Below are 46437 nucleotides of genomic sequence, written 5' to 3' on the forward strand. Positions count from 1 at the left end.
AACGTGTGGAAGACCGCCAAGTACGGCAAGAAGGTCGAGGTCGACGACCCGTGGGGCTACGGCCGCTCGCTGGAGTGGGCCACGTCCTGCCCGCCGCCGCGACACAACTTCCTCACTCTGCCGCGGATCCGTTCCGAATCCCCGGCGTTCGACCTGCATCACCCTGAGATCGCCGCTCTCGACCAGCTCGAGAACGCGCCTCACGGTGAGAAGGCTCTGGCTGGTGGCAAGGAGGCCGGCAAGTGAAGATCCAGGGCAGGATGTTCATGTGGCTGAGCGTCTTCGTCCTCGCCATGGCGGTTGTCTATGGCGTTTGGTCGAAGGAGCCGGCCGGTACCACGGCCCTCTTCCTGGCCTTCGGTCTGTGCATCATGATCGGCTTCTACCTGGGCTTCACCGCCCGGCGGGTCGACGCGGGCGCACAGGACAACAAGGAAGCGGACGTCGCGGACGACGCCGGCGAGGTCGGGTTCTTCAGCCCGCATAGCTGGCAGCCGCTCTCCCTCGGAATCGGCGGCGCGCTCGCCTTCCTGGGGATCGCGGTCGGCTGGTGGCTGCTGTACTTCTCGGCCCCGCTGATCCTCGTCGGTCTCTGGGGCTGGGTCTTCGAGTACTACCGCGGTGAGAACCGCACCCAGTAGCACGAGCTGAGCTCAAAGGAACCCGGACACTCCGTCAGGAGGGTCCGGGTTCCTTCTTTTGCCGCAATCGGTGTCACCCGTACGAGTCGCCCGGCGCGCCGCCGTTGACACTGCTTCCTAGCGTGAAGCCATGAGCAAAACACCGAGCAAGAGCACCGTCATAGGCTGCACGCTCCTGCTGATAGCGCTCGGCGCGAGCGCCGCCGCGTGCAGCAGCGACGGCAATCCGCTGTCCGCGGAGCCGTACGACGCGGCCGACCAGATCGCCTTCAACGGTCCCTCGGGCGACGGCGAGAAGGCCGATCCCGACAAGCCCCTGGAGATCACCGCGGAGGACTCCGACGGGCGGATCACCGACGTCACCGCCAGGGACGCCGCAGGGCGCTATGTGACGGGCGAACTCTCCGCCGACGGCACCAGGTGGCACAGCACCTCCCCGCTGGCCGCCAACGCCCGCTACACGGTCCGCGTGAGCACCGAGGACGAGGACGGCGCCCCCGGCCGCAAGGTCCTCACCTTCGACACCAGCAAGCCGACCAGCAAGAAGCACCTGACGGTGAAGTTCGGGCCCAAGGCGGGCAAGTACGGCGTCGGCCAGCCCATAACCGCCGAACTCAGCCGGCCCGTCAAGGACAAGAACCAGCGGGCGATAGTCGAGCGGGCCCTGCGGGTCGACTCCGTCCCCGCGGTGGACGGCAACTGGCACTGGGTGGACGACAAGGAGCTCCACTACCGGCCCAAGGAGTACTGGCCCGCCGGCGCCACCGTCCAGGCCCGCAGCGACCTGGAGGGGATCAAGATCAGCGACCGCCTCTGGGGCGGCAAGGTCAAGCCCCTGAAGGTCACCATCGGCGACCAGGTCATCGCCGTCACGGACGCCTCCACCCACCAGTTGACCCTCTACCGCAACGGCGAGGAGGTGAGGTCCATGCCCGTCACGACGGGCAAGCCCGGCTTCGAGACCCGCAACGGTGTCAAGGTGATCCTGGGCAAGGAGTACTTCGTACGGATGCGCGGCACGAGCATCGGCATAGCGGAGGGTTCCTCGGAGTCGTACGACCTACCCGTCTACTACGCCACCCGCGTGACCTGGAGCGGCGAATACGTCCACGCCGCGCCCTGGTCGGTCGGCTCCCAGGGCTACGCCAACGTCAGCCACGGCTGCACCGGCATGAGCACCGCCAACGCCGAGTGGTTCTTCGACAACGTCCGCGAGGGCGACATCGTCAAGGTCGTCAACTCGTACGGCAACACGATGGAACCGTTCGGCAACGGCTTCGGCGACTGGAACCTGGACTGGAAGAAATGGCGGGGCGGCAGCGCCCTGGTGGCCGGAACTCCTGACGGCCCGAGCCCCGCGGAACGCGCACGGCTGCGGCCACAGAGCGTCTGAGCAGACCGGGCGGCGGAGCCGACCCGGCCGGGGCACGGGGCTGTGTCGATATGTGGCTCCGCCACGTGGGCGCGAACAGCCCCCACGGCCCGCAGCCGCCCGATCACCTGCTGAACCGAGCTCCTAGGCGCTCTGCAGCCTCTTCGTGCGCAGCAGGGCCGCCAACGCCTCCGCGAACTCCACGGGCTCCACAGGCAGCGTCACAGCCGCCTCGGCCCTGCTCCACGTGGCCAGCCAGGCATCCTGGGGCCGCCCGATGAGCAGCAGCACCGGCGGGCAGTTGAAGACCTCGTCCTTGATCTGCCGGCAGACCCCCATGCCGCCCATCGGCACGGCCTCGCCGTCCAGGACGCAGACGTCGATCCCGCCCTTGTCCAGCTCCGTGACGACTGCTGCGGGGGTCGCGCACTCCACGAACTCCACCACAGGGACGTCCGGTGCGGGCCGTCGCCCGGTCGCCAGCCGCACCTGCTCGCGGGTGTTGGAGTCGTCGCTGTAGACCAGCACCGTGGCGGTCGGCTGCATGCTTCCTCCGAGACGTCAGTGTCGTACGGAAAGACCCGATGCGGCGGATGCTACTCCCTTGAACACCACGTCAACACCGGTACGAACGGCCAAGACACTCCGAACGGCACCCCCCGGAGTGAGGGCGGGATAAGCGACCGACATAATGTCGGTCGTGGCGACAGCAACGACAGTAGAAACCGGGCACGCGCACCCGTCGGTCAACCGGCCGAACCTCACCAGCGTCGGAACCATCATCTGGCTGAGTTCCGAGCTGATGTTCTTCGCGGCCCTCTTCGCGATGTACTTCACCCTGCGATCGGTGACGGGACCCGAGTACTGGGAATCACAGGCCGAGGCCTTGAACTTCCCGTTCTCGGCGACGAACACCACGATCCTGGTGCTCTCCTCCCTCACCTGCCAGCTCGGCGTCTTCGCCGCCGAGCGCGGTGACGTCAAGAAGCTCCGGGGCTGGTTCATCGTCACCTTCATCATGGGTGCGATCTTCATCGGCGGTCAGGTGTACGAGTACACCGAGCTGGTCAAGCACGAGGGCATCTCGCTCTCGTCCGGCCCGTACGGCTCGGTCTTCTACCTGACCACCGGCTTCCACGGACTGCATGTGACGGGCGGTCTCATCGCCTTCCTGCTGGTCCTCGGCCGCACCTATGCGGCCCGGAGGTTCACGCACGAACAGGCGACCGCCGCGATCGTCGTGTCCTACTACTGGCACTTCGTCGATGTCGTCTGGATCGGCCTCTTCGCCACGATCTACATGATCAAGTAGTCGGGCCCGATCCCGCGCGCGTTCCACAACGCACCTAACAGAAGCATCGACGCAGAAGATCCTGACACCGGGGTAATCCGTGAAAAAGCTCTCCGCACGACGACGCCATCCGCTGGCGGCAGTCGTCGTCCTACTCCTCGCGCTGGCGTGCACGGGGGGGCTGTACGCCGTGTTCGCTCCCGCGGACAAGGCGCAGGCCGAGGAAACCGCCCAGTCCCTCACCATCGAGGAGGGCAAGAAGCTCTACACCGTCGGCTGCGCTAGCTGCCACGGAGCCGATGGTCAGGGCACCTCCGACGGGCCGAGCCTGGTGGGCGTCGGCGCTGCCGCCGTCGACTTCCAGGTGTCGACGGGCCGTATGCCTGCCGCCACCTCCCAGGGCGCCCAGGTCCCGGCGAAGAAGAACATCTACTCGCAGGCCGAGATCGACCAGCTCGCCGCGTACATCGCCTCTCTGGGCGCGGGTCCGTCCGTCCCCACCGAGGAGCAGTACGGCCCGGAAGGCGCCGACATCGCCAAGGGCGGTGAGCTCTTCCGCAACAACTGCGCCCAGTGCCACAACTTCACCGGCAAGGGCGGCGCGCTGACGAAGGGCAAGTTCGCCCCGAGTCTCGAGGGTGTCGACCCGAAGCACATCTACGAGGCCATGCAGACCGGCCCGCAGAACATGCCGTCCTTCCCCGACACCACCCTGTCGGAGCAGAACAAGAAGGACATCATCGCGTACCTCCACGCGGTCAACAGCGACGAGACGGTCAACCCGGGCGGTCTGGAGCTGGGCGGCCTCGGGCCGGTCAGTGAGGGCCTCTTCTCCTGGATCTTCGGTCTCGGTGCCCTGATCGCGGTCGCCATCTGGGTCGCCGCTCGGACCGCAAAGGCCAAGAAGTCATGAGTAGCCAAGACATTCCAGAAGAGAACCTGCCTGCTGAGCAGGACGCCACCGTCGCGGTAGCGGACGAGAAGAACCCCTTCGCCGACCCCGGACTGCCGCCCCACGAGCACCGGATCCAGGACATCGACGAGCGGGCCGCCAAGCGGTCCGAGCGCACGGTCGCCCTGCTGTTCACGGTCTCGATGCTCGCCACCGTGGGCTTCATCGCCTCGTACGTGACGATCCCGCACGACAAGTCGATCTTCGTCTTCCCGATCGGTCACCTCAACGCGCTGAACTTCGCGCTGGGTCTGACCCTCGGTGCGGCGCTGTTCTGCATCGGCGCGGGCGCGGTCCACTGGGCCCGCACCCTGATGTCCGACGAAGAGGTCGCCGACGACCGGCACGCGATCGCGGCGGAGCCCGAGGTCAAGGCCAAGGTCATGGCCGACTTCAAGCAGGGCGCCAAGGAGTCGGCGCTGGGCCGGCGCAAGCTGATCCGCAACACGATGTTCGGTGCGCTGGCGCTGTTCCCGCTCTCCGGCGTCGTCCTGCTGCGTGACCTCGGCCCGCTGCCCGGGACCAAGCTGCGCCACACCCTGTGGTCCAAGGGCAAGCTGCTCGTCAACATGAACACCAACGAGCCGCTGCGTCCCGCGGACGTCGCGGTCGGCTCCCTCACCTTCGCCAAGCCGGAGGGCCTCGAGGAGCACGACCACGACTTCCAGAACGAGATCGCCAAGGCGGCCCTGATGATCATCCGGCTCCAGCCGGACGACATCAAGGACAAGCAGGAACTCGACTGGTCCTACCAGGGCATCGTCGCGTACTCGAAGATCTGCACCCACGTCGGTTGCCCGATCTCCCTGTACGAGCAGCAGACGCACCACGCGCTCTGCCCCTGCCACCAGTCCACCTTCGACCTCTCCGACGGTGCCAAGGTCATCTTCGGCCCGGCCGGTCACCCCTTGCCGCAGTTGCGCATCGGTGTGAACGACGAGGGCTACCTCGAGGCGCTCGGCGACTTCGAAGAGCCCGTCGGTCCTGCATTCTGGGAGCGCGGATGAGCACCAACGAGAACAACGAGTCCCGCTCTCGCGGGAAGGCACCGGCCGGCGAGCGCGTCGCCGACTGGGCCGACGGCCGGCTCGGGATCTACTCCCTGGCCAAGGCCAACATGCGCAAGATCTTCCCCGACCACTGGTCGTTCATGTTGGGTGAGGTCTGCCTCTACAGCTTCATCATCATCATCCTCACGGGTGTGTATCTGACGCTGTTCTTCCACCCGTCGATGAACGAGGTGGAGTACCACGGCTCCTACGTCCCGCTCCAGGGGCAGCTCATGTCGGAGGCGTTCAGCTCCACGCTGCACATCTCCTTCGACGTGCGCGGTGGTCTGCTCATCCGGCAGATCCACCACTGGGCCGCGCTGATCTTCCTCGCGGGCATGTTCGTGCACATGATGCGCGTGTTCTTCACGGGCGCGTTCCGCAAGCCGCGTGAGATCAACTGGCTGTTCGGCTTCCTGCTGTTCGTCCTGGGCATGTTCACCGGTTTCACCGGCTACTCGCTCCCGGACGACCTGCTCTCCGGCACCGGTGTCCGCTTCACCGAGGGCGCGATCCTGTCCATGCCGATCGTCGGCACGTACATCTCGTTCTTCCTCTTCGGCGGCGAGTTCCCGGGCGTCGACTTCGTGGCCCGCTTCTACTCGATCCACATCCTGCTGCTGCCGGGCATCATGCTCGGCCTGGTGGTCGGCCACCTGATCCTGGTCTTCTACCACAAGCACACGCAGTTCGCGGGCCCCGGAAAGACGAACAAGAACGTCGTCGGCATGCCGCTGCTGCCGGTCTACATGGCCAAGGCCGGAGGCTTCTTCTTCCTGGTCTTCGGTGTCATCGCGGTGATCGCGGCGATCGCGCAGATCAACCCGGTGTGGGCCATCGGCCCCTACCGGCCGGACATGGTGTCCACGGGCGCCCAGCCCGACTGGTACATGGGCTTCGCCGAGGGTCTGGTCCGGTACATGCCGGGCTGGGAGGTCAACTTCTGGGGTCACACGCTGGTCCTCGGCGTGTTCATCCCGCTGGTGCTCTTCGGTCTGGTCCTGGGTGCGATCGCGCTCTACCCGTTCATCGAGTCCTGGGTCACCGGCGACAAGCGCGAGCACCACATCCTGGACCGCCCGCGCAACGCCCCGACGCGTACCGCGTTCGGCGTCGCCTGGGTCACGGTGTACATGATCGGCCTGGTCGGTGGTGGCAACGACCTGTGGGCCACCCACTTCCACCTGTCGATCAACGCGGTCACCTGGTTCGTCCGGATCAGCTTCTTCGTCGGACCGGTCCTCGCGTTCATCGTCACCAAGCGCATCTGCCTCGGCCTCCAGCGCCGGGACAAGGACAAGGTGCTGCACGGCCGCGAGTCGGGCATCATCAAGCGCCTGCCGCACGGTGAGTTCATCGAGGTCCACGAGCCGCTCAGCCAGGACGCGCTGTACACGCTCACCGCGCACGAGCAGTACAAGCCGGCCGAGATCGGCCCGACGGTCGACGAGAACGGCGTCGAGCGCAAGGTGAAGGGCTCCCAGAAGCTCCGCGCCAAGCTCAGCCGGTCCTACTTCGGCGAGGACGGCCAGATCGCCAAGCCGACGGTCGAGGAGTACAAGGAGATCACGAGCGGCCACGGCCACCACTGATCGCTGCGCACGCCACGCCACGGCAGAAGGGCCCCGTCCGATCTTCGGACGGGGCCCTTCTCCGTGTCCCGGGGCTGGATAGGGTGGACTCGTTGAGACTCGTGTCCCGTAGTGCGGGACGCCTGAACCTGGAGCGGCTTATGAGCGCTGTGACCCCCGCTGGAGGCGACACCGCGGCGGGCCGCTCCTGGCCCCTGCTGCTGAACGGCCTGCTGGACGGCCGGGACCTGTCCGCCGACGACACCGCGTGGGCGATGGACCTGATCATGCGCGGCGAGGCGACGGACGCGCAGATCGCCGGGTTCGTGGTGGCGCTGCGGGCCAAGGGCGAGACGGTGCAGGAGATCACCGGGCTCGTCAGGACGATGTACGCGCACGCGAACGTGATCGAGGTGCCGGGGCCGACCGTCGACATCGTCGGCACGGGCGGCGACGGTGCGAAGACCGTCAACATCTCCACGATGTCGGCGATCGTCATCGCCGGCACCGGCGCGAAGGTCGTCAAGCACGGCAACCGTGCCGCGTCGTCGGCGTCGGGCGCCTCGGACGTGCTGGAGAAGCTCGGCGTCAATCTGGAGCTGCCCGTCGGGCGGGTGGCGCGGGTCGCCGAGGACGCCGGGATCACCTTCTGCTTCGCGGTGAAGTTCCATCCGTCGCTGCGCCATGTGGCCGCGGCGCGCGGGCAGTTGGGCATCCGCACGACCTTCAACGTGCTCGGTCCGCTGACCAACCCGGCGAAGGTGAAGGCCCAGGCGGTCGGTGTGGCCGACCCGCGCATGGCGCCGATCGTCGCCGGCGTCTTCGCCGAGCGCGGCAACTCCTCGCTGGTGTTCCGCGGCGACGACGGCCTCGACGAGCTGACGACCACCGCCACCTCGCGGGTGTGGGTCGTGCGCGACGGCAAGGTGACCGAAGAGGCCTTCGACCCGCGTGACGTCGGCATCGAGCTGGTGCCCGTGGAGGCGCTGCGCGGCGCCGACGCGTCCTACAACGCCGAGGTCGCCCGCCGCCTGCTGGACGGCGAGACGGGGCCGGTGCGCGACGCCGTACTGCTGAACTCCGCGGCGGCGCTGGTGGCGCTGGAGCCCGGCGACGGGCCGCTGACGGAACAGATCCGCGCCGGCATGGCGAAGGCGGCGGAGTCGATCGACTCCGGGTCCGCGAAGCGGACGCTGGAGCGGTGGGTCGCGGCGAGCAACGCCTAGCAAGTGCCCGATGTCGTCCCGCGATCCGGACACGGGTTGCGGGACGACGATCATTTCACGTACGTTCCTGTACCAGGTCATGAGTGACAGTCATGAGGCCCCGGCCGACTGTCCGGCAACCCTCCGTCCGTGGCGGGGTGCCCCGGGTGAAGACCAGGCCGTAGGCAGCGAGGTCTACGGCAAGCGCGGGCCCCTCTCGAAACCAGGGGTCCTGGTCGTTCGAGGGAGTCTTCCGTGAGCAAGCGAATGCGATAGGGCCGCCGAGCCCCGCCTCCGCGCACCCACTTTCACTTTCTTCTTTCCTCTCACGGGAGTTCCGTCATGTCTGTCTCCACCGCTGCCTCCGTCCAGAGCATTTGTGCCCCGCTGCCCGTTCTGGGCCGAGATGTCACCGTCCCGCTCGTCACCGGCGACGAGGTCGTCTACGCCGCGCTCGACTACGCCGCCAGCGCCCCCGCCCTCCAGCGTGTCTGGGACGACGTGGCCGCCTACGCGCCGTACTACGGCAGCGTCCACCGCGGTGCCGGCTACCTCTCCCAGCTCTCCACCGACCTGTTCGAGAACGCCCGCCGGACGGTCGCCGAGTTCCTGGACTGCCGGGACGGCGACCAGGTCGTGTTCACCCGCTCCACCACCGACTCGCTGAACCTGCTCGCCGCCGCCCTGCCGGCCGACTGCCAGGTCTTCGTCTTCGAGACCGAGCACCACGCCTCCCTGCTGCCCTGGCGCGACGCCCGCGTCACCTACCTCAACGCCCCGCGCACCCACCGCGAGGCCGTCGAGACCCTGGAGCGCGCCCTCGCCGAGCGCGACCCGTACGGCCCGGCCCTGGTCTGCGTCACCGGCGCCTCGAACGTGACCGGCGAGCTGTGGCCGGTGCGCGAGCTGGCCGCCGCCGCGCACGCCCATGGCGCCCGGATCGTCCTGGACGCCGCCCAGCTCGCCCCGCACCACGCGGTGAGCGTCCGTGACCTGGACGTCGACTGGGTCGCCTTCTCCGGCCACAAGCTGTACGCCCCCTTCGGCTCCGGAGTCCTGGCCGGCCGCTCCGACTGGCTGCGCGCGGCGGAGCCGTACCTCGCGGGCGGCGGCGCCAGCCGCAAGGTGTCGCGGCGTGAGGACGGCGGTGTCGATGTCGAGTGGCACGACAGCGCCGCCCGGCACGAGGCCGGCTCCCCGAACGTCATCGGCGCCTACTCCATCGCCTCCGCCTGCAAGGCGCTCACCGAGGCCGGTTTCGACGACCTGGTCGCCCGTGAGCAGTACCTGATCGAGAAGGTGCGGGCCGGTCTCGCCGAGGTGCCCGAGGTCCGGGTCCTCTCCCTCTTCGGCGACGACGCGCCGCGCGTCGGTGTGATCTCCTTCGTCGTCGCGGGCTGGAACAGCTCCCACTTCGCCGCCGCCCTCTCCGCCGAATACGGCATCGGCGTCCGCGACGGGCTGTTCTGCGCCCACCCGCTGGTCCGCACGCTGCTCGGCAGCGACCCGCAGGCCCAGGGCGAGTGCGGCGCCCCGGAGGCGGCGCCCGGCGAGAAGTCCCTCAACGCCATCCGGGTCAGCTTCGGGGCCGGTACGCCGGACGAACACGTCGAGCGGTTCGTGAACGCGGTGAAGGAGCTCGTGACGGACGGCGCGAAGTGGAACTACCGCACCGAGGACGGCCGTTGCGTGCCGGACACCTCCGCGTGAGCCGGTAGCCGGGCGCCCGGCAGGATCATCCGCAGGGCGCGTTCGGTCGCGTCGGTGAGGAGTTCTAAGGCCCGCACCAGGGCCCCCGCCAGGGCCATCGGCGCGGGCGGGATGCCGGCACCGCTCCTCGCGGCCGCGCCCGACAGGCGGCGCAGCCGCCCTCCAGGTGCGCGGAACCGCACATGTCACGGCCCGCGGAGTGCTCGGCCGTCGTCCCCGGGCTCGCCGCGGTCGTCGTCCGAGGTGTCGGGGGCGTCGTCATCGTCGTCACTCGCGGGGCTGTCGGTCACCGGCGGGCGGGAGACGACCTCGTCGCTCGGCGTCGGTGCACGCCGGGTGGGCGTCGGCGTGGCGGAGCGCTGTCCAGCTCCACCCGGGGCGGGACCTCGGCCGACTTCGGCCGGTCGGTGAGGGCGAAGATGGTCGCGGCGATGCCCAGCGGGATCGCCACGACGGCAGCGAGGGCCGCGATCCGGTGCGGGAAGGCCATACGGCGATCCTGCCCACGGCTCCCGGCGGCCAGGATGAGCCCAGGACGAAGAACTCTTCATCCTGAGCGGCGCCCGGGGTGTCAGCTATCCAGGCCGATGGCGAAGGCGGCCTCGATGTCGTGCTGGGAGTAGGTGCGGAACGCCACGTGCGTGTCCGTGCCCTCGACTCCGGGGATCTTGCTGATCCGGCCGGGGATGACCTCGGCCAGCTCCTCGTGCTCCTTCACCCGCACCATGGCGATCAGGTCGTAGGTGCCGGTGACGGAGAAGACCTCGGTCACGTTCTCCAGCGAGGCGATCCGTTCTGCGATCTCGGGGATCCGGTCCACGCTGGTCTTGATCAGGACGATCGCGGTGATCACGGCTGGTTCTCTCCCTCGGGGGCCGGAGCTGGGGCGGCTTTCACTCTAGTGGGCCGCCCGAACCGGGCCCACGCGTAGCCGAAGCCCAGCCCGAAGCCCACCAGGTGCGCCAGATACGCCACCCCGGGCCCCTGCGTCGCCCGCCCGGCCGCCACCCACTGAAGGGCCGCCCAGAAGGGCAGCACCACCCAGGCCGGGAAGCGCAGCGGCAGGAAGAGCAGGAACGGCAGCAGGCTTGTCACCCGCGCTCCGGGGAAGAGGAAGAGGAACGCGCCGAGGACGGCCGAGATCGCCCCGGACGCGCCGACCAGGGACTGGGTGGAGTCGTCGTTGGCGGCGGCGTAGCCCAGCAGGGCCAGATAGCCGCAGCCGAGATAGAACAGCGTGAACTGGACGCGGCCCATCCGTTCCTCGGTCATCGCGCCGAAGACGTAGAGGAAGAGCATGTTGCCGAGCAGGTGCACCCAGCTCCCGTGCACGAACAGGGCCGTCGCCGGGGTGAGGGCGGCACGGGGCGCGCCCTCGAACAGTTCCGCCGGCACCACGCCCCAGCGATGGAAATAGGCCCGCTGCGCGGCGATCAGCTCCTCGCCCGAGCCGTGCGCCGGATTGAGCCCCGCCGCCGGGCTCAGCAGGAAGAGCAGGCAGCACAGGGTGATCAGCCCGTACGTCACCGGCGCCGGCGACCCGAGGGCCGGTCCTCCCGCGGCCCTGCCGAACCGAGCCCGGAAATGCGCCACGCTCCAGTTGCCGATCATGAATACAGAGCATGACGTAACGGGACGCACTCGCACAGACCGCCTCGCCGCCGTGGACGGACGGGCGACGGGTACCCGCCAGGCCGTAGGGTTACGAGCCACACGCACCGGAGTCCGGCGCGTGGCCGACAATAGAAGGCCTACAGGAAAAGAGCGCAGTCACGATGACGGTTCCCCTGCCGACCGGCACGACGCGGTGGCGCTGCACCCTCTGTGGCAACCTCACGCGCTTCGACGTGACGCGTTCGTCCAGGGTCGTGGAGTACATGCACCTCGATCTGGCCGGCGAGCCGAAGGTCGAGGAGCGCGAGGTGCTCAGTGAGACGATCGAGTCGGTGCGCTGCCGCTGGTGCAACGCGGTGGACAAGGTGGAACTCGTGGACAGGCCGGGCGCCGGCTCCTGACGGGAGCAGGCCCCCCGCACAGACATTGGGGTGTGACGGATGGTGGAGACACAAGGCGGGGGGCCGGGCGACGGCGCCGCCGAGGTGCTCGACCGTCCGCTGCCCGACGGCGTACGGCGCAAGGTCGTACAGATCGTGTCCGACGGCTTCGGCGGGCTGACCGTCGGCGAACTGCCCGCGCAGTTGCGCCAGTACGCCAGATTCGCGCCGAACCGGCGGGCCAAGTTCGCGGGCAACGCGATGGCCGCCGCGCTGGAGACCGATCCGCTCTTCCGCCAGCGCATCGGCGAGAAGCTCAGAGAGGCCCAGCCGGAGCTCACCGGTGCCCTCGACTCAGGCTCGACGCCTGCGGCCGCGGATCCGCTCGACGTGGCGGCCGCGGCCTATGTTCTGCGGCCCACCGGCTGGGTCAAGCTGGTCACCGCGGCCGGCGAGGAGGCCCAGCGCGCCGACGCCGAGCGCGCCGACGAGGAGACCCGCGCCGAGCTGGAGCGGCTGCGCGAGGAGCTGGCGCACGCCCGGGAGCACACCCGGGACGAGGCCGAGCGGCTGCGCACCGAGCTGGACGCGGCCAAGAAGGAAGCCGAATCGCTTCACCGTAAGCTGCGCTCCGCCCTCAGCGACGTCAAGCGCGGCGAGGCCGCCCTGCGCAAGGTCCAGGGCGAGATCGAGACCGTGCGCGCCGAGGGGCACGCGCAGGTCTCCGCGGCCGAGAGCGAGACCCGCCGGCTCAAGGCGCGGCTCGGAGAGGCCGAGGCCGCCCTGGAGGCCACGCGCAGAGCGGCACGCGAGGGGCGCAGCGTCGAGGACATGCGCGTCCGGCTGCTCCTCGACACCCTGCTGGACGCCGCCCAAGGGCTGCGCCGGGAGCTGGCGTTGCCGCCGGTCTCCGTGCGCCCCGCCGAGACCGTGGACGCGGTCGAACCGGGACGAATGACCCCGAAGGACATCGCCGCGCGGGCCCTGTCCGAAAACGACCCCGCGATCCTCGACCAGTTGCTCGCGCTGCCGCAGGCCCACTTGGTGGTCGACGGCTACAACGTCACCAAGACCGGCTATCCCCAGATGCCGCTGGAGAAGCAGCGCCTGAGGCTGCTGGGCCAGCTCTCGCAGCTCGCCGCGCAGACCGGCGCAGAGGTGACCTGTGTCTTCGACGGGGCCGAGCTGGCCGCGCCGGTGCTCCTCGCGCCGCCGCGCGGGGTGCGGGTGCTGTTCTCCAAGCCGGGCGTCACCGCCGACGAGCTGATCCGCCAACTGGTGCGCGCCGAGCCGCCCGGCCGTCCGGTCATCGTCGCCTCCACCGACCGCGAGGTCGCCGACGGCGTGGCCAAGGCCGGCGCGCGTCCGGTGGCTTCTGCGGTGCTTCTGAAGCGACTGTCCTGAATCGGCCAACGTACGGGTGCAATGCCCGAATTGGCGGGACCGTCACGCAACGTAGCGTCAACCGCGCATCACACCATGTGAGTTGTGTGTAAAGAATGATGTGTGTGACGAGATTTTTCCTGTGAGGATTTGATCTGATCACAAGAGGGTCACTAGGGTCTGGCCTCGAACCTCCGAGCGGGTGATCACTCACAAGAAGGGTTTCACCTCAGTGGCGTCCCACCGTCGACCGAAGCAGCCGAGCCGAGCACGTGTGACCGTGCTGACCACCGCGGCGGCTGCTGCCGTGGCCATCAGTTCGCAGGCGGCCAACGCGGCCCCCAGCGAGAAGCCGAGCAAGGACGAGGTCAAGGCCAAGGTCGACAAGCTGTACGAGGAGGCCGAGCAGGCCACCGAGAAGTACAACGGGGCCAGGGAGAAGCAGGAGAAGCTCCAGAAGGAGATCTCCACCATCCAGGACAACGTGGCCCGCGGTCAGGAAGACCTGAACGAGCTGCGCGACTCCATGGGTCTGGCCGCCGCCGCCCAGTACCGCACGGGCAGCATCGACTCCTCCCTCCAGCTCTTCCTGTCGTCGAACCCGGACGACTACCTGGACAAGGCGTCCACCGCCGATCAGCTCAGCGCCCAGCAGGTCGAGTCGCTGAAGAAGGTCCAGGAGAAGCAGCGCGAGCTCGCCCAGCAGCGCGCCGAGGCCGCCGAGAAGCTCAAGGACCTCTCCTCCACCCGCACCGAACTGGGCAAGAAGAAGAAGCAGGTTCAGGGCAAGCTCGCCGAGGCCCAGAAGCTTCTCAACAGCCTGACGGCCGCCGAGAAGGCCGCCCTCGCCGCCCAGGAGGACCGCGCCAGCCGCTCCGCCGCCGACCGCGTCGACCTCGGCAACACCGGGTCCGCCTCCGGCCGCGCCATGGCCGCCTTCCAGGCCGCCCAGAGCCAGCTCGGCAAGCCGTACGTCTACGGCGCCACCGGAACCGCCTCCTACGACTGCTCGGGCCTGACCTCCTGGGCGTACGCCCAGGCCGGTGTCTCCATCCCCCGCACCTCGCAGGCCCAGGCCAGCGCCGGCGCGCACCTGTCGATGAGTGAACTCAAGGTCGGCGACCTGGTCATCTTCTACGGCGACCTGCACCACGTCGGCCTCTACGCCGGCAACGGCCAGATCATCCACGCCCCGCGCAGCGGCACGGTCGTCCGCTACGAGTCGATCAACAACATGCCGTTCCAGTTCGGCGTCCGCATCTGACCCCGGCGACCCGCCAAGATCAACACCGCTTGCCGCCCGAACGAGCGAATTCCGGCACCCCCGCCTGACCCCGCGCCCCGCCCATGACCTGCGTCAGAGGCGGGGCGTCACTTTGCGTGTCCGCCGCGGTCGTTGGTCGCCGCCCCCGCACGGAGCTACTGTCTGCCGCGTTTCCCCGACGCCGGGGAAACGGTCCTGTCCGCCAGCGGAAGGAGAGCGGCTTCCCGTGGGGTCCCATCGTCGCCTTGCATCGCCCGGATTCGACCGGGGCGCCAACGCAGCGCTCTGCGTCATGTCGGCCGCCGCCGCGGCCCTCGGGGTCACACCGGCCACGGCCGCGCCACAGGACGACACCCGCGCCAAGGTGGACCGCCTCTACGAGGAGGCAGAGAAGGCCACCGAGGCCTACAACAAGGCCGACGAGCGCGCCGACCAACTCCGCGAGCAGGTGGGCCGGGCCCAGGACCGGATCGCCCGGCAGCAGGAGGACATCAACTCCAAGCGGGACGTGCTCGGTTCGCTGGCCGGCGCCCAGTACCGCTCCGGCGGACTCGACCCGTCCCTCGCCCTGCTGCTCTCCGACGACCCCGAGGACTACCTCGACAAGGCCGCCGCGCTCGCCCGCATCAGCGCCCACCAGGCCGGTGAGCTGAAAGAGCTCCAGGACGCCATGCGCGTCCTCGCCCAGGAGCGCGCCGAGGCGGCCGGCAAGCTCGTCGAGCTGGAGAAGAGCCGCACGGCCGTCGCCGGCCACAAGCGGACCGTCGAGCGCAAGCTCGCCGAGGCCCGCAGGCTCCTCAACTCCCTGACGGAGAGCGACCGCGCCGCCTACGACCGGGCCTCGCGCTCCGGCCGGATGGACATGCCCGACTTCGGCAGCCTCGTCCCGGCCTCGGGCCGTGCCGCGGCCGCGGTCGCCGCCGCCCAGTCCGCGGTGGGCAAGCCGTACATCTGGGGCGCCAACGGGCCCTCCGGCTTCGACTGTTCGGGCCTGATCCAGTGGTCGTACGCCCAGGCCGGCGTCTCCCTGCCGCGCACCTCGCAGGGCCAGCGGTACGCCGGCCGGCAGGTCCCGCTCTCCGAGGCGCAGCCGGGCGACGTCGTCACCTACCGCTCCGACGCCAGCCATGTCGGGATGTACATGGGCAACGGCCAGGTGGTCCACGCGCCCTACCCCGGCGCACCCGTGCGCTACGACCCGGTGGGCATGATCCCCGGGGCGACGGTCACCAGGGTCTGACCTCCGCGCCCCCGCCGCCGTACGATCGGGAAGTGGCTGGTCGAAGGCGGGCGTCGGGAACGCGAGTCGTCGTCGCCGTCTGCCTGTTGCTCGCCGCACTGGTGGGCTGCGGCGGGCGGCCCGCGACCGACAGCGCCCGGGCCGAGGTGCAGAGCCTCCTGGACCGGCGGGCCGGCGCGATCCTCGACCATGACGAGGCCGCCTATCTGCGCACCGGCGCGCGGGGCTGGTTCGGCGATCTGCGCGCGGTGCCCCTCGCCGACTGGTCGTACCGGCTGACCGGCCTGCGCCGCACCGGCGACACCGCCGTCGCCGACGCCGAGCTCCGCTATCGCGTCAAGGGCTACGACCGGGCTCCCGTCCGGGCCGGCCGCACCCTGCGCCTTGTTCTTCACGCCGAGGGCCGCTGGTACGTAGAGTCCGACCGGCCCGCGAAGGGCTCCGCCGAGCAGCTCTGGGACCAGGGCGAGGTCGGGGTCGTACGCGGCGAGGACAGCCTCGTCCTGGGTGTCGGGCAGTCCGCCGCGCAGCTTCGGTCGTACGCGCGGCTGGCCGACCACGCGGTGCCGGCCGTGTCGCAGGCATGGGGCACGAGCTGGGCCCGGCACGTCGTCGTACTGGTGCCGGGGTCGCTGACCGACATGGCGGGTCTGCTGGGCGCGCCCGCGTCCTCCTACCGCGGGATCGCCGCGGTCACCACCGGTGAGACCGGCGCCCCGGCCGGCGCTCCCGCCGACCGGATCATCCTCAACCCCGACGCGTACGGCGTCCTCGGCGACACCGGCAAGCAGGTCGTCCTCACCCACGAGACCACGCACGTGGCCACCCGCGCCCACACCACCCCCGCCACCCCGCTGTGGCTCTCCGAGGGCTACGCCGACTGGATCGGCTACCTCGGCAGCGGCAGCTCCCCGTCCCGGGCGGCCCCCGAACTGCGACGCGCGGTGGCCGAGGGCCGGGTGCCCGAGAGCCTCCCCCTGGACGCGGACTTCGGCTTCGCCGGCGACGCGACCGAACTGGCCCGGGCCTACGAGGGCGGCTGGATGGCCTGCCGCATGATCGCGGACCGCTGGGGCGAGGTCAGGCTCGCCGAGTTCTACCGCGCGGTGGGCGGCCACGAGCGGCGGGCCGGGGCGGTCGAGGGTGCGCTGAAGGACGTGCTCGGGACCTCGCTGGAGGACTTCACGGTCCAGTGGGGGGACTATCTGCGGGCACAGCTCGGCTGAGGGCCGTCATCCGCGGCGGGCGGGGCCTGAGGGCCGCCGTGCGGCGGGCCGGGGCTCAGGAGGGCAGGGACGTTTCCCTGGGGCGGGCGGGCTGTGCCGGGACGGCGACGGAGGCGGTGCGGGTGACCGTCGAGCGCCAGAGCACGCGGGCGGCGAGGACGGTGGCGAGGACCAGCAGTCCGTTGCGCAGGAACAGAAGGGCGACGCCGAGGCCGTCGCTGGCGACGACGTGCGAGAACCAGACCGGGAACTCCAGGACCGTGGCGAGGCACGCCGCGAGGACCAGGGTGACCGGGAGCCGCATCCGGCTCTCGCGGAAACACAGGCACACGGCCGCGAGGCCGACCAGCCACACCATGTACTGCGGGCTGATCACCCGGCTCGTCGTCGTGAACATCAGCACCGCCACGAAGGCCGCCTCGGCGAGCGTGTGCGCCTCGAACCGCCGCGCCTTCAGCCGCCACAGCAGCAGCCAGCCGAAGGCCAGCCCGCTCAGCACCAGGGCGGCCGTGCTGACGACGTCGACGTACGGGCCGAGGAACTCCACCGAGCCGTAGTTCAGCAGCACCTGGCCGTCCCAGCCGTACTGCCGGGCCACGTGGAAGACCAGCGCGCCCAGCGACTCCACCTCGGTGCCGCGGTCGCGCTGGAAGGTCAGGAAGGCGAAGGCGCCCGGCATGGCGAGCGCGAACACCGCCGCCAGGGCGCCGGCGGTCAGCGCGGCCCAGGCCCAGGCGTCGCGTCTGCGGGCCGCGACCAGCAGCAGCACCGGCCACACCTTCAGCATCGCCCCGAAGGCCGTCAGGGCGCCCATCAGCCGCGGCCGGCGGGCGCCCGCGAGCAGCGCGGCCACGGCGACGGCGGTGACCATCACGTCGTAGCGCGCGTACACGGTCGGTCCGAGCAGCGGTACGCCCGCCACCCACACCCAGGTCCCGCGCACGGTGCGGCCCGGGCGCAGGCCGCCGTACAGCAGGAGCAGCAGGACGGCCAGGTCGGCGGTGAACGCAAGGACGAAGAACGCCGACGGATAGTCCAGCCAGAAGGCCAGCGCGGGGGAGAGTACGGCGAGGGCCCCGGCGGGCGGGTACTGCCAGGTGACGTCGTTCAGCGGGAAGGTGCCGGTGCGCAGCACCTCGTACCAGCCGTGGTAGATGACCGAGACGTCGCTGGTGACGTCCGGGCCCGGGAAGACGAACACCTTGAACACGAAGAGCAGCAGGACGACCCTGGTCAGGCCCCAGACGCCGAGAAGCCACGCCAGGGACCGCCGCGTGCCCATCGTGTCCACCGATTCCCCTGCCGTTCGATTTCCGCCTCGAGTGGAACATGATGTCGTGTCCGGCTGTGTGCGGGCCACCAACGTGGCCGGGCCCGGCTGTGAACGGCTGCTTCGATAAGGTCGGCGGCGATGCACAAGACCCTGATCGTGACGAACGACTTCCCGCCCCGCCCCGGCGGCATCCAGGCCTTCCTGCACAACATGGCGCTGCGGCTCGACCCGGAGCGCCTCGTCGTCTACGCCTCGACCTGGAAGCGGGGCCGCGAGGGAGCCGAGGCCACGGCCGCCTTCGACGCCGAGCAGCCCTTCACGGTCGTACGGGACCGTACGACGATGCTGCTGCCGACGCCCGGGGCGACCCGGCGGGCGGTCGGGCTGCTGCGCGAGCACGGCTGTACGTCGGTGTGGTTCGGGGCCGCGGCACCGCTCGGCCTGATGGCGCCGGCGCTGCGGAAGGCGGGCGCCGAGCGGCTGGTGGCCACGACCCACGGCCATGAGGCGGGGTGGGCCCAGCTTCCCGCGGCCCGGCAGTTGCTGGGGCGGATCGGGGAGGCGACGGACACGATCACCTACCTCGGCGAGTACACGCGCTCGCGGATCGCGACCGCCCTGACGCCCGAGGCCGTCTCGCGGATGGCGCAGCTCCCGCCGGGGGTCGACGAGAAGACCTTCCATCCCGGGTCGGGCGGCGACGAGGTGCGGGCGCGACTGGGGCTGACGGACCGGCCGGTCGTGGTGTGCGTGTCCCGGCTGGTGCGGCGCAAGGGACAGGACACCCTGATCCAGGCGATGCCGCGGATCCTGGCCGCCGAGCCGGAGGCCGTCCTGCTGATCGTCGGGGGCGGGCCGTACGAGAAGGACCTGCGCAGGCTCGCCCATGACACGGGCGTGGCCGGCTCGGTCCACTTCACCGGCCCGGTGCCCTGGTCCGAGCTGCCCGCGCACTACGGCGCCGGCGACGTCTTCGCGATGCCGTGCCGCACCCGCCGGGGCGGCCTGGACGTCGAGGGGCTCGGGATCGTCTACCTGGAGGCTTCGGCGACGGGACTGCCGGTCGTCGCCGGTGACTCGGGCGGGGCGCCGGACGCCGTGCTCGACGGGGAGACCGGCTGGGTGGTGCGGGGCGGCTCCCCGCAGGAAGCCGCCGAGCGCATCATCACGCTCCTGGGCGACGCCGAACTCCGCGCCCGGATGGGGGAGCGTGGCCGGGAGTGGGTCGAGGAGAAGTGGCGGTGGGACCTCTTGGCGCAGAGGCTGCAGACGCTGCTGTAGTGCAACGCCCTCAGGGGCACGGGGAACTGCGCGCTCGACCACGGAAGACCCGCGGTCGACACCGCAGTTCCGCGGCCCCCCTCGGCTACTTCTGGTAGATCGCTTCGATCTCGTCCGAGTAGTCCTTGGCCACGACGTTGCGCTTCAGCTTCAGCGACGGCGTCAGATGGCCCGAGTCCTCGGTGAACTGGGCCGGCAGGATGCGGAACTTGCGCACCGACTCCGCCTTCGACACCGCGGCGTTGCCGTCGTCGATCGCCGACTGGATCGCGGCCAGCAGGTCGGCGTCCTCGCGCAGCGTCGCCGCGGTGGAGCCCGCGGGCTTGCCGTGGTCGGCGCACCAGCGCTCGAGGAACTCCTCGTCGATGGTGACCAGCGCGCCCACGAACGGCCGTCCGTCGCCGACCACCATGCACTCCGCGACCAGCGCGTGCGCCCGGATACGGTCCTCGATCACGGCCGGGGCGACGTTCTTGCCGCCCGCGGTGACGATGATCTCCTTCTTGCGGCCGGTGATCCGGAGGTAGCCGTCCTCGTCGAGGGTGCCGATGTCACCGGTGTGGAACCAGCCGTCGGCCAGCGCCTCCTCGGTCGCGCCCGGGTTGTTCCAGTACTCCTTGAACAGGTGCTCGCCGTGCAGCAGCACCTCCCCGTCGTCCGCGATGCGCACCACGGAACCCGGCAGCGGCTGACCGACCGTGCCGATCTTCTGCCGGTCCCAGGGGTTGAACGCGGTCGCCGCACAGGACTCGGTCAGGCCGTAGCCCTCCAGGACCGTGAAGCCGATGCCGCGGAAGAAGTGCCCGAGCCGCTCGCCCAGCGGGGCGCCGCCGGAGATGGCGTACTCGCCCTTGCCGCCGAGCACCGCGCGCAGCTTGCTGTAGACCAGCTTGTCGAAGACCTTGTGCTTGATCTTCAGACCGACGGGCGGGCCGGACGGGGTGTCCAGCGCCTTGCTGTAGGCGATCGCCGTGTCGGCGGCCTTGTCGAAGATCTTGCCCTTGCCGTCGGCCTGCGCCTTGGCGCGCGCCGAGTTGTAGACCTTCTCGAAGACGCGCGGCACGCCCAGGATCAGCGTCGGGCGGAACGAGGCCAGCTCGTCGGTGAGGTTCTTGATGTCCGGGACGGTGCCCAGCTTGATCGGCGCCATCATCGGGGCGACCTGCACCAGTCGGCCGAAGACGTGCGCCAGCGGCAGGAAGAGCAGCACCGAGCACTCGCCGGTGCGGAACAGGGGCCGCAGCCGCTCGACGATGTTGCCGCACTCCGCGAAGAAGCTGCGGTGGGTCAGCACACAGCCCTTGGGGCGGCCGGTGGTGCCGGAGGTGTACACGATCGTCGCCGCGTCGTCGGCCTTCGCCAGCGAGCTGCGCTCCTCGACGGTCGCGTCGCTGATGTCCTGGCCGAGCCGGCCCAGCTCCTCGACGCCGCCGGCCTCGATCTGCCACACGTGCTTCAGCGCGGGCAGCCGGTCGCGTACCGACTCCACGGCGGCGGTGTGGCCGTCCAGCTCGACGACGCAGGCGGTGGCGCCCGAGTCGGAGAGGATCCACTGGATCTGCTCCGGCGAGCTGGTCTCGTACACCGGCACGGTGACCGCGCCCGCGGACCAGATCGCGAAGTCGAGCAGCGTCCACTCGTAACGGGTACGGGACATCAGGCCCACCCGGTCGCCCGGCTGGACGCCGGAGGCGATGAGCCCCTTCGCTGCCGCGCGCACCTCCGCGAGGAACGTGGTGGCCGTAACGTCCTGCCAGGCACCGCCCACCTTGCGGGCGATGACGGCCACGTCCGGGTGCTGCGCGGCGTTTCTGCGGACGATGTCGGTGAGATTGCCGTCCGCAGGGACCTCGTACAAAGCCGGAAGGCTGAACTCGCGCAAGACTGCTGCTCCTCATAGGGCGCCGGCGCCACGACGTTGTGTGATGCGACGGTGCGGTCCAAGGCTCGGGCAAGTGCTCATGGATTCACATGTTGAAATCCAGAGCACGACTGGACCGACCGGACGTTACCCGCCGGTATGGCTTCTTCGACAGGGGGTCCAGGCGAGATGTTCGCTGCGTCACACGGATTGGTGTTTCTGCGCGCACAGTAGTCGAGCGCTCTGACGACTGGCCAGTAACCATCGCTTCGGTCGCCACTGTTCACGTATGCCGCACACGCCTACCCTTGATCGCCATGGCACCGACACCGACGGGAAACACCAGGACCCGCGTTCATGTGGTCAGCGATGTGCACGGCAACGCCCGCGACCTGGCCGTGGCCGGCGAGGGCGCGGACGCCCTGATCTGCCTGGGTGACCTGGTGCTGTTCCTGGACTACGCCGACCACTCGCGCGGCATCTTCCCCGACCTGTTCGGAGTGGAGAACGCCGACCGCATCGTGGAACTGCGCACCGCCCGGCGCTTCGAGGAGGCACGGGATTTCGGGGCGCGGCTGTGGGCCGGGATCGGCGCCGACCGGGGCGCTGCGATCGAGAAGGCGGTGCGCAAGCAGTACGCCGAGCTGTTCGCGGCGTTCCCCACACCGACGTACGCCACCTACGGCAATGTCGACATGCCGCCCCTGTGGGCGGAGTACGCCGGGCCCGGCACGACGGTGCTGGACGGGCAGCGGGTCGAGATCGGCGGCTGGACCTTCGGCTTCGTCGGCGGCGGCCTGCGCACCCCGATGCGCACGCCGTACGAGATCAGCGACGAGGAGTACGCGGCCAAGATCGAGGCCGTCGGTGAGGTGGACGTGCTGTGCACCCACATTCCGCCGGAGGTCCCGGAGCTCGTCTACGACACGGTGGCCCGGCGCTTCGAGCGGGGGAGCAAGGCGCTGCTGGCGGCGATCCGCCGTACCCGTCCCCGTTACTCCCTCTTCGGACACGTCCATCAGCCGCTCGCGGGGCGGATGCGGATCGGGGCCACGGAGTGCGTGAACGTGGGGCACTTCGCGGCCTCCGGAAAGCCATGGGCGCTGGAATGGTGAGTGAATTCGGCGGCGGTGGGCGCTTTCCGCGACGATCGCGCAGGTGGGGGTGAAGTCGGCCGGTCGGGCGCGCGGTAGCCTTCACGCTGCGCACGCGTGCGCACCACGTTTTCCTACCGGCCCGCATCTGGAGGAGCCACGGCGATGGCGGAACACACCAGCTCGAGCATCACGATCGAGGCGGCACCGGCCGACGTGATGGGGGTGATCGCCGACTTCGCCCGCTACCCGGACTGGACCGGCGAGGTGAAGGAGGCGGAGGTCCTCAAGACCGACGACGAGGGCCGCGCCGAGCAGGTCCGCCTGGTCATGGACGCCGGCGCGATCAAGGACGACCAGGTCCTCGGGTACACCTGGACCGGCGAGAACGAGGTGTCCTGGACGCTGGTGAAGTCCCAGATGCTGCGCTCCCTCGACGGTTCGTACATCCTCAAGCCGGCGGGCGCCGGTTCCACCGAGGTCACCTACCAGCTCACGGTCGACGTCAAGATCCCGATGCTGGGGATGATCAAGCGCAAGGCCGAGAAGGTCATCATCGACCGGGCACTGGCGGGGCTGAAGAAGCGGGTGGAGTCGGGGAAGTAGGGGTTCGCGGCGGTAGGTGGGGGTACGCGAAACCAGCCTGAACCTCGACGTCCGTTACGGTTCACCCCCATGCGCACCATCCTGATCACGGGCCCCGGCGGCAGCGGCCGTACCACCGTCGCCGCCGCCACCGCGCTCGCCGCCGCCCGTGAGGGCACCCGCACCCTCGTCCTGAGCGCCGACCGCACCGACACCCTGGGCGCGGCACTCGGCGTGCGCACCGCGGCGGCCCCCACCCAGGTCGCGCCCGGTCTCACCGCCTGGCGCCCCGACGCCGCCACCGGATTCCGGGACGACCTCGCCGCCTTCCAGGAGCGCGCCACCACCGCCCTCGACCTCCTCGGCGCCTCCCGGCTCGACCCGGAGGAGGTCACCCCCCTCCCCGGCGCCGAGGAACTCGCGCTGCTGCGGGCGCTGCGGGACGCCGCCCTCGCCGAGGCCCACGACCTGCTCGTCGTCGACCTGCCCGCCACCCCGCACGCCCTCGCCCTGCTCTCCCTGCCCGAGGAACTGCGCCGCTATCTGCGCCGCCTGCTCCCGCCCGAGCGCCAGGCCGCCCGGGCACTGCGGCCCGTCCTCGGACGGCTGGCCGGAGTGCCGATGCCCGCGGAGTGGCTGTACGAGACCACCGCCCGCTGGGACGTCGAGCTCGCCGCAGTGGAGGCGGTCCTCGCCGACCGCGACACCGTCGTACGGCTGGTCGCCGAACCCGGCCAGGGCGGCGCCGACGCCGTGCGCGCCGCCGGCCTCGCCCTCGCCCTGCGCGGACTGCGCCCCGACCTGGTGATCGCCAACCGCGTCCTGCCGGAGTCGGAGGCCGCGGCCGGTAGCTGGCTCGCCGGGCCCGTCGCCCAGCAGCGCAAGGTCCTGGAGGAGTGGGGGGAGACGTACGACGTCCACGGCGTCGCCCACCTCGGGCGCGACCCCCGTGGCGCCGAGGACCTCGCGGAGCTCGCGACGCCCGCCGTCAACGGCACGTCGTCCACCGTCGAGTGGCCCGTCACCGAACGGCTCGCCGAGGACGGCGGCAGCCGGGTCTTCGTCTGGCACATCCCGCTGCCCGGCGCCGTCCGCGACGAACTCGACCTCATCCGGCGCGACGACGAACTCGTCGTCACCGCCGGGCAGTTCCGGCGCATCGCGCCCCTGCCGTCGGCCCTGCGCCGGTGCACCGTGGAGGGGGCCGGCCTGCGCGACGGCGAGCTGCAGATCCGGTTCGTGCCGGATCCGGACCTGTGGCCACGGTCCCGGTGAAGCAGATACGCCCGTTCGGGTAACGTCGGAGAGACGAACCGTAGTCAGGAGTCCGTCATGAGCGAAGAGCTCCCCCCGTCCGACGCCGCCGAGCCCGAGGCCGTCGACGAGGCACGGGCGACCGACGCCGACGCCTGGGCGACGGCGTGCGCCGAGGACCTCGCGGCGGAGAAGGCCCGCCGCCGCGCCCAGCACGGCCCGCCGCCGGGCTCGGCCGCCGAGGAACTGCGCAAGCTCGTCGACGCCGTCGCGGACAAGCTGTCGACCATCCAGTCGCCGCTGCTCGGCGCGGTCGCCGGACCCGCCGCCCAGCAGGTGGTCAAGCAGGTCGTGGAGCAGGCGAAGGCCGCCGTCGAGCCCGTCATCGACCGCAACCCGGACGTCTTCGACCACCTGGCCGCGGCCGGCAACGAACTCCTCGCCGCCTACCGCTCCGCGGTGCAGAACCAGGAACAGCGCTGGACGAGCCGTCCGAAGGACACCCAGGAGCTGGACGATCTCGACGACGACAAGCGAGACCCGGGCGAGGGCACCGGCCCCGGCCAGCGGATCGACCTGGACTGACGGAGCACGACTCCCTCTCCGGGCCCGGTCCGCCCGGCGGACGCCGGGCACTCGGAGGGAGGGCCTCGGGTACGGTTGGCCGTAGCGGGGCTCGACCGAAACTGAGGGATTCATGGGACTCACCATCGGCGTCGACATCGGCGGCACCAAGATCGCGGCCGGTGTGGTCGACGAGGAAGGCAACATCCTCTCGACCCACAAGGTGCCGACCCCGGGCACGCCCGACGGGATCGTGGACGCCATTGCCTCCGCCGTCGAGGGAGCACGGGCCGGGCACGAGATCGTCGGCGTGGGCATCGGTGCGGCAGGTTATGTCAACCGCCAGCGCTCCGAGGTCTACTTCGCGCCGAACATCGACTGGCGCAACGAGCCGCTGAAGGAGAAGGTCGAGGCCCGCGTCGGCCTCCCGGTCGTCGTGGAGAACGACGCCAACGCGGCCGCATGGGGCGAGTACAAGTTCGGCGCCGGCAAGGGCCACCGCAACGTCATCTGCATCACCCTGGGCACCGGCCTCGGCGGCGGCATCATCATCGGCAACAAGCTGCGCCGCGGGCACTACGGCGTGGCCGCCGAGTTCGGCCACATCCGCATGGTGCCGGACGGCCTGCTGTGCGGCTGCGGCTCGCAGGGCTGCTGGGAGCAGTACGCCTCCGGACGTGCCCTCGTCAGATACGCCAAGCAGCGCGCCAACGCCACCCCGGAGAACGCCGAGATCCTGCTGGGCCTCGGCGACGGCAGCCCCGAGGGCATCGAGGGCAAGCACATCTCCATGGCCGCCCGCCAGGGCGACCCGGTCGCCGTCGACTCCTACCGCGAGCTCGCCCGCTGGGCCGGTGCCGGCCTCGCCGACCTGGCCTCCCTGTTCGACCCGTCCGCCTTCATCGTCGGCGGCGGCCTCTCGGACGAGGGCGAACTGGTCCTCGACCCCATCCGCAAGTCCTACAAGCGCTGGCTGGTGGGCGGCAACTGGCGCCCGGTCGCCGACGTCATCGCCGCCCAACTCGGCAACGACGCGGGCCTGGTGGGCGCGGCGGACCTGGCCCGCGAGCCGGACCCGGTCATGTAGCGGACGCTTATCGGGGTGCGCCCACTGTGCCGACCCAGGGGCGCGGGGAACTGCGCGACAAGCCACGGACGACCGTCAGTCGCGCACGCAACCCCGCGCCCCGACCTCTTGGGCGCACCCACCCCCGTCCCGGCGTAAATTGACCCGCATGGCAACGTCCCCCTCGGCGCTACCAACGTCCCGCACCGAACCCGACGGCTCCGCAGTCATCCGCGTCCTCAGCTACAACATCCGCTCCATGCGCGACGACACGGACGCCCTCGCCCGCGTCATCCGCGCCTGCGACCCCGACCTGGTCCTGATCCAGGAAGCCCCCCGCTTCTTCCGCTGGCGCAAGAAGCTCGCCCGGCTGGCCCGCGAGGCCGACCTCGTCGTCCTCACCGGCGGCGCCACCGCCGCGGGCCCGGCGATCCTGTGCAACCTGAGGGCCACCGTGGAGCGGACGCAGGACGTGCTCCTCCCGCTCACCCCCGGACTGCACCGGCGCGGCTTCGCCACGGCCGTGGTCCGCTTCGGCGGCGCCCGCCTCGGCGTGCTGAGCTGCCATCTCTCCCTGCAGAAGGACGAGCGCTTCGAGCAGGGCGGCATGCTCCTGGACCATCTCGCCGGCCTGGGCACGGAGCACGCGATCGCCGGCGGCGACCTCAACGACCGCCCCACCGGCCGCACCTTCGGCCTGCTCGCCGACAGCCTCCAGGACTGCTGGGCCACCGCCCCCTGGGGCGGTGAGTACTCCTCGACCCCGGCCGACCCGCACCAGCGCATCGACGCGATCTTCGCCACCAAGGGCATCGAGGTGCTCGGCTGCGGTGTCCCGGCCGGCCGGCCTGGGGTGACGCAGACAGACCTGAGGGCGGCCACGGACCACCTTCCGGTCCTGGCCGCCCTCAAAGTCCCCGCAGCGCGGTAGGTCAGACGACGGCGCCCCGGCCGGGGTCGTCGTCCTCGTCGTCGGTCTTCATCCGCATCACCAGGGTGGCGAACCCGCCCAGGAAGCCGCCGATGCCGAGGGTCGCCAGCCACCACGTCATGTCCCAGCCGAACAGCACGGCGAGCAGCAGCAGGACCGGCCCGCCGATCACCGCGAGCCAGGCGAACTTCGAGGTCGCGTCGGCGGCGGGCAGCGGCGGCGGCTCCGGCGGCACGAAGTGGCCCTCGTCGTCGGCCTCGAAGTCGTCCTCGGACGGCTCGGCCACGCTGTAGTCGCGCGGCCCGACGCCGGGCGCGAAGGACACCGAGCTGCCCAGCGGCCCGGCGGGCTTGTCCCCGGCCGGCTCGTCGGCCTGCTTGACCGCCGGACCGGTCTCGTCCTCGGCGCCCTTGTCGCCCTTGGGCTCCGGGGCCGCCGCACCGCTCGTCTCGCCGTTCGCCTCGGTCTCCAGCAGCGCCAGGTCCTCGACCGACTTGAAGGGCTTCGCGCCCGGCGGGTCCTTCGGCTCCTCGCCGAACCCGGCGACGATCGCGGCCCAGGCGGCGTCCTCGTCGAACGGGACGTGCTGCTCCTCGGGCTCGCTGTCCTCGCGCTTCTCGCGATCGGAGTCGTGCTCAGCCACGTGTGGTCGTCCCTTCCTTGCCGACGCCGGTCACGATCCGGTCGATGAATCCGAGGCTCTCCTCGAAGATCCGGCCCGCATCATGGTCCAACGTCGCCACGTGATAGCTCTGTTCCAGCACGAGCTCCGTTACGTCCGTGGAGGACACCCGGCTCAGGATCCGGGCCGTGTCCACGCCGGGCACGGTGTGGTCCTGCCTGCTGCGCAGAACCAGCAGTGGCTGGGTGACCTGCGGCAACTCGCCGTCGACCAACTGGAAGAAGTTCCGCAGGGAGTGCGCCGAGTGCAGCGGCACCCGGTCGTACCCGAGCTCGGTGGCTCCCTCCTTGGCGATGTCGCTGGCGATCCCCGGCACCGTGCGCACGAGGTGCCGGGAGACGGGGAGGGTGTACGCGAACAGACCGTGCACCTTGTTCGCCGGGTTGACGACCACGACCCCGGCCACGTCCTGTCCGTGCTTCGCGGCGAGCCGCAGGGCCAGGGCGCCGCCCATGGACAGGCCGGCCACGAAGACCCGCGCGCAGCGGTCGCGCAGGGCGCGCAGCTCGCGGTCCACCTCGGCGTACCAGTCCTGCCATCCGGTGAGCCGCATGTCCTCCCAGCGGGTGCCGTGCCCCGGCAGCAGCGGCAGCGAGACGGTGAGCCCGCGCTCGGCGAGGTACTCCGCCCAGGGGCGCAGGGACTGCGGGGAACCGGTGAAGCCGTGGCAGAGGAGGACCCCGACCTCCCCGCCCTCGCGGCGGTACGGCTCGGCTCCAGGAAGGACCGGCACCTTACGGTCTCCTGTTCGTGAGAAGGACGACATGGACGAGAGCGACATGAACCCACGCGGCGCAGCCGCGTGCCGATAGAGCCAGGTGTGCTTCACCGTACGCGACCGCACTGACACCGACCAGGGCCGTCGGGCTCATTGACGGCGCTCCGGGTTAAGGTCTGATCGACAGACACAGGAGGCACTCGGTTGTTGTACGGCACGATGAAGGTGGCCATCGGGGGACCGTTGAAGGTCGCCTTCCGGCCCTGGGTGGAGGGCCTGGAGAACATTCCCGCCGAGGGTGCCGCGATCCTGGCGAGCAATCACCTGTCCTTCTCCGACTCGTTCTTCCTGCCCGCGGTCCTCGACCGCAAGGTGACCTTCATCGCGAAGGCCGAGTACTTCACCACCCCGGGCGTCAAGGGCCGGTTGACGGCGGCCTTCTTCAAGGGCGTCGGCCAGCTCCCCGTGGACCGCTCCGGGGGGCGCGGCGCGGGCGAGGCCGCCGTCAAGAGCGGCATCAACGTCCTGGAGCGCGGCGAGCTGTTCGGCATCTACCCCGAGGGCACGCGCTCGCCCGACGGCCGGCTCTACCGGGGCAAGCCCGGCGGCCTCGCACGCGTGGCGCTCGCCACCGGCGCGCCGGTCATCCCGGTCGCCATGATCGACACGGAGAAGATCCAGCCGCCCGGCAAGGTCATGCCCAAGCTCATGCGGCCGGGCATCCGGATCGGCAAGCCCCTCGACTTCAGCCGTTACCAGGGCATGGAGCACGACCGCTTCGTGCTGCGCGCGGTGACCGACGAGGTCATGTACGAGATCATGAAGCTCTCCGGCCAGGAGTACGTCGACATGTACGCGACCGCCGCCAAGCGGCAGATCGCGGAGGCGGCCAAGGCGGAGAAGGAACAGGCGAAGAAGGCCCAGCAGGAGAAGTAGCGGGCCGGCGCGAGAAGCGGGCGGACGAGGCGGAGCGGTCCGGGCCGGGACAGGGCAGTCTTGGCCGGTGCGTTCCGACAACAAGGGGGTGGGGGCCATGGCCAAGCGCGAGCGGGTCATGCGCATGTCCGTCGAGCAGCCGCTGTGGCGCGCGCTCACCGGATACCGGGTGCTGACGATGGTGTACGCCATCGGGCTGTTCGTCAGCGCCTACGACGAGGTCGCCCGCCCCTGGGTGGCCATCGGCTACTACGCCGTCCTGGCCGTCTGGACGCTGGCCACCCTCCCGAGGGTCGCGAACGCCGCGAGCTGCACCAAGCGCTTCCTCGCCGCGGACCTCACCATCGCCCTGACCGGCATCCTGCTCACGCGGATCGCCGAGTCGCCCGAGCGGATCGAGGCCGGCGCCCCGACCCTGCCGTCGATATGGACGGCGGGCGCCGTGCTGGCGTTCGCCATCAAGGGCGGCTGGCGCTGGGCCGCGTTCGCCTCCACGCTGGTCGCCGCCGCCAACCTGATCCACCGCTCCGGCGTCCCGACCCGAGACACCGTCCACATGGTGCTGCTCGTCTGGATCGCCTCCATCGCCATCGGGTACGTCGTCGAGGTCGCCCGCGCCTCCGAGCGCACCCTCGCCCGGGCCCTGGAGATCGAGGCGGCGACCCGTGAGCGGGAGCGGCTCGCCCGGGACATCCACGACAGCGTGCTCCAGGTGCTGGCGATGGTGCAGCGGCGCGGCGCCGTCATCGGCGGCGAGGCGGCCGAACTGGGCCGAATGGCCGGCGAGCAGGAGGTCGCGCTGCGCACCCTGGTCTCGGGCGGACTGGTACCCGTGTCGCGGGTGTCGGAGGACGCCGCCGATGGCGCCGTCGTACGGGCCGTGGACGAGCCGGACGACTCCGGCGGTGCCGTGGACCTCCGTCTGCTGCTCGCCCCGTACGCCGGCGCGATGGTCAGCCTCGCGGAGCCGGGGGCACCGGTGGCGCTGGCGCCGGCCGCCGCGCGGGAACTGGCCGCGGCCGTCGGGGCCGCCCTGGACAACGTCCGCAAGCACGCGGGCGACCAGGCACGCGCGTGGATCCTCGTCGAGGACGAGCCCGGCGAGGTGATCGTCACCGTGCGGGACGACGGACCCGGCATCCCCGAGGGCCGGCTCGCACAGGCCGAGGGTGAGGGGCGGCTCGGTGTCGCCCTGTCGATCCGGGGCCGCCTGCGGGATCTCGGCGGCAGCGCCGAACTGATCTCGGTGCCGGGCCAGGGCACCGAGGTGGAACTGAAGGTACCCAAGGCCACCAGCGCTTCACGGGGGAAGGCGGAGCAGCGATGACGGACACCACGAGCGCACAGCAGGACCCGATCAAGGTCATGGTGGTCGACGACCACCCCATGTGGCGTGACGCGGTCGCCCGCGACCTGTCCGAGTCCGGCTTCGACGTGGTCGCCACCGCGGGCGACGGCGACCAGGCCGTACGCCGTGCCAAGGCCGCCGCCCCCGACGTCCTGGTGCTCGACCTCAACCTGCCCGCCAAGCCCGGTGTCCAGGTCTGCAAGGAACTCGTCGGCCACAACCCCGCCCTGCGCGTCCTCGTCCTGTCCGCGAGCGGCGAGCACGCCGACGTGCTGGAGGCGGTGAAGTCCGGCGCCACCGGCTATCTGCTGAAGTCGGCCTCGACCGAGGAGCTCCTCGACGCGGTGCGCCGCACCGCGGTGGGCGACCCGGTGTTCACGCCGGGCCTGGCCGGTCTGGTGCTCGGCGAGTACCGCCGCCTCGCCTCCGAACCGGCGCCCGCAGCCCACGACGCCGACCAGCCCGGCGCCCCGCAGCTCACCGAGCGCGAGACGGAGGTGCTGCGGCTCGTCGCCAAGGGCCTGAGCTACAAGCAGATCGCCGAACGCCTGGTGATCTCCCACCGCACGGTGCAGAACCACGTCCAGAACACCCTCGGCAAGCTCCAGCTCCACAACCGGGTGGAGCTGGTGCGGTACGCCATCGAGCGCGGCCTCGACGACGAGTGATCCACCGGCCTTCGGCTTGACGGCGCGTAAACCGAATACCCGGCAGTTCACCGGAATTGCCGGTACGACCCATCCCGCTGTGACCTGGCTCACCATTAGCGTGGCCTCACCAGGCAACCGCGGCGAAGGGAATTTTCCATGCGGGTCGGAGTACTGACCGGAGGCGGCGACTGCCCCGGTCTCAACGCCGTCATCCGGGCCGTCGTCCGCAAGGGCGTGCAGGAGTACGGCTACGACTTCGTCGGCTTCCGGGACGGCTGGCGAGGTCCGCTCGAGAACGACACCGTCCGTCTCGACATCCCCGCCGTGCGCGGCATCCTGCCCCGTGGCGGCACCATCCTCGGCTCCTCGCGCACCAACCCCCTGAAGCAGGAGGACGGCATCCGCCGTATCAAGGAGAACCTCGCCAAGCAGGAGGTCGAGGCGCTCATCGCCATCGGCGGCGAGGACACCCTCGGCGTCGCCGCCCGACTGTCCGACGAGTACGGCGTGCCCTGCGTCGGCGTGCCGAAGACGATCGACAACGACCTGTCCGCCACCGACTACACCTTCGGCTTCGACACCGCCGTCGGCATCGCGACCGAGGCCATCGACCGGCTGCACACCACCGCCGAGTCCCACATGCGCGTCCTGGTCTGTGAGGTGATGGGCCGTCACGCCGGCTGGATCGCCATCCACTCCGGGCTCGCCGGCGGAGCCAACGTCATCCTCATCCCCGAGCAGCGCTTCGACGTCGACAAGGTCTGCGCCTGGATTACCTCGCGCTTCAAGGCGTCGTACGCCCCGATCGTCGTCGTCGCCGAGGGCGCCATGCCCAAGGACGGCGACATGGTGCTGAAGGACGAGTCGCTGGACTCCTTCGGGCACGTCCGGCTGTCCGGGGTCGGCGAGTGGCTGGCCAAGGAGATCGAGAGGCGCACGGGCAAGGAGGCGCGGACGACGGTCCTCGGACACATCCAGCGCGGCGGCACCCCGAGCGCCTTCGACCGCTGGCTGGCCACCCGCTTCGGGCTGCACGCCATCGAGGCGGTCCGAGACGGCGACTTCGGCAAGATGGTCGCCCTGCGCGGCACGGACATCGTCCGCGTCCCGATCGCGGAGGCGACGGCGAAGCTGAAGACGGTGGATCCGAAGCTGTACGAGGAGGTCGGGGTCTTCTTCGGCTGACCCCTCCGAGGGTGGCCGCTTCCCGCCCGGCGGCACTGGGTTGTGGGCCGTATATTCGGCCCATAGCCCAGTGAAACGGGAGCAGCCTTGGAGATTCTCGCCTTCGGTGTGCAGGCGGACGAGAAACCCCTGATCGAGCAGGCGTTCCGGGGCCATCACGAGGTCCGCTGCCTGGACGTCTTCCTCAACGAGGACACCGCCCCCATCGCGGCCGGCTACGAGGTCGTCTGCACCAGCGTCAACTGCGACCTCGGCAACCACGTCCTGCAGACCCTCGCGTCCGGCGGGACCCGGATGGTCGCCCAGCGCTCCACGGGCTTCAACAACATCGACCTCAAGGTCGCCGAGCGCCTCGCCATGACCGTCTCGCGGGTCTCCTACTACTCGCCCTACTCCGTGGCCGAGTTCGCCTGGACCCTCGCCATGGCGGTCAACCGCCGTATCGTGCGCGCCTCCACGCGCACGCGTGACTTCGACTTCCGCCTCGACGGCCTCATGGGCCGCGACATGCACGGCCGCACCGCCGGCGTCCTCGGCACCGGCAAGATCGGCGAGGCCTTCGCCCGTATCGCCCACGGCTTCGGCATGAACCTGCTCGGCTGGGACGTCGCCGAGAGCCCCGCCTGCATGCAGCTCGGTATGCGCTACGTCGCCAAGGAACGCCTTCTCGCCGAGTCCGACCTGGTCAGCCTGCACGTGCCGCTGATGCCGGAGACCAGCCGGCTGATCGACGCCGACGCCCTGAAGGCGATGAAGGACGACGCGATCCTGGTCAACTCCAGCCGCGGCGGCCTCATCGACACCGCGGCCCTCGTCGCCGAACTGCGCGAGGGCCGCTTCACCGGTGTCGGCCTCGACGTCTACGAGTCGGAGGCCGGGCTCTTCTTTCTCGACAAGTCGCTCCAGGCCGTCGAGGACGACACCCTGGCCCGCCTCGTCACCTTCCCGAACGTCCTGGTCACCTCGCACCAGGCGTACTACACCGAGGACGCCGTCGGGCAGATCGTCGAGGCCACCTTGAAGAACGTCCTCGACTACAAGGCCGGCCGCCGCTCGGAGAACGTGCTCGTGCCCCGTAGCTGACCCACCAGGTCGCGGACGACGGCGGCGCCGTTCAGCGTCAGGATCGACTCCGGGTGGAACTGCACCCCGGCGAAACCGGGCCCGCGTACGGCATGCACCTCTCCGTTGCCCGCCCGGCTGACCTCGATGCCGTGGTCGGCGAGCTCCGTGTGGGCCTCGTCGTCGCAGCGCGCCACGAAGCTGTTGTAGAAGCCGACCGTCTCCGGCCGCCCGAACAGGTCGATCGTCGTCTGCGCACCCTGGTACGGCACCTCCTTGCGCACGATGTCCAGCCCCAGCTCGGCGGCGATCAGCTCATGGCCGAGGCAGACCCCGAGCACACCGTGCCGGTGCTCGCGGATGACCTCCGCCGCGAGGTCCCGCAGCAGACGCATCTTCGGGTCGGCGAGGTCGCAGGGGTCACCGGGCCCGGGACCCAGCACGACCGGCCCCTCGTGCGCGAGCACGGCCTGCCGCAGCCCGGGCTCGTCGTAGCGCCGCACGGTCACCTCCAGGCCGCTGGAGCGCAGCACATGGGCGAGCATCGCCGTGAACGTGTCCTCGCCGTCGACGACCAGGGCGTGCCCGGTGAGCTCCTCGGACCGCTCCTGCATCCGCAGCCAGAAGGGCGCGAGCGAGGCCCGGCGCCCGTCGAGCGCGGCACGCACGCGTGCGTCGTCGGCGAGACGTACGCGTGTGTGCTCCTCCCGTGGCCGTGCCGGCCCCACGCCCAGCGCCGCCAGCACACCCGCCGCCTTCGCGTGGGTCTCCGCGACCTCGCTCGCCGGGTCCGAGCCGCGCACGAGGGTCGCGCCGACCGGCACCCGCAGCCCGCCGTCGGCGTCGATGTCGGCGGTGCGGATGAGGATGGGGGAGTCGAGGGTCTGGGCCCCGCCGGAGTCCCGGCCGATCAGGGCCAGCGCACCGGCGTAGTACCCGCGCCCGCCGACCTCGTGCCGTTCGATGACCCGGCAGGCGTTCTGCACGGGCGAGCCGGTCACGGTGGCTGCGAACATGGTCTCCTTCAGGACCTCGCGCACATCCAGCGAGGACTTCCCGCGCAGCTCGTACTCGGTGTGCGCGAGATGCGCCATCTCCTTCAGCCGGGGTCCGACGACGACGCCGCCCATGTCGCCGACCGTGCACATCATCTTGAGCTCCTCGTCGACGACCATCGACAGCTCCTCGATCTCCTTGCCGTCGGCGAGGAAGTCGAGCAGGTGCTCGGGGGTGGGCCCCTCGGCGGGATAGCGGTACGTCCCGCTGATCGGGTTCATGACGACCGTGCCGCCGGACATCCGCACGTGCACCTCGGGGCTCGCCCCGACCAGCGTCCGCTCCCCGGTATGCACCACGAAGGTCCAGTAGGCGCCCCGCTCGCCCTCCAGCAGCCGCCGGAACAGGGCCAGCGCGTCGGCGCGTCCGAACCCCGGGATCTCACCCTCGTACGTCCGCCGGATCACGAAGTTCGCGCCCTCGCCCCGTCCGATCTCGTCGCGCAGCACCCGCCCGACGATCTCGCCGTACTCCTCGTCGTCGACGTCGAAGCCGCCGCCCTCGACGCGCACGTCGTGCGACGGGAGCTGTTCCAGGGCCTCGGCGAGCGGGATGCCGTACGACTCCTCGGGGGTGAGCACCGCCAGGGGTGTGCCGTCGTCGCGGACGTCGAAGCCGCGCTCGCGGATCTGCCGGAAGGGGACCAGCGCCAGGCCCTCGTCGGGGAGGTCGGCGAGACGGTCGTACGTGGACACCGGGCCGATCAGGACCTCGACCGTGTCGCCCTCTTCGAGGGCGCGGCCAGGTGTGCGGCGGCGCAGCAGGGCGAACGGGCGGGGATCGTCCAGCAAGCCGAGCAGGTTCATGGGTCCGGGCTCCTTCTCCGTGGATCAGTGGATGCGGTGGAGAGGAACGACCCGGGAAACACCGAAGGCCGCCCTCTCGGGCGGCCTTCGCGAAGTCTTTCGTACGCGCAGTCAGTGGGCCGCCGGATGAGCGGTCCACCACCAGTTCTGGGTCGAGTGCGCGAACATGCCAGGCACCCTACCCCATGTCCGAGGCGTGTACCGGTGTCTCAATTGCTGGGCATGGGGCTGGACGCCCGACACGACCCCGTAATGTTGAGGCGTGACCGTGAACGCTAAGACCAGCGCGAGCGCTGGCAACACCTGGCGAGACCTGCCCGCGGCGCAGCAGCCCGAGTACCCCGACACCGAGGCTCTGCGCGCAGTGATCGCGGACCTCGAGTCGTATCCGCCGCTCGTCTTCGCGGGCGAGTGCGACCAGCTGCGCGCCCGGATGGCGGCCGTCGCCAAGGGAGAGGCGTTCCTCCTCCAGGGCGGCGACTGCGCCGAGGCCTTCGACGCGGTGTCCGCGGACCAGATCCGCAACAAGCTCAAGACGCTGCTCCAGATGGGCGCCGTGCTGACGTACGCCGCCTCGGTGCCGGTCGTGAAGGTCGGCCGCATCGCCGGCCAGTACTCCAAGCCGCGCTCCAAGCCGACCGAGACCCGCGACGGCGTGACCCTGCCGACCTACCGCGGCGACTCCGTCAACGGCTTCGACTTCACCGAGGCCGCCCGCGTCCCGGACCCCGAGCGCCTGAAGCGGATGTACAACGCCTCCGCCTCCACGCTCAACCTGGTGCGCGCCTTCACCACCGGCGGCTACGCCGACCTGCGCCAGGTGCACTCCTGGAACCAGGACTTCGTGAAGTCGTCCCCCTCCGGCCAGCGCTACGAGCAGCTCGCGCGTGAGATCGACAACGCGCTGAACTTCATGCACGCCTGCGGGGCCGACCCGGAGGAGTTCAAGACGGTCGAGTTCTACTCCTCGCACGAGGCGCTGCTGCTCGACTACGAGTCCGCGCTGACCAGGGTCGACTCCCGCACGGGGCAGCTCTACGACGTCTCCGGGCACATGGTGTGGATCGGTGAGCGCACCCGGCAGCTCGACGGCGCGCACATCGAGTTCGCCTCGAAGATCCGCAACCCGATCGGCATCAAGCTCGGCCCGACGACGACGGCCGAGGAGGCGCTCCAGTACATCGACCGCCTCGACCCCGAGCGCGAGCCGGGCCGGCTGACCTTCATCGTCCGCATGGGCGCCGACAAGATCCGGGACAAGCTCCCCGAGCTGGTCGAGAAGGTCACCGCCTCCGGCGCCATCGTGGCCTGGGTGACCGACCCGATGCACGGCAACACCTTCGAGGCGGCCTCCGGCCACAAGACCCGCCGCTTCGACGACGTGCTCGACGAGGTCAAGGGCTTCTTCGAGGTCCACAAGGGCCTGGGCACCCACCCGGGCGGCATCCACGTGGAGCTCACCGGTGACGACGTCACCGAGTGCGTGGGCGGCGGCGACGAGATCTTCGTCGACGATCTGCACCAGCGCTACGAGACGGCCTGCGACCCGCGCCTGAACCGCAGCCAGTCGCTTGACCTGGCCTTCCTCGTCGCCGAGATGTACAGGGACCAGTAGCCGGTTCGGTTGTTACATGCACCGGGGTGGGGCGCGGATCACATACGATCCGCGCCCCACCCCACTTTTGCGGTTCCTGTGTGACGGGTAAGGTTAGGTTAGCCTCACCGATCAAGGGGATGGCACATCGATCCCACCGGGAGGTGAACCGCGTGTACGTCTGCAGTTGCTTCGGCATCACCGAGCAGCAGGTGAAGAAGCACGCGGAGGACGGTGCCTGCACCCCTCGCCAGATAGCTTCGGCCTGCAAGGCGGGCACGGACTGCGGGTCGTGTGTGCGCCGTATCCAGGCGCTCCTGGGCAGGGGCGCGTGCCCCCGCCGCGAGCTGGCCGAGCAGGGCGAGCAGGTGCTCGGCGAGCTGAAGGACGCGGCCTAGAGCGACCTAGCTCGGCTGCTCGATCTGCTGCGCGATGTAGAGATCCTCGCCGAGCTTCTTGATCAGCTCGAGCTGGGTGTCCAGGTAGTCGATGTGGTGCTCCTCGTCCGCGAGGATCGACTCGAAGATGTTCGCCGACGTGATGTCGCCCTTGTTGCGCATCACCTCGATGCCGCGCTTGAGGCGGTCGATCGCCTCCACCTCGACCTGCCGGTCGGCCTTGAACATCTCGGTCACCGTCTGGCCGACCCGGACGTGGAACAGCCGCTGGTAGTTGGGCAGGCCGTCCAGCATGAGGATGCGCTCGGTCAGCTTGTCCGCGTGCTTCATCTCATCGATGGACTCTTCACGCGTGTACCTGGCGAGCTTGGTCCAGCCTTTGTTGTCCTGGATCCGGTAGTGCAGCCAGTACTGGTTGATCGCGGTGAGCTCGCCGGTGAGCTGCTCGTTCAGGAATTCGAGGACCTCGGGGTCGCCCTGCATCGCAAAGGCTCCTTCCAAGCGGGGGAACTGGCAGGTTGCGCCGCATGATTGCACCGGTGGGAAAGATCGTCCAGTAAGTCTTCACTTAGTAAGTAAGTGCATGCTTAGTCTGGTTTGCGGCGGATTGTGGAGGGTGGGGTCAGGTGCACTGCTTCAGGTCTGTCAGGATGGAGGCATGGGTCAGCCGGTGGAGCGCGAAACTGGAGCAGCAGCACACTCCGAGCTTCCGCCGGGGCAGCGGGTGCAGCGCGGCTGGCCGGTCACGCACTACGGCCCGGTCCCGAAGTTCCGGCCCGAACGCTGGGAGTTCAGGGTGTTCGGGGCCACCGCCGACGGCGAGAAGCACTGCTGGACCCATGAGGAGTTCGCGGGCCTGCCGTACACCACGGTCGTGGCCGATCTGCACTGCGTCACGAAGTTCAGCATGCTCGGTGCGGAGTGGGGCGGCATCCCGGCCCGGGCGATCCTGGAGATCGCCCCGCCCGCACCCTCGGTGACCCATGTGATGGTGTGGGCCGAATACGGCTTCAGCTCCAACCTCCGCCTCTCCGACTTCGCCTCCGAGCGCACGATCTTCGCCACCCACAAGGACGGCGAACTGCTCACGGCGGAGCACGGTTTCCCGCTCCGTCTGGTCGTCCCCCATCTGTACGCCTGGAAGGGGCCCAAGTGGGTCCGTGGCGTGGAGTACATGACCGCCGATCGCCGCGGCTTCTGGGAGGAGCGCGGCTATCACAACATCGGCGACCCCTGGCGGGAGCAGCGCTACTCGTACCAGGAAGAGCCCGGGGACGGCCCCGAGCTCTGACTTCTGGTCCCCGCGCCGGGGTTCAGTGGTACTGGTGGACCACCGCGTGGCCCTTGCCGCGGCCGATCATCCACTTGTTGACGGGCGTGGTGAGGACGAAGGCGACGGCCAGCGCGATCGCCAGCACCCACCAGAACAGCGGGTCGGTGAGCCCGGCGTCCATGGCGCCCGGCCACAGCACGATCACGCCGTTGTCGACCAGCTCCATCACGGCGATGGACAGGGTGTCCGCCGCCAGCGCCACCTTGAGCGCGGCCCGCAGATCGACACCCGCCTTCAGTACTCCGCGCAGGGTGAGCGCGTAGCCGAAGAAGAAGGCCAGGACGATCGCCAGGATCAGCGTCGGCACGTTGCCCCAGCCGAACGCGGTGCCGATGATCATGCCCAGCACCTCACCGATGGCACAGCCGGTGAGGCAGTGCAGGGTGGCCTGGACGGCCATCGCCCAACTTCCGGCGGCGGCCGCCTGCTGATGGTGATCGTGTGCCGTATGCGCTTCGTGCTGCATCACTGCCCCCAATGTCAGGTCACGGTTCCTGCATCGAGCAAGAACCGTATACCCCCCTGGGGTATTCCGTAACGGGCTATGCGTCGCGAAGTTTTTTCAGTCGCTCCACATCCGCCGCGTGCCCTTCCTTCCCGCCGGGCGTCTCGATGATCAGCGGTACGCCCTCGGTGGCAGGGTGCGTCATCAGCGCCCGGAACGGGTCCTCACCGATGTGACCTGCGCCGATGTTCTCGTGCCGGTCCTTGTGGGCGCCGACGACGTCCTTGGAGTCATTGGCGTGGATCAGTCTCAGCCGGCCCTCGCCGACGGTGTCCACCAGCAGGTCCAGGGTCTGGTGCATACCGGACGGGCCGGTCAGGTCGTGGCCGGCGGCGAAGATGTGGCAGGTGTCCAGGCAGACGCCCAGCTTCGGGTGGGCGTCCAGCGCCTCGAAGTACGGCCCGAAGTCCCAGGTGCGCGAGCACAGCGAGAAGCCCTGGCCCGCCGTCGACTCCAGCAGCAGGAACGGGTCGTCGTCGTGGGTCAGCTCGTCCAGCAGCGGCAGCATGTACTCCCGTACCTGCTTCAGAGCCACCGAGCGCTCCCGGCCGCCGGTCGCGCTGCCGGTGTGCACGACCACGCCCAGCGCGCCGATCTCCCGCCCGCGCCGCAGCGAGTGCCGCAGCGACTCCACCGACCTCTCGACGGTCGCCTCCGTGTGCGAGCCGAAGTTGATCAGGTACGGCGCGTGCACATACGCCGGGATCGACTCCGCCTCGCACACCGCGCGGAACTCCTCGTCCTGCCGCGGGTTCCCGGCGGGCGTGGCCCAGCCGCGCGGGTTGGCGACGAAGACCTGGACGGTCTCGGCCTTCAGGTCGTGGGCGTAGGTGAGCCCGACGGAGCTGAGGCCGCCGGCCACGGGGACATGGCCGCCTACGGGGTTGCGGGAGGGGCCCGTCAGGGCGGTGCCGGACTGCTGACTTCTCACCCGATCAGGGTGTCATGCGGTCCGGACCGCCCGATCACCGGCCGGAGCCGGCCCAGGTCACCGGATGGTGATCGTGATCGTCGACCCCTTCGGTGCCGTCTTCCCGCCCTTCACGGACTGCTTCTTGACCGTGTCGCCGAAGATCCCGAGCAGGCCGCGGTCCTCGTCGACCTCGAAGCCGGCCGCCTTCAGCTCCGCCGTCGCGTCGTCGACGTTGTCGCCGACCACGTCCGGAACCTCGATCATCTCGGGGCCCTTGGACAGCGTGAGCGTCACGGTGTCACCCTCGGCGGCCTGCTTGCCCTCCGTCGGCGACTGCTGGGCGACCTGGCCCGCGTCGAACTCGGAGTTGACCCGCGCGGAGGCGATCTTCACCTTCAGGCCGGCCTCCTCCAGCTCGGCCCTGGCGTCCGCCGGGTCCTCGCCGGTGACGTCCGGGACGTCCACCGGGCTGCCCTTGCTGACGATCAGCCTGACCGCGGAGCCGGAGCGGACCTTGGTGCCGTCGCCGGGATCCGAGGAGATCACGGAGCCCCGGGTGACGTCGTCGTTGAACTCCCGCGTCTCCATGCCCGGTTGGAGGCCGCTCTCCTTCAGCTCGGCCCTCGCCTTGGCCAGCGGGTAGCCCTGGAGGTCGGGCACCTTCACCGTCTCCGGTCCGGCCGAGATGACCAGTTTCACGGAGTCGTTCTGCCGTATGCGGGCGCCCGTGTCGGGGTCCGTGCTGATGACGGTGCCGCGCTTGACGGTGTCGCTGTAGGCGCGTTCCACCTTGCCGACGTCGAGCCCGGCCTCCTCCAGTCGGTCCCGGGCCTGCGCCTCGGTCTTGGACAGCAGCGGCGGGACCTGGGTGAACTGGCCGGAGTTGATGTACCAGATGCCGACGCCCAGGCCGAGGGCCAGCAGGACGGCGGCGACGATGACCATCGGGCCGCGCGGCCGGCGCGAGGTGCGCGATCGGTGCGCGGGCGGAGGCGGCGGCGGGGTCTCCAACCGGCTCGTGCGGTTGAAGTTGGCCTGGGGCTCGTCCCCGTTCACCGGCAGCGGGCGCTGGATGTCGAGCCCGCGCGGGATGACGCTCGTACGGTCGTCGGAGTTGCTGTGCTCCGCAGAGAGTGCCTGCGGCGGCACCGCGTCCAGTTGCTCCGCGCTCAACGCGGCCCGCGTCTCCCGGGCCCGCGCGAGCAGCGCCACGGCGTCGTACGGGCGGATGTCCGGGGTGCGCGCGGTGGCCGACGCGACCAGCTCGTCGAGCTCGTACGCCAGCCCCGGGACGATCGCCGAGGGCGGCGGGACGTCCTCGTGTAGGTGCTTGTAGAGCACCACGGCGGGGGAGTCCCCGTCGTGCGGCTTCTCGCCGGTGAGCATCTCGTACAGGACGACACCGCACGCGTACACGTCGACACGGGCGTCGGCGGCGCCCGGCTGCTCGATCTGCTCCGGCGCGAGATAGGAGACGGTGCCGAGCACGGCACCGGTGGTGCTGGTCACGGTGTCCACGGACCGCACGAGCCCGAAGTCGGCGACCTTGACCCGTCCGTCGTCCCCTATCAGGACGTTCTCGGGCTTCATGTCCCGGTGCACGAACCCGGCGCGGTGCGCGGCGCCCAGCGCGGCGAGCACCGGCTCCAGGATGTCGAGAGCGGCCCGGGGCTGGAGCGCCCCGCGGTCGCGCAGGACGTCGCGCAGGGTGCAGCCCGCGACGTACTCCATGGCGAGATAGACGTACGACCCGTCGGTGCCCTGGTCGAAGACCTGCACGACATTGGGGTGCGCGAGCCGCGCGACGGACTTCGCCTCCCGGATGAACCGCTCGACGAACACCCCGTCGACCGCCAGCGCGGGGTGCATCACCTTGAGCGCGAGCACGCGGTCGAGGCGGGTGTCCAGGGCCCGGTAGACCGTGGCCATCCCGCCGACGGCGATCCGCGCGTCCACGCGATACCGGCCGTCGAGCACCTGCCCGACCAGAGGGTCCTGAAGGGTCGTATCCACGCAGGCGAGTGTACGAGCCGACGCTGACAGTCCCGCCCGTTCGGGCGTGATCGGAGCGGGACTGGAGCCGACCTGTGACGGATGCCTCACTGGCCGGATGACTTCGTCGAACATGCGTTCAGAACGCGGGGCGTTCGGGATCCAGCCGCGCCATACCCGTCACCGGAGAGGACGCCTCGGCGAAGTGCCGGCGCGGGATCCGCCCGGCCCGGTACGCCAGCCGCCCCGCCTCCACCGCGTGCCGCATCGCGTCGGCCATCAGTACCGGCTCCTGCGCCCGGGTCACGGCCGAGGCGAGCATCACGCCCGCGCACCCCAGCTCCATCGCGAGCGCCGCGTCCGAGGCCGTACCGGCACCCGCGTCCAGGATCACCGGCACGTGCGCGTGCTCCACGATCAGTTGGAAGTTGTGCGGGTTGCGGATGCCGAGCCCCGACCCGATCGGGGAGCCGAGCGGCATGATCGCGGCGCAGCCGGCGTCCTGAAGCTTCCGCGCCAGCACCGGGTCGTCGTTCGTGTACGGCAGCACCGTGAAACCGTCGTCCACCAGCGTCTCCGCCGCGTCCAGCAGCTCGATCGGGTCCGGCAGCAGCGTCCGCTCGTCGGCGATGACCTCCAGCTTGATCAGATCTGTGCCGAGCGCCTCGCGCGCCAGGCGGGCCGTCAGCACGGCCTCTCCGGCCGTGAAGCACCCCGCCGTGTTCGGCAGCACGCGGATCCCGAGCTTCTCCAGCACGGACAGGACCGAGCCGTGCACCGACGGGTCGACCCGCCGCATCGCGACGGTCGTCAGCTCCGTCCCGGAGGCGACCAGCGCCCGCTCCAGCACGTCCAGGCTGGGCGCTCCGCCGGTGCCCATGATCAGGCGGGACGTGAAGGACGCACCGTCGATGACAAAGGGATCGTCGGCCATGGTTCAGCCTCCTTGGACGGCGGTGAGGACCTCGACGCGGTCTCCCTCGCTGAGGGGCGTCGACGGCCACTGCGCGCGCGGGACGACGGTTTCGTTGAGGGCGGCGGCCACTCCCGAGGGCGCCGTGGTGACGGACGAGACGAGCGTGTCGAGAGCCGTGCCCGGCTCGATGTGCCGGCGCTCGCCGTTGACCGAGATGCTGACCTGGACGCTCATGCGGGCTGCTCCGTGAGTGCGGCGGGACTGAAGCGCCTCGGCGTGAACGCGCGGGCCTCCTCGGGAAGTTCACCGGTGGCCAGGACGTGCGCCATGGCGTCCCCGGTGACCGGCGTGAGCAGCACGCCGTTGCGGTAGTGCCCGGTGGCCAGCGACAGCCCGGCCAGCTCGGTCGGGCCGAGCAGCGGCGCGTTGTCGGGAGAGCCGGGGCGCAGACCGGCCCGCGTCTCCGTGAGCGGCAGTTCGGTGAGGCCCGGCACCAACTCGTGGGCGTCGCGCAGCAGCTCGTAGACGCCGCCCGCGGTCACCGTCGTGTCCCAGCCCAGCTCCTCGCTCGTCGCCCCCACCACCAGCTCGCCGTTCTCGCGCGGCACCAGGTACACCTGGCTGCCGCGCACCACGGCCCGCACGGTCCGGCTCAGGAACGGCGCGTACCGCTGCGGCACGGTCAGCCGCAGCACCTGGCCCTTCACGGGGCGCACGGGCGGCAGTACGTGGTCGGGAATGCCCGCGAGCCGCCCGCTGAGGCTGCCCGCCGCGAGGACCACCTGGTCCGCGGCCAGCCCGGTGCCGTCCGTCGTGGTGACTCCGGTGGTCCGGTCCCGTACGACGTCGACGCGCTCGGCCCAGGCGCGGTGGAGGACCACGCCGGCCCGCTCGCACGCGGCCAGCAGCGCCGCGGTCAGCCGTCGCGGGTCGATCTGGTGGTCGCCGTCCACCCGCAGGCCGCCGCGCACACCCGGTGCGAGCATCGGCTCCAGACGCCGGCACTCGCGCCCGGACAGCCACTCGGAGTCCAGCCCCGACTGGCGCTGCAGGGCGTGCAGTTCGCGCAGATGGGCGCGGTCGTCGGCGTCGAGCGCGACGGCGAGGGTGCCGCAGCGGCGGTAACCGAGGTCGTGGCCGGTGACGTCGGTGAGCTCGGCCGCGAAGTCCGGGTAGCGGCGGGCCGAGGCGAGGTTCAGGCCGAGCAGGGTCTGCTCGCCGTAGTGCAGTTCCGTGACGGCGGCCAGCATTCCCGCGGCCACCTGGGCGGCGCCGCCGCCCGGCTCGGGGTCCACGACGGCCGTCGTGAACCCGCGCTGCGCGGCCCGCCACGCCGTGACCAGGCCGATGATTCCGCCCCCGATGACGAGGACGTCAGACGTTCGCGTACGCGACATGGGCGTCCAGCCCCTCCCTTCGCCGGCATGACCCGGATCAGGTTCGTACGGTCGGAGGCCGCCAGCCTCCCTCTCAGCCCGGTGCGTCCGGGCTCCCGCGAGTGCTCTACGTTGGCCACCCTAGCCCGCCGCATTAAGTCTCAGTAAGGGAGCCTCACCCCATGGCCCGCTCGCTCGACGGCCTCGTCCTGGCCCCTGTCGCCGACCAAGCCCCAGGTCAGGTGGGTACCCGCACCCGGTTCTCGTACCACGAGAAGGACGGCGAGATCTGGGCCGAGTACGCCGGCGGAGACGTCGTGCGCGGGCATCTCGTGGGCACCAGGGACGGCGACCGGCTGGACTTCCGGTACGTGCAGCTCAAGCGGGACGGGTCGACGTCCTCGGGGCACTGTGTGTCGACCGTGGTCGAGCTCGCCGACGGCAGGGTGCGGCTGGAGGAGACCTGGGAGTGGGAGTCGCAGACGGGCAGCGGCACCAGCGTTGTGGAGCAGGTCACTGAGCACGACTCCTGACTGACGAAGTGTCAGTTGTCTATCGCGGTGTCATCGCTGCGGCACAGCCGGAACCGAGCTGGCTGCGCATCAGGGTGTGGCCGTGCAGCTTGCCGCGCAGGAGGCCAAGGCGTGGGCCCGACTTGGGGACCGGCGGCGAGTTGAGGTCGCGCTCGACAAGGGGCGCAATCTGCGTGAAGGCATGCCGCACCCGGAGAACTTGGACAATCACTTCGTGGTGGATCCGGCGAAGTTCGACTTCTACTCGATGGACTGCTACCGCCTGGTAGGAGAGGACAGGCTGGCCCGGACGCTGGCAGAGGAAGTCCTGCGGGCGGGAACGGACTTCGACGGCATGGAGCGCTCACCCATGCGAAACGCGGAAGCACGCGTCACGCTCGGTGTGACAGCCGCGCGCGAAGGCGACCTTGAGCAGGCGCTGATCATGGGGGAGCGCGCCCTCGAAGGTGACCGCCGGTCCAGCCCGTCGCTCATCATGACCAGTCGCGAATTGGCGGCGGAGATGCGGCGCCGGTACGCATCCGAGCCCGCCGCTCAGGGCTACCTCGCCCACCTGCACGAGCTGGGACAGACGGCGCCCGGCTTTCTGCCACAGCAATAGAAGGAACGGCCTACGGCCGCACGCCAGCACTCCCCGTGGCCAACTCTCCGGGGTTTACGCCGTCGTCAAACTGAGACTTCGTTGCATCGGCTTCGGCACCACCTCGCGCATGGCGAGGAATGACGTGATCCTCGATGGAATAGACATCCTCGGCTCAACCACCACTGTTATGGACCAATACCGGCGTCTGGCCCGCCAGCACATAGTACGTGTGGGCCACTGGGCCACTACGATGGCAGCATATTGGCGCCATTGCTGTCGATACAGCACAACATAGGGTGTGGCTGGCGGTAGTGAAGATTCTTTAGCCGCCCCAGCCGATCGACCGATACAAGCCAAATTACAAAGCGGCGACATTCTGCGATTTGCCGAATCCAGGATTGCCTGGTCTGGGCATATCAGGGTCCAATCCAAGATTCACCTTAACGATTACCCAATTAATATCACGAAGCCGTTCGCCGATATCCCTATCTCGCCGAACCGCCAGACTCACTTCATCCAATCGTTCATACACAAAGGAGATGTCAACATCAATGGGATCGGGACCTGTCGAAACATCAGGATCCGTACCGTCGAGATAGTGGCGCCAAATTTTCGAGGTCATATCAGGCGAACCTCCGGGAGGGGCAATCCCGACCGACCAGACACCCCGCTCCCTCGTTGCCCGAACTTCGCATCCGCTCCCCTGGAACCTCAGCAAGATATTTTTGAACCCGCCAGTTTCACGTGTCTCGATCAAAGAGAACCCGCGATTCAGAAGCCATTCCGAAAATTCACTGACCCGCGCCTCTTCCATGATCACTGCTCACTTTCCTGAAATCAGAGCGTCGCCTGAACGATTGAATGCGTGGACTAGGACCGGAGTCGAACCAGCCAGCGCATAGTACGTGTGCAGGTCGTCAACCGTGAGGTTGTACGTGCGGGCACGCTTAGTCGTCATTTCAGTTGGCGAGTCTGCGGTGGCATATGAGGGTCGCAGCTATGGCGGTGAAGGCGAGGAAGTGTTCGGGCTTGCGCTCGTAGCGG

The 46437-nt window shown here is 70.1% G+C and carries 48 protein-coding genes, 4 pseudogenes and 2 riboswitches (1 of these 54 cut by a window edge); of the genes and pseudogenes, 31 read left to right on the plus strand and 21 right to left on the minus strand.

Annotated elements, in window-relative coordinates; translation table 11 throughout:
* The 3 genes from ctaD to ACZ69Q_RS20430 all read left to right on the plus strand — a co-directional run.
* Positions 1–246, plus strand: the end of a protein-coding gene (gene ctaD, locus ACZ69Q_RS20420) for an aa3-type cytochrome oxidase subunit I (protein WP_471043617.1). Its footprint begins 1491 nt before the window's first position; the window shows 246 of its 1737 coding nt (coding positions 1492–1737); the start codon falls outside the window, past its left edge; the stop codon is at positions 244–246.
* A complete protein-coding gene (locus tag ACZ69Q_RS20425; protein ID WP_330353765.1) occupies positions 243–641 on the plus strand; it encodes a cytochrome c oxidase subunit 4 in 399 nt (132 codons plus the stop codon). The genes ctaD and ACZ69Q_RS20425 overlap by 4 nt, the downstream gene beginning before the upstream one ends.
* Positions 642–771: 130 nt before the next feature.
* On the plus strand, positions 772–2034 hold the full coding sequence (locus ACZ69Q_RS20430; RefSeq protein WP_471043619.1) for a L,D-transpeptidase: 1263 nt from the start codon (positions 772–774) through the stop codon (positions 2032–2034).
* A 123-nt stretch (positions 2035–2157) separates the two neighbouring features.
* Here the strand turns inward: ACZ69Q_RS20430 and ACZ69Q_RS20435 are convergent, their stop codons facing one another.
* The gene (locus ACZ69Q_RS20435) at positions 2158–2559 is read right to left on the minus strand and encodes a response regulator (protein WP_471043622.1); all 402 of its coding nucleotides are present in this window, start codon (positions 2557–2559) and stop codon (positions 2158–2160) included.
* Between the two features lie 145 nt (positions 2560–2704).
* Between ACZ69Q_RS20435 and ctaE the strand changes: the two genes are divergently transcribed.
* The 6 genes from ctaE to ACZ69Q_RS20465 all read left to right on the plus strand — a co-directional run bounded on the left by ctaE (position 2705) and on the right by ACZ69Q_RS20465 (position 9791).
* A complete protein-coding gene (ctaE, locus tag ACZ69Q_RS20440; RefSeq protein WP_471043625.1) occupies positions 2705–3325 on the plus strand; it encodes an aa3-type cytochrome oxidase subunit III in 621 nt (206 codons plus the stop codon).
* 79 nt (positions 3326–3404) lie between these two features.
* Positions 3405–4217 carry a cytochrome bc1 complex diheme cytochrome c subunit gene (qcrC, locus tag ACZ69Q_RS20445; RefSeq protein WP_471043627.1) on the plus strand — a complete coding sequence of 271 codons (813 nt, stop codon included), beginning with the start codon at positions 3405–3407 and terminating at the stop codon, positions 4215–4217.
* Positions 4214–5263 (plus strand): cytochrome bc1 complex Rieske iron-sulfur subunit, encoded by a 1050-nt coding sequence (gene qcrA, locus ACZ69Q_RS20450; RefSeq protein ID WP_471043630.1) that lies wholly within the window; start codon positions 4214–4216, stop codon positions 5261–5263. Before qcrC ends, qcrA begins: the two co-directional genes overlap by 4 nt.
* Positions 5260–6897, plus strand: coding sequence for a cytochrome bc1 complex cytochrome b subunit (gene qcrB, locus ACZ69Q_RS20455; RefSeq protein WP_471043633.1), 1638 nt, complete (start codon positions 5260–5262; stop codon positions 6895–6897). Before qcrA ends, qcrB begins: the two co-directional genes overlap by 4 nt.
* 140 nt (positions 6898–7037) lie before the next feature.
* On the plus strand, positions 7038–8102 hold the full coding sequence (gene trpD / locus ACZ69Q_RS20460) for an anthranilate phosphoribosyltransferase (RefSeq protein ID WP_471043635.1): 1065 nt from the start codon (positions 7038–7040) through the stop codon (positions 8100–8102).
* 75 nt (positions 8103–8177) lie between these two features.
* Positions 8178–8294: riboswitch (SAM riboswitch) on the plus strand.
* 129 nt (positions 8295–8423) lie between these two features.
* Complete coding sequence (locus ACZ69Q_RS20465; protein WP_471043637.1) at positions 8424–9791, plus strand: aminotransferase class V-fold PLP-dependent enzyme; 1368 nt, start codon at positions 8424–8426, stop codon at positions 9789–9791.
* Here ACZ69Q_RS20465 and ACZ69Q_RS20470 read toward each other — a convergent pair.
* The 4 genes and pseudogenes from ACZ69Q_RS20470 to ACZ69Q_RS20485 all read right to left on the minus strand — a co-directional run.
* A pseudogene (locus ACZ69Q_RS20470) lies at positions 9746–9907 on the minus strand (glycerate kinase); the annotation flags it as partial. The gene ACZ69Q_RS20465 and the pseudogene ACZ69Q_RS20470 overlap by 46 nt on opposite strands.
* A gap of 69 nt (positions 9908–9976) precedes the next feature.
* Positions 9977–10281, minus strand: a pseudogene (locus ACZ69Q_RS20475) (small secreted hydrophilic protein).
* Positions 10282–10362: 81 nt separating this feature from the next.
* Positions 10363–10644: an Lrp/AsnC family transcriptional regulator gene (locus tag ACZ69Q_RS20480; RefSeq protein WP_269642305.1), complete on the minus strand. Its 282-nt coding sequence runs from the start codon at positions 10642–10644 to the stop codon at positions 10363–10365.
* On the minus strand, positions 10641–11402 hold the full coding sequence (locus ACZ69Q_RS20485; protein ID WP_471043640.1) for a rhomboid family intramembrane serine protease: 762 nt from the start codon (positions 11400–11402) through the stop codon (positions 10641–10643). The genes ACZ69Q_RS20480 and ACZ69Q_RS20485 overlap by 4 nt, the downstream gene beginning before the upstream one ends.
* Positions 11403–11566: 164 nt before the next feature.
* Between ACZ69Q_RS20485 and ACZ69Q_RS20490 the strand changes: the two genes are divergently transcribed.
* The 5 genes from ACZ69Q_RS20490 (at position 11567) to ACZ69Q_RS20510 (ending at position 16898) form a co-directional block, all read left to right on the plus strand.
* A complete protein-coding gene (locus ACZ69Q_RS20490) occupies positions 11567–11806 on the plus strand; it encodes a hypothetical protein (RefSeq protein ID WP_471043643.1) in 240 nt (79 codons plus the stop codon).
* Between the two features lie 39 nt (positions 11807–11845).
* Entirely contained in the window at positions 11846–13189 is a 1344-nt protein-coding gene (locus ACZ69Q_RS20495) for an NYN domain-containing protein (protein ID WP_471043645.1), read from the plus strand.
* A 211-nt stretch (positions 13190–13400) separates the two neighbouring features.
* Positions 13401–14432, plus strand: a complete 1032-nt coding sequence (locus ACZ69Q_RS20500; RefSeq protein ID WP_471043741.1) for a C40 family peptidase — start codon at positions 13401–13403, stop codon at positions 14430–14432.
* 226 nt (positions 14433–14658) lie between these two features.
* On the plus strand, positions 14659–15672 hold the full coding sequence (locus ACZ69Q_RS20505) for a C40 family peptidase (protein WP_471043647.1): 1014 nt from the start codon (positions 14659–14661) through the stop codon (positions 15670–15672).
* A gap of 32 nt (positions 15673–15704) precedes the next feature.
* Positions 15705–16898, plus strand: coding sequence for a hypothetical protein (locus tag ACZ69Q_RS20510; RefSeq protein WP_471043649.1), 1194 nt, complete (start codon positions 15705–15707; stop codon positions 16896–16898).
* A gap of 55 nt (positions 16899–16953) precedes the next feature.
* Here ACZ69Q_RS20510 and ACZ69Q_RS20515 read toward each other — a convergent pair whose 3' ends face one another.
* Positions 16954–18189, minus strand: a complete 1236-nt coding sequence (locus ACZ69Q_RS20515) for a glycosyltransferase 87 family protein (RefSeq protein WP_471043651.1) — start codon at positions 18187–18189, stop codon at positions 16954–16956.
* Positions 18190–18309: 120 nt separating this feature from the next.
* Here ACZ69Q_RS20515 and ACZ69Q_RS20520 point away from each other — a divergent pair, with 120 nt between their 5' ends.
* The gene (locus ACZ69Q_RS20520) at positions 18310–19452 is read left to right on the plus strand and encodes a glycosyltransferase family 4 protein (RefSeq protein WP_471043653.1); all 1143 of its coding nucleotides are present in this window, start codon (positions 18310–18312) and stop codon (positions 19450–19452) included.
* 85 nt (positions 19453–19537) lie between these two features.
* Here ACZ69Q_RS20520 and ACZ69Q_RS20525 read toward each other — a convergent pair whose 3' ends face one another.
* Complete coding sequence (locus ACZ69Q_RS20525) at positions 19538–21334, minus strand: AMP-dependent synthetase/ligase (protein ID WP_471043655.1); 1797 nt, start codon at positions 21332–21334, stop codon at positions 19538–19540.
* A gap of 296 nt (positions 21335–21630) precedes the next feature.
* On the opposite strand from ACZ69Q_RS20525, the gene ACZ69Q_RS20530 reads away from it, so the two are divergent.
* The 6 genes from ACZ69Q_RS20530 to ACZ69Q_RS20555 all read left to right on the plus strand — a co-directional run bounded on the left by ACZ69Q_RS20530 (position 21631) and on the right by ACZ69Q_RS20555 (position 26807).
* Positions 21631–22428, plus strand: coding sequence for a metallophosphoesterase family protein (locus tag ACZ69Q_RS20530; protein ID WP_471043656.1), 798 nt, complete (start codon positions 21631–21633; stop codon positions 22426–22428).
* A 144-nt stretch (positions 22429–22572) separates the two neighbouring features.
* Positions 22573–23013 (plus strand): SRPBCC family protein, encoded by a 441-nt coding sequence (locus tag ACZ69Q_RS20535; protein ID WP_471043659.1) that lies wholly within the window; start codon positions 22573–22575, stop codon positions 23011–23013.
* A gap of 69 nt (positions 23014–23082) precedes the next feature.
* Positions 23083–24267 (plus strand): ArsA family ATPase, encoded by a 1185-nt coding sequence (locus ACZ69Q_RS20540; protein ID WP_471043661.1) that lies wholly within the window; start codon positions 23083–23085, stop codon positions 24265–24267.
* Between the two features lie 57 nt (positions 24268–24324).
* Entirely contained in the window at positions 24325–24831 is a 507-nt protein-coding gene (locus ACZ69Q_RS20545; RefSeq protein ID WP_471043663.1) for a DUF5304 domain-containing protein, read from the plus strand.
* A 112-nt stretch (positions 24832–24943) separates the two neighbouring features.
* Entirely contained in the window at positions 24944–25897 is a 954-nt protein-coding gene (locus ACZ69Q_RS20550) for an ROK family glucokinase (protein WP_471043665.1), read from the plus strand.
* A gap of 148 nt (positions 25898–26045) precedes the next feature.
* A complete protein-coding gene (locus ACZ69Q_RS20555; protein ID WP_471043667.1) occupies positions 26046–26807 on the plus strand; it encodes an endonuclease/exonuclease/phosphatase family protein in 762 nt (253 codons plus the stop codon).
* Between the two features lies 1 nt (position 26808).
* On the opposite strand, the gene ACZ69Q_RS20560 is transcribed toward ACZ69Q_RS20555, so the two are convergent.
* Both ACZ69Q_RS20560 and ACZ69Q_RS20565 read right to left on the minus strand, forming a co-directional pair.
* Positions 26809–27450, minus strand: coding sequence for a hypothetical protein (locus ACZ69Q_RS20560; protein ID WP_471043670.1), 642 nt, complete (start codon positions 27448–27450; stop codon positions 26809–26811).
* Positions 27443–28222: an alpha/beta hydrolase gene (locus tag ACZ69Q_RS20565; protein WP_471043672.1), complete on the minus strand. Its 780-nt coding sequence runs from the start codon at positions 28220–28222 to the stop codon at positions 27443–27445. The genes ACZ69Q_RS20560 and ACZ69Q_RS20565 overlap by 8 nt, the downstream gene beginning before the upstream one ends.
* Positions 28223–28414: 192 nt before the next feature.
* On the opposite strand from ACZ69Q_RS20565, the gene ACZ69Q_RS20570 reads away from it, so the two are divergent.
* The 5 genes from ACZ69Q_RS20570 (at position 28415) to ACZ69Q_RS20590 (ending at position 33409) form a co-directional block, all read left to right on the plus strand.
* On the plus strand, positions 28415–29143 hold the full coding sequence (locus ACZ69Q_RS20570) for a lysophospholipid acyltransferase family protein (RefSeq protein WP_471043675.1): 729 nt from the start codon (positions 28415–28417) through the stop codon (positions 29141–29143).
* 97 nt (positions 29144–29240) lie between these two features.
* Positions 29241–30470 (plus strand): MacS family sensor histidine kinase, encoded by a 1230-nt coding sequence (gene macS / locus ACZ69Q_RS20575; protein WP_471043742.1) that lies wholly within the window; start codon positions 29241–29243, stop codon positions 30468–30470.
* Positions 30467–31159 carry a response regulator gene (locus ACZ69Q_RS20580; protein WP_471043678.1) on the plus strand — a complete coding sequence of 231 codons (693 nt, stop codon included), beginning with the start codon at positions 30467–30469 and terminating at the stop codon, positions 31157–31159. The genes macS and ACZ69Q_RS20580 overlap by 4 nt, the downstream gene beginning before the upstream one ends.
* A gap of 138 nt (positions 31160–31297) precedes the next feature.
* Complete coding sequence (locus tag ACZ69Q_RS20585) at positions 31298–32326, plus strand: 6-phosphofructokinase (protein WP_384770003.1); 1029 nt, start codon at positions 31298–31300, stop codon at positions 32324–32326.
* 87 nt (positions 32327–32413) lie between these two features.
* Positions 32414–33409: a 2-hydroxyacid dehydrogenase gene (locus ACZ69Q_RS20590; protein ID WP_471043680.1), complete on the plus strand. Its 996-nt coding sequence runs from the start codon at positions 32414–32416 to the stop codon at positions 33407–33409.
* Here the strand turns inward: ACZ69Q_RS20590 and ACZ69Q_RS20595 are convergent.
* Both ACZ69Q_RS20595 and ACZ69Q_RS20600 read right to left on the minus strand, forming a co-directional pair.
* Entirely contained in the window at positions 33361–35250 is a 1890-nt protein-coding gene (locus tag ACZ69Q_RS20595) for an anthranilate synthase family protein (RefSeq protein WP_471043683.1), read from the minus strand. The genes ACZ69Q_RS20590 and ACZ69Q_RS20595 overlap by 49 nt on opposite strands.
* A gap of 111 nt (positions 35251–35361) precedes the next feature.
* Positions 35362–35418: a trp operon leader peptide gene (locus tag ACZ69Q_RS20600; protein ID WP_071528813.1), complete on the minus strand. Its 57-nt coding sequence runs from the start codon at positions 35416–35418 to the stop codon at positions 35362–35364.
* Between the two features lie 94 nt (positions 35419–35512).
* Here ACZ69Q_RS20600 and ACZ69Q_RS20605 point away from each other — a divergent pair, with 94 nt between their 5' ends.
* Positions 35513–36865 (plus strand): class II 3-deoxy-7-phosphoheptulonate synthase, encoded by a 1353-nt coding sequence (locus ACZ69Q_RS20605; RefSeq protein ID WP_471043686.1) that lies wholly within the window; start codon positions 35513–35515, stop codon positions 36863–36865.
* Between the two features lie 143 nt (positions 36866–37008).
* Positions 37009–37242 carry a (2Fe-2S)-binding protein gene (locus tag ACZ69Q_RS20610; RefSeq protein ID WP_471043744.1) on the plus strand — a complete coding sequence of 78 codons (234 nt, stop codon included), beginning with the start codon at positions 37009–37011 and terminating at the stop codon, positions 37240–37242.
* A 6-nt stretch (positions 37243–37248) separates the two neighbouring features.
* Here the strand turns inward: ACZ69Q_RS20610 and bfr are convergent, their stop codons facing one another.
* Positions 37249–37725 carry a bacterioferritin gene (gene bfr, locus ACZ69Q_RS20615; protein WP_471043687.1) on the minus strand — a complete coding sequence of 159 codons (477 nt, stop codon included), beginning with the start codon at positions 37723–37725 and terminating at the stop codon, positions 37249–37251.
* Between the two features lie 175 nt (positions 37726–37900).
* On the opposite strand from bfr, the gene ACZ69Q_RS20620 reads away from it, so the two are divergent.
* Positions 37901–38533: a sulfite oxidase-like oxidoreductase gene (locus ACZ69Q_RS20620; RefSeq protein WP_471043690.1), complete on the plus strand. Its 633-nt coding sequence runs from the start codon at positions 37901–37903 to the stop codon at positions 38531–38533.
* 22 nt (positions 38534–38555) lie between these two features.
* Here ACZ69Q_RS20620 and ACZ69Q_RS20625 read toward each other — a convergent pair whose 3' ends face one another.
* From ACZ69Q_RS20625 to thiO, 6 genes are all read right to left on the minus strand, one after another.
* The gene (locus tag ACZ69Q_RS20625) at positions 38556–39041 is read right to left on the minus strand and encodes a DUF4396 domain-containing protein (protein ID WP_471043745.1); all 486 of its coding nucleotides are present in this window, start codon (positions 39039–39041) and stop codon (positions 38556–38558) included.
* A gap of 76 nt (positions 39042–39117) precedes the next feature.
* Positions 39118–40011: a deoxyribonuclease IV gene (locus ACZ69Q_RS20630; RefSeq protein WP_471043692.1), complete on the minus strand. Its 894-nt coding sequence runs from the start codon at positions 40009–40011 to the stop codon at positions 39118–39120.
* 57 nt (positions 40012–40068) lie between these two features.
* Positions 40069–42006, minus strand: a complete 1938-nt coding sequence (gene pknB, locus ACZ69Q_RS20635) for a Stk1 family PASTA domain-containing Ser/Thr kinase (RefSeq protein ID WP_471043693.1) — start codon at positions 42004–42006, stop codon at positions 40069–40071.
* 118 nt (positions 42007–42124) lie between these two features.
* Complete coding sequence (locus ACZ69Q_RS20640; protein WP_471043695.1) at positions 42125–42919, minus strand: thiazole synthase; 795 nt, start codon at positions 42917–42919, stop codon at positions 42125–42127.
* A 3-nt stretch (positions 42920–42922) separates the two neighbouring features.
* Positions 42923–43135, minus strand: coding sequence for a sulfur carrier protein ThiS (gene thiS, locus ACZ69Q_RS20645; RefSeq protein WP_107907029.1), 213 nt, complete (start codon positions 43133–43135; stop codon positions 42923–42925).
* The gene (gene thiO / locus ACZ69Q_RS20650; RefSeq protein ID WP_471043696.1) at positions 43132–44298 is read right to left on the minus strand and encodes a glycine oxidase ThiO; all 1167 of its coding nucleotides are present in this window, start codon (positions 44296–44298) and stop codon (positions 43132–43134) included. The genes thiS and thiO overlap by 4 nt, the downstream gene beginning before the upstream one ends.
* Positions 44296–44407: riboswitch (TPP riboswitch) on the minus strand. It overlaps the preceding gene by 3 nt.
* Positions 44408–44459: 52 nt before the next feature.
* Here thiO and ACZ69Q_RS20655 point away from each other — a divergent pair.
* Both ACZ69Q_RS20655 and ACZ69Q_RS20660 read left to right on the plus strand, forming a co-directional pair.
* The gene (locus tag ACZ69Q_RS20655; protein WP_471043698.1) at positions 44460–44810 is read left to right on the plus strand and encodes an avidin-fold protein; all 351 of its coding nucleotides are present in this window, start codon (positions 44460–44462) and stop codon (positions 44808–44810) included.
* Between the two features lie 82 nt (positions 44811–44892).
* Positions 44893–45411 carry a hypothetical protein gene (locus ACZ69Q_RS20660; protein ID WP_471043700.1) on the plus strand — a complete coding sequence of 173 codons (519 nt, stop codon included), beginning with the start codon at positions 44893–44895 and terminating at the stop codon, positions 45409–45411.
* Positions 45412–45751: 340 nt separating this feature from the next.
* Here ACZ69Q_RS20660 and ACZ69Q_RS20665 read toward each other — a convergent pair whose 3' ends face one another.
* The 3 genes and pseudogenes from ACZ69Q_RS20665 to ACZ69Q_RS20675 form a co-directional block, all read right to left on the minus strand.
* Positions 45752–46213, minus strand: a complete 462-nt coding sequence (locus ACZ69Q_RS20665) for a hypothetical protein (RefSeq protein ID WP_471043701.1) — start codon at positions 46211–46213, stop codon at positions 45752–45754.
* Positions 46214–46258: 45 nt separating this feature from the next.
* Positions 46259–46345: pseudogene (locus ACZ69Q_RS20670) on the minus strand (hypothetical protein); the annotation flags it as partial.
* Between the two features lie 7 nt (positions 46346–46352).
* Positions 46353–46437, minus strand: a pseudogene (locus ACZ69Q_RS20675) (IS5/IS1182 family transposase); the annotation flags it as partial.

The organism is Streptomyces sp. NPDC036764, assembly GCF_055609385.1.

What these genes read in the sequence shown, in the direction of transcription:
- ACZ69Q_RS20430 (WP_471043619.1), top strand. Translation starts at nt 772, where the DNA reads ATGAGCAAAACACCGAGCAAGAGCACCGTCATAGGCTGCACGCTCCTG.
- ACZ69Q_RS20435 (WP_471043622.1), bottom strand. Translation starts at nt 2,559, where the DNA reads ATGCAGCCGACCGCCACGGTGCTGGTCTACAGCGACGACTCCAACACC.
- ctaE (WP_471043625.1), top strand. Translation starts at nt 2,705, where the DNA reads ATGTCGGTCGTGGCGACAGCAACGACAGTAGAAACCGGGCACGCGCAC.
- qcrA (WP_471043630.1), top strand. Translation starts at nt 4,214, where the DNA reads ATGAGTAGCCAAGACATTCCAGAAGAGAACCTGCCTGCTGAGCAGGAC.
- qcrB (WP_471043633.1), top strand. Translation starts at nt 5,260, where the DNA reads ATGAGCACCAACGAGAACAACGAGTCCCGCTCTCGCGGGAAGGCACCG.
- trpD (WP_471043635.1), top strand. Translation starts at nt 7,038, where the DNA reads ATGAGCGCTGTGACCCCCGCTGGAGGCGACACCGCGGCGGGCCGCTCC.
- ACZ69Q_RS20465 (WP_471043637.1), top strand. Translation starts at nt 8,424, where the DNA reads ATGTCTGTCTCCACCGCTGCCTCCGTCCAGAGCATTTGTGCCCCGCTG.
- ACZ69Q_RS20485 (WP_471043640.1), bottom strand. Translation starts at nt 11,402, where the DNA reads ATGATCGGCAACTGGAGCGTGGCGCATTTCCGGGCTCGGTTCGGCAGG.
- ACZ69Q_RS20490 (WP_471043643.1), top strand. Translation starts at nt 11,567, where the DNA reads ATGACGGTTCCCCTGCCGACCGGCACGACGCGGTGGCGCTGCACCCTC.
- ACZ69Q_RS20495 (WP_471043645.1), top strand. Translation starts at nt 11,846, where the DNA reads ATGGTGGAGACACAAGGCGGGGGGCCGGGCGACGGCGCCGCCGAGGTG.
- ACZ69Q_RS20520 (WP_471043653.1), top strand. Translation starts at nt 18,310, where the DNA reads ATGCACAAGACCCTGATCGTGACGAACGACTTCCCGCCCCGCCCCGGC.
- ACZ69Q_RS20530 (WP_471043656.1), top strand. Translation starts at nt 21,631, where the DNA reads ATGGCACCGACACCGACGGGAAACACCAGGACCCGCGTTCATGTGGTC.
- ACZ69Q_RS20535 (WP_471043659.1), top strand. Translation starts at nt 22,573, where the DNA reads ATGGCGGAACACACCAGCTCGAGCATCACGATCGAGGCGGCACCGGCC.
- ACZ69Q_RS20540 (WP_471043661.1), top strand. Translation starts at nt 23,083, where the DNA reads ATGCGCACCATCCTGATCACGGGCCCCGGCGGCAGCGGCCGTACCACC.
- ACZ69Q_RS20545 (WP_471043663.1), top strand. Translation starts at nt 24,325, where the DNA reads ATGAGCGAAGAGCTCCCCCCGTCCGACGCCGCCGAGCCCGAGGCCGTC.
- ACZ69Q_RS20550 (WP_471043665.1), top strand. Translation starts at nt 24,944, where the DNA reads ATGGGACTCACCATCGGCGTCGACATCGGCGGCACCAAGATCGCGGCC.
- ACZ69Q_RS20555 (WP_471043667.1), top strand. Translation starts at nt 26,046, where the DNA reads ATGGCAACGTCCCCCTCGGCGCTACCAACGTCCCGCACCGAACCCGAC.
- macS (WP_471043742.1), top strand. Translation starts at nt 29,241, where the DNA reads ATGGCCAAGCGCGAGCGGGTCATGCGCATGTCCGTCGAGCAGCCGCTG.
- ACZ69Q_RS20580 (WP_471043678.1), top strand. Translation starts at nt 30,467, where the DNA reads ATGACGGACACCACGAGCGCACAGCAGGACCCGATCAAGGTCATGGTG.
- ACZ69Q_RS20585 (WP_384770003.1), top strand. Translation starts at nt 31,298, where the DNA reads ATGCGGGTCGGAGTACTGACCGGAGGCGGCGACTGCCCCGGTCTCAAC.
- ACZ69Q_RS20595 (WP_471043683.1), bottom strand. Translation starts at nt 35,250, where the DNA reads ATGAACCTGCTCGGCTTGCTGGACGATCCCCGCCCGTTCGCCCTGCTG.
- bfr (WP_471043687.1), bottom strand. Translation starts at nt 37,725, where the DNA reads ATGCAGGGCGACCCCGAGGTCCTCGAATTCCTGAACGAGCAGCTCACC.
- ACZ69Q_RS20620 (WP_471043690.1), top strand. Translation starts at nt 37,901, where the DNA reads ATGGGTCAGCCGGTGGAGCGCGAAACTGGAGCAGCAGCACACTCCGAG.
- ACZ69Q_RS20625 (WP_471043745.1), bottom strand. Translation starts at nt 39,041, where the DNA reads ATGCAGCACGAAGCGCATACGGCACACGATCACCATCAGCAGGCGGCC.
- ACZ69Q_RS20640 (WP_471043695.1), bottom strand. Translation starts at nt 42,919, where the DNA reads ATGGCCGACGATCCCTTTGTCATCGACGGTGCGTCCTTCACGTCCCGC.
- thiS (WP_107907029.1), bottom strand. Translation starts at nt 43,135, where the DNA reads ATGAGCGTCCAGGTCAGCATCTCGGTCAACGGCGAGCGCCGGCACATC.
- thiO (WP_471043696.1), bottom strand. Translation starts at nt 44,298, where the DNA reads ATGTCGCGTACGCGAACGTCTGACGTCCTCGTCATCGGGGGCGGAATC.
- ACZ69Q_RS20655 (WP_471043698.1), top strand. Translation starts at nt 44,460, where the DNA reads ATGGCCCGCTCGCTCGACGGCCTCGTCCTGGCCCCTGTCGCCGACCAA.